A 56,953-nucleotide genomic window follows, 5' to 3' on the forward strand; every position below is an offset into this window, starting at 1 on the left:
CGGGCGCCAAGGCCATGGCGGTGGTCCGCGGCGAGGCCGACGCCTATGTGCATGCCGGCGGCCAGTACGAATGGGACTCGGCCGCGCCGGTCGCCGTCGCGCGGGCCAAGGGGCTGTGGTGCGGGCGCATCGACGGCTCCGAACTGGTCTACAACAACGACGACACCTACCTGCCCGACCTGGTCATCTGCCGTCCGGAGCTGACCGAGGCGATCCTCACGGTCACCAGCGGGGGCGCCGGCGGCTGACCCGCCCGTCCACCGGTTCGGCGAGCCCTGGGGGGTCGGTCACCCGGCCGGGCTGTCACCGGGGCGCGGTGCGGAGCAGGTCGTAGAGCGTCGTGGTGCTGCTCGACGACGGTCGCGAGCACCGGTATCCGCCGTCCGGATCGCCCACGAGGACGAGGACCGTCCACGTGGACGGTTCACAGGAAGACGGCCGGCAGGACGACTCAGTGCGTCATCACGACCTTGATCACGACGATCGCGGTGGCGACCAGCGTCACGACTGCCGAGGCGATCACCGTTGCGCGGCTGGACCTCTCGTTGTTGAGGCGGTCGATGACGAAGACCGTTCCGCCGATGCGCAGCAGGATCACGATCTCCGCGGCCAGTTGCGCGGTGCGCGGCTCGATCCAGCCGAGCCAGGCCATGGCCAGGATGAGGCACGGGACCGACGCCGAGGACAGGATCGGCACCGAATCCCGCAGGTGGTGCAGGATCTCCGACTTCGTCGGGTGGATCGCGCCCTGGTGCACCCGGCGGCCGACCGCCTCGGCGAAGACGTGGGCGACGAAGGTCGAGGCCGCGGTGCCGAGCACGATGAGGATGCCGACGAAGTCATCGGTGAGGTGCAGCGGGATGAGCGCGGCCAGGATCAGGATGTTGCCGTAGATGTAGGCGCTGATCCGGGGCGCGGCGTGTTCGCGGTCCAGGGGGCGGCTCCGCGAGAACAGTGGGCCGTGCAGCACCGTCCACGGGCGATTCATCATGCTGGAGAACGTATCAGCGTCCGGCCACCAGTTCATCGACGACGTCGGAGACCTTGTCGTCGGGTCGGCTCAGGCAGGTCACGGCCACCACCATCGCGACCTGCTCGGCGTTGTCCTTCACCCCGAGCGAGGTGACCGCCGCGGCACGCGCGGCGTCGTCGAGTTCGCGGAAGGCGCGGCAACTCATCTTCGCGGCCTGGCCGGCCGCCGGTGCGCCGGCAGATGTCGTCGCCGACCGGGGCGCGGAGGTCTTCGTGGCGGGTCCGGCACCCGGAGCCGAGGGCTCCGGGGTCGCGGCGGACCGCTCCGCGCTCGTGGACGTGGCCCGAGACGTCGACGCTGCCGAGGACGCCGGGGCGGGCGAGGAGATCGACGATGCGGGAGCGGAGGTCGTCGGCTCGGGGGTGGTCTCGTCGGACGAGCATCCGGCGAGCGTCACCGACAGCGCGGCGGCGACGGAGCAGGTGAGCAGGCCGGGACGGACACGGGTGCGGGCCGAAGACGTGGGCATGCGCGGAACCTCTCTGTTCTGTGCTGACGGAAGCGGATCGGGACGCGGGTCTACCGTCGTAATCCTGACAGCACGCCGGAGATCGCCGAGCGGATGTCGTCGACCTCGATGCGCATGAGGTCGTCGGCCGTCAGCGATTCGAGATCGCCGGTCGTGCTCAGCCGGTACTCGCGCTCCTCCTCCGCCGATTCGATGATGTTGCGGATGAAGCGGCCGTTGCCGGCGAGGTCGGTGGCGCGCCGGGCGCCCGGGCCCTCGCCGCGAACGTCGTGGTAGAGCGGGGCGCAGGCCTGTTCGAGTTCGGCCACCGCCTCCGGGGTGAGCACGGAATCGCGCCTGCGCGCGATGAACTCGCCGATCTGCGCCAACTCCCGGGGTGTATAGGACTCGAACCGCACCCGGCGGGCGAACCGCGACGCCAGGCCGTCGTTGGAGGCCAGGAACCGGTCGATCTCGCCGTCGTACCCGGCGATGATCACCACCAGGCGGTCGCGGTCGTCCTCCATGCGCGCCAGCAGCGTGTCGACGGCCTCTCGGCCGAACGCGTCGCCGCCGGAGAGTCCCTGCTGGATCAGGGTGTAGGCCTCGTCGATGAACAGCACGCCGTCCATCGCGGAGTCGATGAGCGCGGAGGTCTTGATCGCCGTGCTGCCCAGGTGTTCGCCGACCATGTCGCGGCGCGAGGCCTCGACGACCTTGTCGGTCTTGATGAACCCCAGGCCGCAGTAGATCTTGGCGACGATCCGGGCCACCGTCGTCTTGCCGGTGCCGGGCGGCCCGGTGAACGCCAGATGGAGGCTGCGGGCCGTGGTGGACAGGCCCCGATCCGCGCGCACCCGCGCCAGCATCGCCGCGGACTGCAGCTTGGCGACCTGCTGCTTCACCGACTCGAGCCCGATCTGTTCGGCGAGCTCGCGCTGCGCCTCGCCCACCAGTTCGTCGGCGCCGTCGCCGGTGTCCTCGCCGGAGGACACGAGGGTCGTCCCGCGTTCGGGCACCGACCTCGGGTCCCACCTGTCGGTGCGGGCGGCGATCTCCTCGGCCGTCGTCGGGACGAGTTGCAGGCCCGGCGACTGCAGCGCCTGCACGGCCGCGGTCATCGCGGGGTTGCGGGCGTAGGCCTGCTCGAACATCGCCTTGGCCTTCTCCTCGTGCCCCTGCGCGCGCAGCGCCATGCCGTAGACGTACATGGCCTCGGTCGAGCAGGTCGGCAGCGGACCGTCGACGGCGTTCTGCAGTCGGCGTATCCCCTCTCCGAGCATCCCGAGATGGACGCAGGCGATGCCGGCCATCAGGTCGCCCACCGCCTGCATGACGGGGTCGCCCCACCGGTCCGAGCGGGTGAGGGCCGTCAGCACGTCGGGCCACCGCTGCGTGCGGAGATGCAGCAGGGCGCGGACGTAGTCGGTGATCGGCAGGCGATGTGCGGGCGGGATCTCGTCGAGCACCTCCTCGGCGCCGGCGAAGTCCGCGCCGCGGATCAGGCTCGCGGCGTAGGCGGCGGTCGCGTCCACGGCGGTCATCGCCGGGTATTCGATGTAGTAGCCGGTGTCCCACCGGCCGGCGAGCGTGCCCGGCGGCAGGCCCAGACGGCGCTGCTCGGCTCCGATCGACCCCCGGGCGCGGTACAGGCCGAGGATCACCTCGTCGGAGCGGTCGCCGCATGCCATCCGCCCGATCCAGGCGTCGCCCAGGGAGGAATCCCATTCGGTGGCCCGGGTGAAGGCCTTGGCCGCCTGGGCGGGATTGTTGATCGGTTCCTGGCCGTCGATGGGGATGTCGAGGCTCAGCACGCCCAGTTCGAAAAGCGCCCTCGCCTTGCGCACATCGGCCATCGCGTCCCCCCGTCGATCGTGTGAAGTCGGCACCGGTGCCTCGTCGCGGGCGGCACCCCGGCCCCAGCGCCCGCCCGGACGCACCCGTGCAGCTCGGGTGACAGACTATCGCCAGACCGGGGTGTCTCCCGGTGCAGATCTCCCCAGCCGAGACCGTCTGCCGCGCCCCGTCGGTCGCGACGCCCCGGCCACGCCTAGACTGGTCAAGGTGAGTGCCCAGGTGGATACCGTCTCAGCCGCTGCCCAGACCCCGGACCATCCGCAACCGTTCCGCGAACTCGGTCTCAAGGACGACGAGTACACGCGCATCCGCGAGATCCTCGGCCGTCGGCCCACCGACGCCGAACTCGCCATGTACTCGGTGATGTGGTCCGAGCACTGCAGTTACAAGTCCTCCAAGGTCCACCTGCGCTACTTCGGTGAGACCACCACCGAGGAGATGCGCGCCGGGATGCTGGCCGGCATCGGCGAGAACGCCGGCGTCGTCGACATCGGCGACGGCTGGGCGGTCACCTTCAAGGTCGAGTCGCACAACCACCCGAGCTACGTCGAGCCCTACCAGGGCGCGGCGACGGGCGTGGGCGGCATCGTCCGCGACATCATGGCGATGGGCGCGCGTCCGGTCGCGGTCATGGACCAGCTGCGCTTCGGCGCCGCCGACGCCCCCGACACCCGCCGCGTCGTCGACGGCGTGGTCCGCGGCATCGGCGGCTACGGCAACTCCCTGGGCCTGCCCAACATCGGCGGCGAGACCGTCTTCGACGCCAGCTACGCCGGCAACCCGCTCGTCAACGCGTTGTGTGCGGGCGTCCTGCGAGTCGAGGACCTGCACCTGGCCTTCGCCTCCGGCGCCGGCAACAAGATCATCCTGTTCGGCGCGCGCACCGGCCTCGACGGCATCGGCGGCGTGTCGGTGCTCGCCTCGGAGACCTTCGACGACGACGGCGACAATTCCGGGCCGAACCGCAAGAAGCTGCCGAGCGTGCAGGTCGGCGATCCGTTCACCGAGAAGGTGCTCATCGAGTGCTGCCTCGAGCTGTACAAGGCGGGCCTCGTCGTCGGCATCCAGGACCTCGGCGGCGCGGGTCTGTCCTGCGCCACCAGCGAGCTCGCCGCGGCCGGCGACGGCGGCATGCACATCGACCTGGAGAAGGTGCCGACCCGCGCCGAGGGAATGACTCCGGCCGAGGTGCTCTCCAGCGAGTCGCAGGAGCGCATGTGCGCGGTCGTCAAACCCGAGAACGTCGACGCCTTCCTCGAGGTCTGCCGTAAATGGGAGGTCCTGGCCACCGTCATCGGCGAGGTCACCGACGGCGACCGCCTGGTCATCGACTGGCACGGCGAGACCGTCGTCGACGTGCCGCCGCGCACCGTCGCCCACGACGGCCCGGTGTACGAGCGTCCGGTGGCGCGGCCCGAGTGGCAGGACACCGTCATCGCGTCGACGACCGAGCCGCTGCAGCGTCCGAGCACGCCCGAGAAACTGCGCGAGACGCTGCTGCACATGCTCGCCAGCCCGGCCCTGTGCAGCCGCAAGTTCATCACCGAGCAGTACGACCGCTACGTCCGCGGCAACACCGTCCTCGCCGAGCATGCCGACTCCGGCATGATCCGCATCGACGAGCGGACCGGCCGCGGCATCGCCCTGGCGACCGACGCCTCGGGCCGCTACACGTTCCTCGACCCGTACCGGGGCGCGCAGCTCGCGCTGGCCGAGGCCTACCGGAACGTCGCGGTGTCGGGTGCCACCCCGCGCGCGGTCACCAACTGCCTCAACTTCGGCTCGCCTGAGGATCCGGCCGTCATGTGGCAGTTCCAGCAGGCGGTCCGCGGCCTCGCCGACGGCTGCGCACAGCTCGGCATCCCGGTCACCGGCGGCAACGTCAGCTTCTACAACCAGACCGGTTCGACCCCGATCCTGCCGACGCCGGTGGTCGGCGTGCTCGGCGTCATCGACGACGTGCACCGACGGATCCCCACCGGCTTCGGCACCGAGCCCGGTGAGACCCTGATCCTGCTCGGCGAGACCCGCGACGAGTTCGACGGCTCGATCTGGGCGCAGGTGGCCCATGACCATCTCGGCGGCGTCCCGCCGGAGGTCGACCTCGAGCGCGAGCGCCTGCTCGCGGAGATCCTGACCGCCGCCTCGCGCGACGGATTGGTCTCGGCCGCACACGATCTCAGCGAGGGCGGTCTCATCCAGGCCGTCGTCGAGTCGGCGCTCGCCGGTGAGACCGGGTGCCGGGTCCTGCTGCCGGAGGATGCCGACCCGTTCGTCTGGCTGTTCTCCGAGTCGGCCGGCCGCGTCCTGGTCGCGGTGCCGCGCACCGAGGAATCCCGCTTCGTCGCGATGCTCGACGCCCGCGGCATGCCGTGGACCCGGATCGGCGTGGTGGACCAGGGCAGCGATTCGGTAGAGGTGCAGGACTACTTCTCCGTGCCGCTGACCGAACTGCGCGAGGTTCACGAGTCGACGCTTCCGCGCCTGTTCGGCGACGTCGTCTAGGACGCAGAATTCTCGTGTGATGCGTGAGGGCCCCGAAATCCGGGGCCCTCACGTATATCGGCCGTGTATGCCGTTGGGAGGAATCTCGCTCGCGGAGGCGGGCGGTCGGGGGGTCTTCGGGTTACGCTCGCTCTCGTTCTCAGCCGAGCCGAAAGGGCGCAGATGACCAATCCCTACGATCCGAACCAGCCGAATTGCGGTCCGGCGGGCTACGGACAGCAGCCGTACGGCGCCTATCCCGGTGGGCCTGCCTACGGTCCCGAGCCCGACAACAACCTCGTCTGGGCGATCCTGTCCACGGTGCTGTGCTGCCTGCCGACGGGCATCGTCGCGATCGTGAAGTCGACCTCGGTCAGCAAGCTCTGGGCGATGGGCGATTTCGCGGGCGCCCAGAAGGCGGCCGACGATGCCAAGAAGTGGGCACTGTGGGGTGCGATCGCCTCGGTCGTCTGCTGGGTTCTGTTCGTCATCGTCTATGTCCTCTTCTTCGTCATCCTGTTCGGCGCCGCGGCGTCGTCCTCGGCGTACTGAGGTTGTCGGGCGAACCGAGGCCGAGGTCGGGACGGTGAGAGCCGGAGCAGACGACGCGGATGCGGTGAGCGCCGGGGTCGGGCCCCCGGGGCGGATCGCCTCTGTCGGCCGTCGACTGTCGACGCTCCCGGCGCATCGGGTACTCGGCCCGGCGGCCGTCCTTTTCGGTGTCGGGATGTGTTGCGCCGCAATCTGGTTCGGCGACCCGACCACGCCGGGCGGAGCGTTGCCGGCGTGCCCCACCAAGTTCTTCCTCGGGATCACCTGCCCGGGGTGCGGTATGCAGCGGGCGATCTACTCGCTCCTGCACGGTGATCTGGCGGCTGCGTTGCACTACAACGCGGTCGGCGTCATCGCACTCGCCCTGTTGCTCGTGAGTTTCGGGACCTACTGCCTGCGCCTGTGGACCGGTCGGCGGATCCGCGGCTGGCACAACCTGCGTTGGTCGGCGGTCGCCGTGCTCCTCGTGGTGATCGCGTGGTTCGTCGTCCGGAACATCCCGGTGCAGCCGTTCTGGTCCCTACACGTCTGAGACGACACCGGTCTGACTCTTCTCAGACCCGGGTCGTCTCAGGTCGGGATCGTCTCAGGCGCGGGTCGTCGTCGGTCCGGGCCCGAGGCCGGTCGTGCGCCGCACCCAGCGGACGAGCCGTGATCCCGAATCGGTTCTCCCCGTCAGGGTATCGTCGTCGAGCCGCTCGAAGTCGAGTGCGGCGAGGGACTCCGGGTCGTCGGTCGTGATCTGGTCGACGCGGAGTTCGAGAAGCCGCCGGACCTCCCGGACGGTGTCGGGCACCACCCTGGTCACCGTGTAGCCGTCGACGCGCCGGTCGCGGGCATGGAATGCGTCGACCAGATCGACCCCGTTGCGGTCGGCCGCCAGGATCAGGCGGTTCTCCAGATAGATCATCTCCGCATCGGGCGACGCGGACACCGCCCGGTCGACGAATCCCGCGTAGTCGCCGGAGCGGATGGCCGCATCGGCCGCACCGCGATGGCATGGGTCGTAACCGACGCGGATTCCCGGTGCCGCGGACGTCAGTCGCTCCACCGCCGCCGCGTCTCCGCACGACAGGATGTAATGCGAGGCGAAGGGGGCGACGCCGGCGGCGAAGATCTCGACGGCGCGGTCGTCGAGCGCCGCGGCGTCCTCCTTGAAATCCAGTTGGAGCAGGGCGTCGGGTGCGATCTCGATGCCGGTGAGGAGATCGGTGAGGTCCTCGAGGAGCAGCACGCGCTCGCCGGTCGGCCGTCCCCGGTTGTCGAGCAGCGTCTGCCCGCGGAGGTAGGAGGCGGGTAGGGCTGCGATGGCGCCGCTGCCGGTGGTGGCCCGGTCGATGCGGCGGTCGTGCAGCACCGCGAACCCGCGGTCGGCGTGGATGACCAGGTCGACCTCGACGGACGCGCCGAGTCGCATGCCCTCGACGATGCGAGACGCGGTGAACGGCGGATCGTCGGCACGTCGGCGGCCACGGTGCCACTTGAGCATCGTCCGGTGTCCGCGGAAGTCGATGGAAAGCGGTGCCGAGGGATCTTTCGAGGGTCGGCCGGAGGCGCGGTCGGCGGGAGGCGGCGCGGGGTCGGACATGGCGGAGGGGATTCAGTCTCGCTGCGTGCGGAGCCAGGCCAGCACGTCGGGCGTGACGGGCCGGGAGCTGTCGGCGTATTCGGGATGCTTGCCGAGGAAGGCCTTGACCAGCGGGCACACCCCGATGATCGCCAAGCCGCGGGCGCGGGCGTCGTCGAGGGCCTCGCGGACGAGGATCGTGGCGAGACCGCGCCCGCCGAAGGTCTCGTCGACCTCGGTGTGGAAGAAGACCCGCTCGGTCGGCGCCCCGTCCCGGTCCCGGTCGCGGTATTCGGCGAAGCCCGCAAGGGTGGCGGCGCCGTCGGCCGTCGTGCCGGGCTCGGACACGGTGATCTCGTAGCGACGTGCGGCAGGAAGGTCTGCGACCGCCGTCGGTGCACCGGTCTTGTCAGTGGTCACCCACCGGAGTCTGCCACGAACGCCGGCTGTCGACGAGGGCCGATTTGGCGGAACCCGCCGTCCGCTCCTGAAACGTGTTCTAGTTTGAGGGCATGGCGCTACGTGTGGTCGAGTGGTCGACCGGAACGGTCGGCAGGCATGCAATCGCGGGCATCGACGCCCACCCCGACCTCGAACTCGTGGGGGTCTGGGTGTCCAACCCGGACAAGGTCGGAAAAGACGCCGGAGAGCTCGCCGGCCTCGGTCGCGAACTGGGCGTCCGCGCGACGTCGGACCGGGATGCGCTGATCGCCCTGAAACCCGACTGCATCGTGCACACCGCGATGACCGACGACCGCGTCATGGAGTCGATCGAGGACCTGATCTGGTTCGTGGAGAACGGGGTCAACGTCGTCTCCAGCGGGCCGGTGGTGCTGCAGTTCCCGTTCGGCATCCTGCCCGACTCCCTGCTCGAGCGGATCGAGAAGGCGGGAGCGGCGAGCGGGGCCAGCCTGCACGTCAACGGCATCGATCCCGGGTTCGCCAATGACGTTCTGCCGCTGTCGATGACAAGCCTGTCACAGCGGATCGACGAGGTGCGCTGCCAGGAGATCGCGGACTACTCGACGTATTACCAACCGGTCGTGATGCGCGACCTGTTCGGCTTCGGGCAGCCCATGGACACCACTCCGCTGTTGCTGTCGCCGGGCATCCTGTCGATGGGATGGGGATCGGTGGTGCGGCAGATCGCCGCCGGACTCGGCGTGACGCTCGACGAGCCGCTCGTCGAGCGGGTCGAACGCGTCGCGGCCGACCGGGATTACTCGACCGTGTCGGTGGAGATCCCCGAGGGCACCATGGCCGCGTTGCGTTTCGAGGTGGTCGGCCAGGTGAACGGCGTGGATCGGGTTGTGCTGGAACACTACACACGCACGCATCCCGACCAGTGCCCTCAGTGGCCGCGCCCGAACTCCGGCGACGGCTGCTACCGCATCCTGATCTCCGGCGAGCCGGAGATGGCCGTCGAGTTCGGGCATCACGGCGAGAACGGCGACCACAACGTCTCGGGCATGATCGTGACCGCGATGCGCCTGGTGAACTCCGTTCCGGCCGTGGTCGAGGCCCATGCGGGTCTGGTGACCGCGCTCGACCTCCCGCTCATCACCGGGCGGGGGCTCGTGGCGCGGGGCTGAGCTTCGCGCCCGGCTCAGCGCGAGGGCCAGCCCAGATGGGCGAGCTCGTCGCGCAGCTTGTCCCGGCCGCTGAGCGATTCCGGTCCGGCCAGTCGCCCGACGACACGGTCGCTCCAGCCGCCCGTCAGCCCATGACGCGTGTTGTAGGCCTCCAGTGCGGCGTCGTAACCCTCGATGAGGCGGTCCGTCTCGGCGGGGTCGGAGTACTGCTCGTGGTGCAGCACCACATCCTGCGGCAGGCGCGGCTTGATGCCGGCGTCCTCGGTGGGGTCGGGCGTCCCGACCGCGAGGCCGAACGTGGCGACGGCGTGATCGGGGAGTCCGAGCTCGGCCGCGACCTCGCGCGGGCGGTTACGGATCGCGCCGACGAACACCGTTCCCAGACCGAGTGATTCGGCCGCGACGACCGCGTTCTGTGCGGCCAGCGCGGTATCGACGAAACCGAGGATCGTGGACTCGAGGTAGTCGGCTCCGTCGAGCCGCGCCCCGGCCCGGGCGGCGAGGCGCCGGGCCCGCGACAGGTCGGCCACCCAGACCAGGAACAGCGGCGCCTGGTCGATGAACGCCTGACCGCCGGCGAGTTCGGCGAGCCGCGCCTTGCGGGCGCGATCGCGCACCGCGACGACGCTCCACGCCTGCAGATTCGACGACGTGGCCGCGGACTGCGCGGCGGCCACGATCGCGTACAGCTCGTCATCGCTCACCGGGCGGTCGGTGAACCGCCGCACCGAGCGATGGGCGAGTTGCAGCGCGATGGTGTCGTTGGCGACGCCGAGTCGGGCCGCGGGATCCGCGTAGCGTTCGTGGACGGTCATGTGCTGCTCCTGATCCGGGTGGACGTCAGTTCGCCGAGGCGGGTTGGGGCGCCTCGATGCCGAGGTGCTCCGGGCGGATAGACCGTACACCGGCGACCCGGCCGGCGATCGAGCCGAGGCGTTCCACCTCCTCCGGCGAGAGCGCGACGTCTACCGAGGTCGCCGGCGTCGCGACGGCGGATCGCCGGATCGGCGACTCCGGCCGGTGTCGCGGTTCCGGAACGAGGCGGCGGACGATGAATGCCGTTGTCCGGGAATGGGTTTTGTGTCTCCGGGCCTCCGGGTCTCCGGGCCTCCGGGGATCGGCTGCCCGGCCTACACGTCAGGCGGGGACGTGGCGGCGGCCTAGACGTCCCACGTGTGCACCGGCTCGCCCTCGTGCATGAGGGTGATGTAGTCGCCGAGCATGCCGCGCAACGCCTCCGACCGCGTCTCGCCGGCCCGCTCCCGGGCCGCCACCGCTTCGCGCTGCCACACCGACCCGGTCCGCCGGGTGACGCAGCGTCCCTCGATCACCGACAGGTATCTCTTGCGGGCCTTGTCCGAGACGCCGTACGCGCGGAGCCCCTTCTCGGCGAGGGTCAGCAGGCGACGGAGGACGAGTTCGTCCGGCCGCACCCAACCCACATCGGGCCAATAGAGTTGTGACTCCATCCCGAAATGGGCGCCGGACTGGAGGTTCTCGGCTGCCGCGTTGAACGACATCTGCGACCACAGCGGGCGGTCGGATTCGACGAGCCCCCGGACCACCCCGTAGTAGAAGGCGGCGTTTGCCATCGTGTCGACGACCGTCGGCCCGGCGGGCAGCACCCGGTTCTCGACGCGCAGATGTGCCTGCCCCTCGTGGATGTCGTAGACCGGCCGGTTCCAGCGGTACACGGTGCCGTTGTGCAGTCGCAGTTCGTCGAGCGTCGGGATGCGCCCGGCGTCGAGTTCGGCCAGGGGGTCGACGTCGGTGGAGACGGGCAGCAGCGCAGGGAAATAGCGGGTGTTCTCCTCGAAGAGATCGAAGATGGTGTTGATCCAACGCTCGCCGAACCACACGCGTGGCCGGACGCCCTGGTTCTTCAGCTCCAGCGGCCGGGTGTCGGTGGCCTGCTCGAAGACCGGGATGCGGCTCTCGTGCCAGAGCGCGGTCTCGGCGAGGAAGGGCGAGTTGCCGGCCAGCGCGACCTGGATGCCCGCGATGGCCTGCGCGGCATTCCAGTGGGCCGCAAAGTCTTCCGGGGCCACCCGCAGATGCAGCTGCAGCGAGGTGCAGGCCGCCTCGGGCAGGATCGAGTCCGTCGAGGTGTGCAGGCGCTCGCTCTGATGGTCGTCGTCGAGCGGGACGCCGCTGATGTCGATCTCGAGGTCCTCGCCACGCGCGGCGAAGATCTGCTGGTTCAGCAGGTCGTAACGGGGGTTGGCCGAGATCCATTGATGGGCGAAGTGTTCGGACTTCAGGGTGGGGAGCATCCCGATCATCACGAGATGGTTGTCGGTCCGCGCGGCGCGCTCCTCGGCCCGGTTCAGCGACGTCCGCAGGGCCTGCTCGAGGGAGATCGTGTCGTCGGTGGTGAACGGCCTCGGCGAGACGTTGATCTCGATGTTGAACTGGCCGAGCTCGGTCTGGTAGTCGGGGTCGGCGATCGCGTCGAGCACGGTGGCGTTGGCCATCGCCGGGCGCAACATGTCGTCGACCAGGTTCAGCTCGACCTCCATGCCGAGCAGCGGCTTCGGCGGCCGGCCGTGGTCGGTGAAGAGGCCGTCGGCGAGCATCCGGGCGATGGCGTCCGTGCCGCGCTTGACCTGTCGTCGGAACCGCACGCGGTCCTCGCCCGTGAACTCCTGCTTGTCCACCTCCGCACCCATGGACACATACTGCCCCAGATCAGGCGTCGTGAACCCCGTTGCGAAGATGTCTGACGTGGTTGTGCGCAAGAAAGTCGATCCCGCGGAGGTCCGGGCGGCGGTCCTCGCCGTCGCCGACTGGCTCGTCGATCCGTCGGCGCCCACGCCGTCGCGTGCCGAGCTCGCCGCGGCCGTCCGCGGGACCGCGCGGACACTCGAACAACTCGCCCCCGGCAACTCGGTGGAGGTGCGCATCCCGCCGTTCGTGGCGGTGCAGTGCATCGAGGGGCCGCGCCACACGCGCGGCACCCCGCCGAACGTCGTCGAGACCACCCCGCGCGCCTGGCTCGAGCTGGTGACCGGCCGGTTGTCGTTCGACGACGCGGTCGCCGACGGCACGGTCGACGCGTCGGGGCATCGGGCCGCGCTGGTGGCCGAGTTGCTGCCGCTCGTGCCCCTGAGATGAGTGTGATCGGTCACTGATGGGGGGTGACGTGGAATTACTCGCCTCCGCGAGCCGCTGCAAGATTCGCAATGCGAGGCGACGGCCACGTAAACTCCCGTTTGTCTCCCAGCACTTCTACGTGTTACCCGATTCGCAGCCCAGGGGAGCTAGTCGATGACTGATCGTTCGATCACCAACGTGAACCTGCTCGCTCCCACGGCACAGGCGCGCGGATGCGCCGCCGGTGGGTGTGCGCCGAAGCCGGCCCCGCTGGACGAATCCGAGAACGAACCCCGCGAGGAGTGCGGCGTATTCGGCGTGTGGGCGCCGGGCGAGGACGTCGCGAAGCTCACCTACTACGGCCTCTACGCCCTGCAGCACCGCGGCCAGGAAGCCGCGGGCATCGCGGTCGGCGACGGCAGCCAGGTCGTGGTGTTCAAGGATCTGGGCCTCGTCAGCCAGGTGTTCGACGAGCAGACCCTGGGCGCCATGAGCGGACACGTGGCCGTCGGCCACTGCCGGTACTCCACCACCGGCTCGACCACCTGGGAGAACTCCCAGCCGATCTTCCGCACCACCGACGCCGGCACGGGTGTGGCCCTCGGACACAACGGAAACCTCGTCAACACCGCCGAACTGGCCGCCCGCGCCCGGGAGATCGGCATCAAGAGCTCCGCGGCCACCTCTGACTCCGACGTCGTCGGAGCGCTCCTCGCCCACGGCGCCGCCGACAGCTCGATCGAGCAGGCCGCTCTCAAGCTGCTGCCGACCCTCAAGGGCGCCTTCTGCCTGACCTTCATGGACGAGCACACGCTCTATGCGGCGCGCGACCCGCACGGAGTGCGCCCCCTGTCGCTGGGCCGCCTCGACCGCGGCTGGGTCGTCGCCTCCGAGACCGCGGCCCTCGACATCGTCGGCGCGTCCTTCGTCCGCGACATCGAGCCCGGCGAGCTGCTCGCCATCGACGCCGACGGCGTGCGGTCGCAGCGTTTCGCCGAGCCGACCCCGGCGGGCTGCGTCTTCGAGTACGTCTACCTCGCCCGGCCCGACTCGGTGATCCACGGACGGTCGGTGCACTCGGCCCGCGTCGACATCGGACGCCGCCTCGCCCGCGAGCATCCCGCCGAGGGCGACCTGGTCATCCCGGTGCCCGAGTCCGGCGTCCCGGCGGCGGTGGGCTTCGCCCAGGAATCCGGCATCCCCTACGGCCAGGGCCTGATGAAGAACGCCTACGTGGGGCGCACCTTCATCCAGCCGTCGCAGACCATCCGTCAGCTCGGCATCCGGCTCAAGCTCAACCCGTTGCGCGAGGTCATCCGCGGCAAGAGCCTCGTCGTCGTCGACGACTCGATCGTCCGCGGCAACACCCAGCGCGCGCTCATCCGGATGCTGCGCGAGGCCGGCGCCGCCGAGGTGCACGTCCGCATCGCGTCGAGCCCCGTGCGCTGGCCCTGCTTCTACGGCATCGACTTCGCCTCCCCGGCCGAGCTCATCGCCAACGGCATGGAGTCCGAGGAGGGCATGGTCGAAGGGGTGCGCCAGGCGATCGGCGCCGACTCGCTCGGCTACATCAGCATCGACGAGATGATCGCGGCGACCGAGCAGCCCGCCTCGTCGCTGTGCGCCGCGTGCTTCGACGGCAACTATCCGATCGAACTGCCCAAGGAGAGCTCCCTGGGCAAGGCGGTGCTCGAGCAGATGCTCGCCGCCGCCGGGGACGGGGTCGACCCGCTGACGAAGCCCAACGACAACGTCAGCGCAGTCATGCGTCCCTGAATCCGGGGGAAGTGCACTCCGGTACCGTGTGATCCGTCGGCGAACACGCCGAGAACGACTTTTCGACAAGGGGTGCTTGCGGAGATGACCGAGCGGGATGCGGCTGCCGACGAGACGACTGGCTCCACGCCGCCGGCGTCCTATGCGGCGGCCGGGGTCGACATCGACGCCGGTGAGCGTGCGGTGGAACTCATCTCCCCGCACGCCAAGCGGGCGTCACGCCCCGAGGTGCTCGGCGGGCTCGGTGGTTTCTCCGGCCTGTTCGCGCTGAAGGGCAACTACCGGGAGCCGGTGCTCGCCGCGGCGAGCGACGGCGTCGGCACCAAGCTCGCGATCGCGCAGGCCATCGACAAGCACGACACCGTCGGCCGAGACCTCGTCGCCATGTGCGTCGACGACCTCGTCGTCTGCGGCGCCGAGCCGCTGTTCCTGCAGGACTACATCGCGGTCGGCAAGGTGGTCCCCGAGACCGTCGCCGAGATCGTGGCCGGCATCGCCGACGGCTGCGTCGACGCCGGATGTGCGCTGCTGGGCGGTGAGACCGCCGAGCATCCCGGCCTGATGCAGGACAACCACTACGACCTGTCGGCGACCGCTGTCGGCGTCGTCGAGGCCGACGACGTGCTCACCCCGGACCGCGTCCGGGCCGGCGACGTCGTCATCGCCATGGGCTCGTCCGGCCTGCACTCCAACGGCTACTCGCTCGCCCGTAAGGTCCTCCTCGAGTGGGGCCACATGGACCTGCGCGGACACGTGGAGGAGTTCGGCCGCACCCTGGGCGAGGAGCTCCTCGAGCCGACCCGCATCTACGCCCGCGACTGCCTGGCGCTCATCGCCGAGGCCGACGTCCGGACCTTCGCCCACATCACCGGTGGCGGTCTGGCGGAGAACCTGGCGCGCGTGATCCCGCAGGGGCTCGTCGCCGAGCTGGAGCGCAACACCTGGACCCCGGCGCCGATCTTCGCGCTGATCGCCCAGCGCGGCCGCGTCGAGCAGCTCGAGATGGAGCGCACCTTCAACATGGGTGTCGGTATGGTCGCGGTCGTCGCGCCCGAGGACACCGATCGTGCGCAGGCCGTGCTCACCGCCCGCCACGTCGACAACTGGGTGCTGGGCACGATCAAGCGCGCCGCGGACCCCAAGAGTACCGAGGCCCGCCACCGCGTGTCCCTGGTCGGCGAGCACCCGCGGTTCTGATCCGCAGACGCGCCGAAGAGACCAGAGCGGACAGCGACACAGGGCAACACGAAGAGCGGCGGAACCGGTTCGGTTCCGCCGCTCTTCGTGTTGTCGATCGCGAAGTGCGTCGATCGGATTCGTTCTGTGCAGACGACTCGGCAGGTCCGCCGAGGACTCATCCACCCACGGCCGTCACGGTCGTCGTCGGAACAGGCTGTGATCCGACGCGCTCCGGACGTTCGCGGTGTCGCGAGCGCCCGGAGCGTACGGGAAGATCAACCCGCGTCGCCGCAGGTCCGCTTGAGCGGAGAGGTCGTGGGAAGAGGTCGGGCGCCTGTGGTGAGACGGACGCCCGGAGTGGTGCGCGTCAGGCGCGGCGCCACTCGTCCTCGTCTGCCCACTCGTCCACCGGATCCGGACGATCAACCGGGCTGCTCTGCCCGGACAGCTCTCGCTGCAGACGTTCCAGATCGGTGTTCGGTGTGGAGTACTTCAGCTGACGTGCAACCTTCGTCTGCTTTGCCTTTGCCCGGCCGCGGCCCATACGGGACCCCCTCGCACAATGACGGGGCGGCCAAACATTTTGGCGGCCCCGTTCTCTTGAAGTAATTCTGTCGTGCTGCCAGTCTAGCGCGCCTCTACAGATTGTGTGCCGCGCCCTGCCCTGCCGCGTCGTCGAGCGGGGCGGACCTGGCGAGAATGCGGGTGGCCTCGCGCCGCACCTTGGCCGGGAGATCGTCGGCCGCCAGCAGCGTGCGAAGGGCGTCGGGATCGGTCCCGATGAGCAGATGGCGGGCCGTCACGCCGTGTCCGGGGCGATGGATCACCTCGACCGTGTCGCCGGCGGCGACCGTGCCCGGCCGGAGAACCCGCAGGTAGGCGCCGAAATCGGCGCGGTTCATGAACCGTTTGACCCATCGGGGCTCGCCGGCCCACTCGGCGAACGTGCGGCAGGGCACGCGCGGGATCGTGACCTCGAGCACGAGCCCGTCGTCGCCGACCCGCCACTGTTCCCCGACGTGCGCGTCGGAGACGCCGATCCCATCGATCCGGAGGTTCTCCCCGAACCATCCGTAAGGAAGCTCACGCCCGAGCTCTTCCGACCAGCGGCGCGCCTCCGGCTCGGAGTAGGCGTACACCGCCTGATCGACACCGCCATGATGCCTGCGGTTGCGCTGATGGTCGGCCACGAGACCCAGCGCGCCGACCTCCGCGCGCCCGGAGAGCGCGCGCTTGTCGATGGCGGAGGGGCCGATGCCCTTCAGGACGACATCCCGGCCGGCCGCGCAGACGGCCAGCACGGTTCCGGTGCCCACCGGGTCACGCGTCCCGGGGCGCGGCGCCGGACCGCAGGCGCTCGATGGCCGCGCGCCCGGCCTGGACGTGTTCGTCCTCGCGGACCGAGTCGGGATCGATGCGGGCGCTGACCGGTTCCTCCGCTCCCGCCGCGAGGTCGACGTCGGCACCGACGTTGCGCTTGACGAGTGCGAGCGCCACGGGACCCCACTCGTAGTGGTCGACGACCGTGCCCAACCGGCCGACGGCGCGTCCGCCGGCGGTGACCGGGTCGCCGGTGGCGGGTCGCCGGTCGGTGCTGCCGTCGAGGTGGAGCAGCACCAGGCGCCGGGGTGCCTTGCCGAGATTGTGGACGCGGGCGACGGTCTCCTGACCGCGGTAGCAGCCCTTGTCGAGGTGGACCGCGCCCTCCTCGCCGGGGCCGCCGATCCAATCGACCTCATGGGGGATGGTCCGCTCGTCGGTGTCGACGCCGAGCCGGGGGCGCCGGGCGGCGACGCGCAGGGCCTCATGAGCCCAGCTGCCGGCCATGCGCGCACCCGCCTCGGCCAGCGCCTCCCACCACCGGAGCAGGACGAACTCGGGCACGACGACGTCGACGACCGGCAGGTCGCGGTCCTCGCCCAGCGGCGGCATCCGCCGCCAGAAGCCCAGCGGCTCGTCCTCGTGATGGGTCTCGGGGAGGTCGCCGGCGCGGTACACGTCGGCGTCGGCCGGTATCTCGAGCAGGTCGGCGACCGGCCCGGTGACCGCGGCGGGGCCGACGAGCGTCAGGACCCGCATGTCGGGGCGCAGGACCGGGTCGGCCTTGGCCCAGAACACCATCTTCTTCAGGAAGCCGGCCAGCGGCTCGCCGCGGGAGCCCTCCGTGTCGATCCAGGTGACGCCGTCGACGTCGGTGAGGACGAAGTGCTCCTCGACGCGTCCGTTCGCGTCGAGCGACAGGTTCTCCGCGCTGCGGCGGTCGGGCAGATCGGCGACATGCTGGCTGGAGATCGTGTGCAGCCAGCTCAGCCGCTCGTCCCCGGAGAGTTCGATGACCGCGCGGTCGGAGCGGTCCACGACGATCACCCCGCGCGCCGCCGCACGCTGCTCGCCGAGGGGATCACCGAAGTGCCACGGGGTCTCGGCGGAGGGGAAACCTCCGGGGCCGGGCACCGCCCCGGACTCGGAATACCTGGTCAGGATGGGTGAACGGCTCACGGGTCGATTCTACGGGTCCGGGTGTCCGCGGGGGCGCGCAGCGCGGGTGCGGCGACCATGGCAGCCTCGTATCCATGTCGGATTCGATCCTCGTCACGCTCGACGGCGCCCGCCACGACGCCGATGCCCCCTTCCTCCACGCCGACGACCTCGCGGCGGTACGCGGGGACGGCATCTTCGAGACCCTTCTCGTGCGCGGCGGACGCGCCCGCTGCGTGCGCCTGCATCTCGAGCGGCTCGGACGCAGCGCCACGGCGATGGGACTCCCGGCACCCGACGAGGGCGAGTGGCGCCGTGCCGTCGACGCCGCGGTGTCGATGTGGACGCAGGAGCGCGGCACGGCCGGGGAGGCGCTGTTGCGCCTGGTCTATACCCGCGGGCGCGAGCACGGCTATGCGCCGACGTCATACCTCACCGTCGAGGCGGTCCCCGAGCGTGTGGCGTCCGCACGGGCCGACGGGGTCTCGGTGGTCACACTCGACCGCGGCTTCTCGATCGATCTCGCCGCGCGGGCGCCCTGGCAGCTCCTGGGCGCCAAGACCCTCAGCTACGCGACCAACATGGCCGCGCTGCGGCATGCCGCGTCGGAGGGCTACGACGACGTCATCTTCGTCAGCAGCGAGGGCGTGGTCCTCGAGGGGCCGCGCTCGTCGGTGGTCGCGGTCTACGGCGACACCCTGGTGACCCCGCCGCCGGAGATCGGGATCCTCGAGTCGACCACCGTGCGCGCGGTCTTCGATCTCGCCTCCTCCGAGGGCTGGAAGACCAAGGCCGACCTGTTGCGGCCGGCAGACCTCGTCGCGGCCGACTCGGTCTGGCTGATGTCGAGCGTCACCCTCGCCGCCCGGGTCACGCACCTGAACAGATATGTGATGCCGGCACCGCAAGATCTGGACATGATTCCCGAACTGGTCAATCGCGCCATCTCCGACGAACAGAATTGATCCCGGTCACACGGGCCTGCTCCCGGGGCTGGGTCACACACTGCTCGAGGTGAGAGGGAATACACCCTGAACAGGGGATTGTCGGGACCTTTGCCGCTTGAGTAGGTCAGGTGACCAGGCGTAGCGTCGCGCTGGGACTTACTACCGGACGTAGTAGGTCGCGTGCATTGGGAACCTGCCGGTGACAACCGGTGACCTGATTCGAGGCAAAAGATATGAATGCTCTGGACATCTCCAGGTGGCAATTCGGGATCACGACGGTCTATCACTTCATCTTCGTCCCGCTGACGATCGGCCTCGCGCCGATGGTCGCGGTGATGCAGACGGTGTGGCACGTCACCGGCAACGAGCAGTGGCTCCGCGCGACCCGATTCTTCGGCAAACTCTTCCTCATCAACTTCGCGCTCGGTGTCGCGACAGGCATCGTGCAGGAGTTCCAGTTCGGCATGAACTGGAGCGAGTACAGCCGGTTCGTCGCCGACGTCTTCGGCGCGCCGCTGGCGCTGGAGGGGCTCGTCGCGTTCTTCCTGGAGTCGACCTTCCTGGGGCTCTGGATCTTCGGCTGGGACCGCCTGCCCAAGAAGGTCCACCTCGCCACCATCTGGCTGGCGGCCATCGGCGTGAACGCCTCGGCGTACTTCATCATCGCCGCGAACTCGTGGATGCAGCATCCCGTCGGCGTCAAGTGGGACGAGGCCCGTAACCGGCCGGCGATGGACGACTTCTGGGCGGTCATCACCAACAACACGACGCTGGCGGCCTTCCCGCACGTGATCGCGGGCGCGTTCCTGACCGCGGGCACCTTCGTCGCCGCCATCGGCATCTGGTGGATGGCGCGGAACATGTGGCGCGCCAAGAAGCTGCGCGAGGCGACCGAGACCGGCGATGCGAGCGTCGTCCCGGAGAGCACCTCGCCCAGCCACATCGACGCCACTCCCGAGACACTCGAGAAGGACGCACGCGACCTGTGGCGCCCGGTCACCCGGTTCGCGCTGTGGGTGACCCTGGTGTCGGGCCTCGCGCTGTTCGTCACCGGCGACATCCAGGGCCAGATCATGTTCAAGCAGCAGCCGATGAAGATGGCGTCGGCGGAGTCCCTCTGCGAGACCCAGACCGGCCCCGGCTTCTCGGTGCTGTCGACCAGCCGGCAGAACAACTGCGACGACATCAACCACCTCATCGAGATCCCCAAGATGCTGTCGTTCCTCGCGACGCACCGGTTCGACGCGACCCTGCAGGGCGTGGAGAACCTGCAGGAGCAGTACCGGGAGGCCTTCGCCGACAACCCGAACGTGCCGGCGAACCAGAACTTCGCGCCGAACCTCTTCGTCACCTACTGGGGCTTCCGCGCCATGATCACCTGGGCGCTCGGCTCGGTCGTGGTCGCTCTCGGCGGCCTGTGGCTGACCCGGCGCAAGCGGGTGGTCGAGTCCCGCAGGTTCGGCTTCATCGCCCTGCTGATGATCCCGACGCCGTTCCTGGCCAACAGCTCCGGCTGGATCTTCACCGAGATGGGCCGTCAGCCGTGGGTCGTCGCACCGAACTGGGAGGACGACCTGGACCCGCTGCGCATCAGCATGCTGGTGCAGAACGGCGTGTCCAACCACACGCCGCCGGTCCTGTGGGCCACCCTCATCGGCTTCACCCTGATCTACGGAGCGCTGGGCGTCATCTGGTTCATGCTGCAGCGGCGGTACGTCATCGAGGGGCCGGCGAGCTACGACTCGCGGCCGCCGGGCGATGACGACGGCGATTCCGATTCCGAATCCGACGAGCCCAGGCAGCTCTCGTTCGCGTACTAGGAGGAGACTGACATGGGACTCCCAGAATTCTGGTTCTTGGTCATCGCGGTTCTGTTCGTCGGGTACTTCGTCCTCGAGGGATTCGACTTCGGCGTCGGCATGCTGATGCCGTTCCTCGGCTCCAGCCACACCGGCGGCGACGACAAGGTGTCGCCGGACGACCCCGAGGCCGACCCGGACAAGCGCCGCCGGGTGCTGCTCAACACCATCGGCCCGGTGTGGGACGGCAACGAGGTGTGGCTGCTCACCGCCGGCGGTGCGCTGTTCGCGGCGTTCGGCGGCTGGTACGCCACGATGTTCACCGCGTTCTACCTGCCGCTGTTCCTCATCCTGATCGGCCTGATCACCCGCGTGTGCGCGATCGAGTGGCGTGGCAAGATCGACAACCCGCGCTGGCGGATGTGGTGTGACGTCGGCATCGGCCTCGGCTCGTGGATTCCCGCGATCCTGTGGGGCGTCGCCTTCGCCAACGTCGTGCGCGGCCTGCCGATCGACGCCGACGCCCAGTACACCGGCGGGTTCTTCAACCTGCTCAACCCGTATGCCCTGCTCGGCGGCGCGACCACGCTGCTGGCCTTCCTCACCCACGGCGCCGTCTTCATCGCGCTGAAGACCAGCGGCGTGCTCCAGGAGGACGCCGCCCGGTACGCCTCGCGCCTGGCGTGGCCGACGCTCGTCGTCGCGGTGGCCTTCCTGCTGTGGACCCAGTTCGCCTACGGCAACGGCTGGACCTGGATCCCGGTGCTGATCGCGGCGGTCGCCGCCCTCGGCATGGTCGCCACGACGCAGGTCGGTCGGGAGGGCTGGGCCTTCCTGTTCACCTCGATCGCCATCGCCGGCACGGTGGCCACGTTGTTCGCGGTCCTGTACCCGAACGCGCTGCCCTCGACGCTGAACGAGGCGTGGAACCTGACCATCGACAACACGTCGTCGAGCAGCTACACGCTCACGGTGATGACGTGGGCGGCGGTGTTCATCACGCCGGTGGTGATCGCCTACCAGGCGTGGAGCTACTGGGTGTTCCGCAAGCGCCTGTCGGTCAAGCAGATCCCGGATTCCCACGGGCTGTCGTCGCTGCGTGTGACGAGCAAGTGAGATCCCGGCCCCCGGTCGATCCGAGGCTGCTCCGGTACTCGCCGACCACGCGTCGGTACGTGGCGGTCACGGCGGTGTTCGCGGTGGCGGAGGTCATCGCGATCATCGTCGCCGCGTGGATGGCGGCATCCATCCTCTCGGAGCTGATCGTCGCACCGGAGCTGCGCTCGTTCGGCTCGCAGTGGGTGCATCTGGTGGTGCTGGCCGTCGCGATGGGGGCACGGGCGGTGATGGCCTACGGCCACGACCGCTACTCCCACCGCGCGGCGGAGCGGGCGATCGCCGAACTGCGCGCCGAGGCCCTCGACGTGCTCACGGACCCGCGCCGGACGTCCGGACGGACGCTCCTCGGGGTCCGTGAGCACGCGGCGACGGTGCTGCTCCGCGGGTTGGACGCACTGGGGCCCTACCTGTCCGGATTCCTGCCCGCCATGGTGGCGGCGGTCGCGATCACCCCCACCGTGGTCGTGGTGATCGCCCTGGCGGACTGGCCGTCGGCGATGATCATCCTGATCACGCTGCCGCTCATCCCGCTGTTCATGATCCTGGTCGGCCTGATGACCAAGGACCGGACCACTCGCAAGCTGGCGACGATGAGCCGGCTCACCGCCCAACTGCTCGACCTGATCGCGGGCCTGCCCACCCTGCGCGCGCTGAACCGGGCGCAGGCGCCCGCCGCGCAGGTCGCCGAACTCGGCGAGGCGCACCGGCGCAGCACCATGTCGTCGTTGCGGGTGGCGTTCTTGTCCGGGGCGGTGCTCGAGCTGCTCGCGACCCTGTGCGTCGCCCTCGTCGCCGTCGGCATCGGCCTGCGCCTGGTCTTCGGCGAGATGTCGCTGTATGCGGGTGTGTTCGCGCTCATCCTGGCTCCCGAGGCGTACCTGCCGCTGCGCCGGGTGGGTGCGCAGTTCCACAACTCGACCGACGGGCTGACCGCCGCGGAACAGGTGTTCGAGCTGATCGACACCGCAGGCGAGGAGGAGGCGCCCGCCGGAGGCGGACGAGGCGTGACCGTCGCGGGCGCGCCGGTCACCATCCTCGATCTCGGGGTGCACGGCCGCGACGGCTGGGCTCCGGAGTGCTTGCAGGCGACGATCGAGCCGGGCACGGTCACGCTGTTCACCGGACCCAACGGCTCCGGGAAGTCGACGACCCTCGCCGCGATCATGGGGCTGCTCACCCCCGACGACGGGTCGGTCCTGATCGGCTCGACGCCGGTGCTGCACGCCGACCCGGAGTCCCTCCACGAGCAGATCGCCTGGCTGCCGCAGCAGCCGGTGATCGTGCCGGGGACCGTCGGCGAGAACCTCGAACTCTTCGGTGCGCTCGACACCGAGGCCGCCGAGCGTGCGGCCGTGGCGAGCGGCTTCGGCAGCGTGGTGCCGGAGTTGCCCGCGCGACTCGACACCCGGCTCGGCGCCGGCGGCGTGGGTCTGTCGGCAGGACAGCGTCAGCGTCTCGCCCTGACCCGGGTGCTCGCCTCGCCTGCGCCGCTGTTGCTGCTCGACGAGCCGACCGCCCACCTCGACGCGGCCTCGGAGCGGGCGGTGCTCGAGGTCCTGCGCGAACGGGCGCGCGCGGGCGACACCGTCATCCTCGTCGCCCACCGCGACGTCGCGCGTGAGTTCGCCGACCAGATCGTCGACTTCGGGGGAGGTGTGCCGTGCGTGACGACCCGTTGATCCGCGCGTTGGGCCTGCTGGGGCTCCGCAGGGGCGCCGTCGCCAAGGCCCTGCTGCTCGGCGTGGGCGGTGCCCTGTCGGCGCTCGGCCTCGCCGCGCTGTCGGCCTGGCTGATCACCCGCGCCTGGCAGCAGCCCCCGGTGCTGTACCTGTCGGTGGCGATCACCGCCGTCCGCGCCCTGGGCATCTCGCGCGGCCTGCTGCGCTACCTCGAACGGCTCGCCACCCACGACCTGGCGCTGCGCGCGATGTCGACCGCACGGGAGCGGCTCTACCGGGCGCTCGCCACCGGCAACCCCGCCTACTCGGTGACGCTGCGTCGCGGAGAGCTGTTGACGCGCACCGGGGATGACATCGACGAGATCGGCAACGCGCTGATCCGCGGGCTCATCCCGATCGGCGTGGGCGCCACCACGGCGCTCGCCGCGGTCGTCGTGATGGCGCTGGTGTCGATCCCGGCGGCGTCGGTGCTGGCGGTCGCGCTGATCGTCAGCGGCGGTGTCGCACCGTGGCTGGCCGCGCGCGGTGCCGCACGCACGATCCACGACGGGGCGCAGGCCGGCGCGGAGTCCGCGGAGGCCACGACCACCGCCCTGTGGCACGCCGCCGAACTGACCGTCGCCCGGCGCCGCGCGCAGATCCTGGCGGCGGCGGCCGATGCGGACCGCCGCCATCTGGAGGCCACCGATCGCGGGCGCCGCATGGAGGCGGCCGCCGCGGCGGCGACCCCGCTGTCGATGGGTGTGTCGCTGCTCGCGGCGTGCGTCATCGCGATCATCCTCGCGTCGCAGGTCTCCGGATCGCTGGCCGGCATCGCGTCGGGTGAAGGTCTCACCCCGATGATCCTGGGCGTGCTGATCCTGCTGCCGTTGTCGGCGTTCGAGTCGACCGCGCCGCTCACCGAGGCGGGCCTGCAGCTGGAGAAGAGCAGGCAGAGCGCGGCGCGGGTCATGGCCCTGGTCGACGGCGCCCGGGAGGGTGCGGACGACGCCGACACCGCCGACGTGCCGGTGCATCCCGGTGCGGTCGAGGTCACGACGAGCGGATTGCGCTGGGGGCGTGCGGATCGCGCGCTCGCCGGCCCCGCCGACGGGCTCGACCTGGATCTGCGACCGGGCTCTCGGCTCGCGGTCGTCGGGCCCAGCGGCGTCGGCAAGTCGACCCTGCTGCTGACCCTGGCGGGACTGCTCCCACCGGTTGCGGGCGAGGTGAGGTGCGTCGACGTCTCGACCCGCGCCGAGGTCGGGTTGCGCGCGGCCGCCTGCTACTTCGCGGAGGAGGCGCACATATTCTCCACGTCGGTGCGCGAGAACCTGCGCGTCGCGCGCGGAGACGTGACCGACGAGGAGATCGGCGAGGCGTTGCGGACCGTCGGCCTCGACGGCTGGCTCGCTCGCCTGCCCGAGGGCCTGGACACCACGCTGTTCGGCGGCGCCGAGGCGGTCAGCGGCGGTGAGCGCAGGCGCCTGCTGCTGGCACGCGCGCTTCTGCACCGGGCGCCGGTGGTCCTGCTCGACGAGCCGACCGAGCACCTCTCGGCCGACGACGCCGATCATCTGCTGCGCCGCCTGCTCGGAGCCGAGGACGACCTGTTCGGCCCGGACCGGATCGTCGTCGTCGTGACGCACCAGGTGCCGGCCGAGGTCGGTCACGCGAAGGTCGTCGAGGCGGCGGGTGCCGCCGCGCGCTGAGGCGTCGCCGCAGACAGTCCGCCGCGAAGGCCATCTCGCCACACCATCCGGGGACGCAGACAAGAACCGGGGCCGGACGCAGCGCGTCCGGCCCCGGTACCCCCTGTGAGAGATGGGATTCAGTCGGTCTTCACCTCGTAGCCCATCGGCAGCATGGTGGACTTGTGCTCGAGGAAGGACTCGAGGCCCTCGCGACCGTTCTCGCGGCCGATGCCCGAGTTCTTGTAGCCGCCGAACGGCGACTCGGGATCGATTGCGTACCAGTTGATCCCGAAGGTACCCGTGCGGATCTTGGTGGAGATCTCGATGCCGCGCTCGACGTCGCTGGTCCAGACGCTGCCGGCCAGGCCGTAGCTGGAGTCGTTGGCGATGGCGATCGCCTCGTCGACGTCGTCGTAGGCGATCACCGACAGGACCGGGCCGAAGATCTCCTCCTGCGCGATGGTCATGTCGTTGGTGACGCCGGTGAAGATCGTCGGGGTGAGGAAGTAGCCGGGCTCGAGGTCGGCCGGGCGCTCGCTCTCGAGAACCGGTGTGGCACCGGCCTTCTTGCCCTGCTCGATGTAGCCCTCCACGCGCTGGCGCTGCTTCTCGGAGATCAGCGGGCCCAGTTGCGCCTCGGGATCGGACGGGAGTCCGACCTTCATCGTCTTGGCCGCCTCGACCATGGCCGCGACGATCTCGTCGTGACGGCTGCGCGGCACCAGGATTCGGGTCTGGGCCACACACGCCTGGCCGGTGTTGAACAGGCCGAGGAAGGTCAGCATGAAGGCGTTCGACGCGATGTCGACGTCGTCGAGCACGATCGCCGCGGACTTGCCGCCGAGTTCCAGCGAACACCGCTTGAGCGATTCGGCGCAGGCGGCGCCGATCGCCTTGCCCGCGGCGGTGGACCCGGTGAAGGTGATCTTGTCGACGTCCGGGTGGGCGACGAGGGCCTGGCCGGTCTCGGTGCCGCCGGTCACCACCGAGATCGCCTCCGGCGGCACGCCGGCCTCGATGAACAGCTGGGCGACGTAGTTGCCGGTCAGCGGGGTCTCGGGCGCGGGCTTGAGCACCACCGAACAGCCCGCCGCGAGAGCGGCGCCCATCTTGTTGCAGGTGATGAACAGCGGGACGTTCCAGGCGCAGATGGCGCCGACGACGCCCACCGGCTCACGGGTGATGCGGGTGGTGCCGAACAGGCCGGTCCGGTACTCCTCCCACTGGTAGTCGCGGGCGGCGTTGGCGTAGGCCCGCAGCACGCCGGTTCCGGGCAGCTGCTGCAGGGTGCTGATGGCGCTCGGCGGTGCGCCCATCTCGGCCGAGACGAGGGCGGTGATCTCGTCGCCGCGCTCGTCGATCAGGTCGGCGACCTTCGCGATGATGTCCGCGCGCTGCGCCGGGGGCGTCGAACTCCACACCCCGGAGTCGAAGGCGGCACGAGCGGCGCGGACCGCGGCGTCGACGTCGGCGGCGTCGGCATGCGGGACGGAACCCACGCGCTCGCCGGTGGCGGGGGAGAACACCTCGAGGGTCTCGGTGGAATGCGGGTCGACCCACTGGCCGCCGATGAGCAACTGGGATCGGTCGCCACCGCCGACGATGGTGGCGGTGCTGGACTCCACGGTCTCGGTCATTGCGCGTGTGCTCCTCAGGAGGACGGGATCTTGCCCGGTCACGCAGCGGATTCTCGGCCGCCGGCAGGCAAGTGTGAACTACGGCACACGCAATACTAGAACACGTTCTAACTCCACCGCCAGGGGTGGGTGCCGCCGATCAGCTCCCGCCGAAGGCCGCCCGTGCCTCCAGGCCCTCCACGACGTAGTCGAGGACGTCCAGTTGTGCGGCAGGGTCGGCGGCCTCGAGAAGGCGTTGCTGATCGTGGGGCTCGATCCGGAGTCGATTGGCCCAGCGGTAGATCGGCGAGACGTCGGCCATCAGGGGATCGGCGTCGACGATGTCGAGCGCGGCGAAGACGGCGTCGGCGTCCTTGCCCGCCGCCTCGAGGATCCCGCGCAGGACGACGCGCAGGTGCCGGTCGATCTCATTTAGCCGCTCGAGGTGGGCGTCGGACAGTGCCGGCTCCGCGAGCACCTCGATCCGGGCCCGGGGATAGGGGTCGTCCGGAAGCCATTCGACGACCCGGAAACGGGAGGTGCCGGTGCCGGCCAGCAGCGCCCTGCCGTCGGGCAGCCGATCGGTGACGTCGGCGAGCACCAGGGTGCCCGCGTCGAATCGCACCTCTCCGCCGCCGACCTCGGGACCGCGGGCGATCAGCACCACCCCGAACCGCACCACCGGTCGCCCGTCGGACTCCTCCATGAGGTCGCCCACCATCTGCCGGTACCGGGGCTCGAAGACGCGCAGCGGCACCTCGCCACCCGGTAGCACGGCGGTGCCGAGCGGGAACATCGGCGAGACGAACTGCTCGCCGGCCGGGACGAACTGGTTCAGGGCTTGTCCGTCAGGCCTTGGGGCGTGCGTCGAGCACGACCTCGAACTCCAGCAGATCGGCGCCCGTCGCAACCGGCTTCGCGCGCTCGCCCGCGTGTGCCTCCCGGGCCGGCCCGCCCGCCCATGCCTGGAAGTCCTCTTCGGTCTCCCACTGGGTCACGACGAAGTACCGGTCGTCGCCCTTGACCGGGCGCAGCAGCTGGAAGCCGAGGAACCCCTTGGAGCCGTCGACCGAGCCGGCGCGGTTGGCGAACCGCTTCTCCAGCTCGGGGCCGGCGCCCTCGGGGACGGTGATTGCGTTGATCTTCACGACAGCCATGAGTCCACCTTATGCGCTGGGAGGGCGGTCGGGCCGGGAGTCGGCACGGCATTGCGGGGACCTGCCCTCGGCGGCCGCTACAGTGACACCCCATGGTCGAGACCCAGGCGATCGGCGAGATCGGGCTGCGTGACCACGGCGGCCCGGTGATCACCGACGACAACCGAGGAGCGCCGCCGAGCGGGCTGCCCGTCCGACCGATCGTGCTGCTGCACGGTCTGATGGGCCGCGGGCGCACCTGGCGGCGCCAGGTCCCGTGGCTGCGACGCTACGGGCGGGTCTTCACCTACGACGCGGCGTTCCACATGGGCGCGGACTTCCCGGAGCCCGACGATCCGGCCGAGTTGTGCACCGAGCGGTTCGTCGCCGACCTCGCCGAGATCCTCACCTGGATCGACCAGGGGCCGGCGATCCTCATCGGGCACTCGATGGGGGCGCTGCACGGATGGTGCACGGCCGCCGCATATCCCGAACTCGTCGCGGCGCTCGTGGTCGAGGACATGGCCCCCGATTTCCGCGGGCGCACGACCGCGAACTGGACGCCGTGGTTCGAATCCTGGCCCGAGCGATTCGATTCCGTGGACGAGGCGGTCGAGATGTTCGGTCCGGTCGCCGGCCGGTACTTCTACGAGGCCTTCGACGACGGGCGGCTCCACGGGCGAATCCCGGTGTGGTCGGCGATCGCCGAGGAGTGGGGCACCCGCCATTTCTGGGAGCAGTGGGAGGCGGTCTCGGTGCCGGCGCTGGTCATCGAGGCCGAGTACACCGTCGCCCCGCCCGGACAGATGCGAAAGATGCGCGCGCTCAACGAGAATGCCCAGTACCTGCACGTCGCCGGTGCCGGGCACCTCGTCCACGACGATGCGCCGCACGTCTACCGCGGCGCGGTGGAGGCGTTCCTCTCCGGTCTGGAGATCTGAACGGACCGGGCCACCGGCCAACATGATTCGGGGCGCACACGACGGATCGTGCGCGCCCCGAGTGGATTTGGCGGTGGTGTCAGTTCGGGTCGGCCGGAGCGATGGGCGCTCCGTTGAGGCGGCGCCAGCAGTGCACCAGGAACAGCTGGGCGACCGGGGCCGACACGATCAGTCCGACGTAGCAGACGAGAGCGCCGACGAGATTGATCACGTAGGTCACCAGCAGCGTGATGATCGAATCGCCGACCTTCGACTTGGTGAGCTCGAAGGACGCCTTCATCGCGTCGATCGGCGAGAGTCCCTTGTCGATGGTCGCGACCACCGAGAACATCAGGAAGAACAGGGCGAGGAGGCCCGGGATGATGCAGAGGACGTATCCGATGCCGGTGGCCAGGGCGACGAGGATCGCGGTGCCCACGACGGCGCCGAAGCGGATCGGGGTCAGAAACGACGCCGCGGTGACGGGTTCGCCGTTGGCGACGCGGACCGCGCCGGAGGTGATCGACGCCTGCACGTACAGGAGGCCGAGGATCAGCACGATGTACAGCACGATCATCAGGAACAGCCCGCCGGCGCCGAGGGTGGTCTCCTCCACAGTGACGCCATTGCTGAGATACACGGTTTCGGTGCTGCCGAAGAGCGCGACGCCCCAGATGGCCAGCGCGCCCACGACGAGCGCGAGGACGAAGACCACCAGGCCGGGCAGGATCATCGCGCCGACGTTGTTCTTGAACTTGTTGAACGCCCAGGAGAACGCCTCGCCCACGTCGACCTTGGTGCCGGCGGCGCCGGGCGGAACGGCTCCGCCGTGGTATCCACCGTACTGCGGGGCGCCGTACTGCGGGTTGCCGGGAGGCGGCGGGGGCGGTGCCTGACCGTATTGCGGCTGACCATATCCGGGCTGCTGACCGTACTGCGGCGGCTGCTGACCGTACTGGGGAGGCTGCTGGCCGTAGGGCGGCGGGGTCGACGGCTTGTTGAGATCTGGCTGCTGCCCGTACTGGGGCGGCTGCTGGCCGGATTGGTCGCCCGGCTGGTCCGGGTCCGACGGAGGGACAGGAGGATACGGCGGCTGGCTCATGGACGGGGACATTAGCAACGATCGTCGACCGGCGGGAGCCCATGCCCGAATGATCGAATGACTCACCGGCGTCGCCGGTGCGCCGGGACGCGAGGTCTCAGGCCTCGCCGGCGAGACAGTATCGGCCGTCGGAGGTGAGCTCGACGAGGCCGTCGACGAGCAGCGAATCGAGGGCGCGATCGCGCTGCGCGGTGTCCTTCGTCCACACGACGTCGAGCTTCTCTCGCTCGACCGCGCCGGTCGAGCCGCGCAGGACGTCGAGCAGCAACCCGCGGACCTGGCGGTCGGTGCCGGCGAACTTCTGGGTGCGTCGCGGCGGCCCCTGATGAGCGGGCCGGCCCAGACGGACCCACGTGCACCCGGTCAGCGGGCAGTTGTCGCACTTGGGGTTTCGTGCCGTGCAGACCAGTGCGCCCAGCTCCATCAGGGCCGCGGAGAACCGGGGCGCGGTCTCGGCGTACCCGCCGTCGGGGCGTCGCGGCAGCAGAGCCTCGGCGTCGGCGAGATCGCGCCGGGAGGGATTGCCCGGATGCTCGCGGCCGTGCACGGCCCGCGCGATGACTCGTCGGACGTTGGTGTCGACGACGGGAACCGCTCGGCCGTAGGCGAAGCACGCCACCGCGCGGGCGGTGTAGTCCCCGATCCCGGGCAGCGTCAGCATCGTCTCGACGTCGTCGGGCACTCTGTCGTCGTGCTCGCTCGCGAGGACCTTGGCGCATTCGTGCAGGCGCAGCGCGCGGCGCGGGTATCCGAGCTTGCCCCAGGCGCGCACGACCTCGCCCGGAGTCGAGGCGGCCATCGCCGAGGGGACCGGCCAGCGCTCCACCCAGGCGCGCCACGGCTCCAGGACCCGGGACACCGGGGTCTGCTGCAGCATGATCTCGCTGATGAGGATGTGCCACGCGGTGCACGACGGATCACGCCACGGCAGATCGCGTTCATGGGTATCGAACCAACCGAGCAAAGTGGCTGGTGGCACACTATTGAGCATGATCGGTATGACACCCCGCCAGGCCTGGCGCGTTCTGCGTGACGGCAACGAGCGATTCGTCACGGGCGAGTCCCAACATCCCAGCCAGGGTATCGAGGACCGCGAGCGCCTCGTCGGGGGGCAGCACCCCCATGTGGTGTTGTTCGGCTGCGCGGACTCCCGCCTGGCCGCCGAGATCATCTTCGACCAGGGTCTCGGCGACATGTTCGTAGTCCGGACCGCGGGACACGTGATCGACTCCGCCGTGCTCGGTTCGCTCGAGTACGCCGTCGAGGTGCTCGAGGTCCCGCTCATCGTGCTGCTCGGCCACGACAGCTGCGGCGCGGTGAAGGCCACCCTCGACGCCCTCGACGAGCTGCAGATCCCGGGCGGGTACATCCGCGACGTCGTCGAGCGCGTGGCGCCGTCGATCCTCGCCGGCCGCAGCGAGGGCCTGTCGCGGGTGGACGAGTTCGAGGCGCGCCACGTGGTCGAGACCGGCCGCCTGCTCATGCAGCGCAGCCGGATCGTCGCCGACCGCATCGCCACCGGCAAGCTCGCCATCGTGGGGCTGACCTACAAGCTCAGCGACGGCCGGGTCAATCTCGAGTCGGTCTACGGCGACATCGGCGAGAAGCCGTCGGCGAGCGTCCGGGTGCAGAGCGCCTGAGCCTCGGCCGCGCGGCCAAACCTGAAGGCGAACTCTAGACTTTGCCTGCTCGGAGGTGGTTTTCCGGCGCGACACGCCGTGTCGTGATCAACCGGAAGTCAAGATCCGGCCGTTAGCGTTGTGTTCGTGATCGAACCCCAGGGCCCACTGCCACCCGAGATCTACTGGCGACGCCGCATCGTCGCCGCGGGTGGCGCCGTGGTCATCGTGGGGCTGGTCGTCGCGCTGATCGTCTGGCTCACCGGCAACGGCGGTGAGGAACCGCAGAACACCGCGTCCACCGCGTCGGCGTCGACCAGCGCCGCCCCGTCGTCGGAACCCGCGCCCGAGTCCGAACCGCCCGCCGGCGACGCCGGTGCAGGAGGGTCCGGCGGAGGTGCGCCCGCAGGTGGGGGAGCGCCCGGCGGAGCACCAGCCTCCACCCCGGTCCCGCCGCAGTCGGCGGACCCGGCCGGCGCCGCAGGCGGCCCGCCCGGGCCCAACCTGTGCCCGGACCAGGCGATCTCGGTGGTGCTCTACACCGACAAGCCGACCTACACGGTCGGCCAGCAGCCGGTCTTCACCATCGTCACCACCAATGCAGGTCTCTCGGAGTGCACGCGCGACGTGGGCAAGGCCGCCCAGAACGTGATCGTGCGGACCCTCGACGGTGCGCGCACCCTGTGGTCGGCGCGCGACTGTTCCCCGATCAACACGGTCGACAACGTGGTCCTCAAGCCGGCTCAGCAGGTGAAGGACACGATCACCTGGTCGGGCACCACGAGCAGCCCGGGCTGTGAGCGTCCGCGCACCCAGGTGCCGCCCGGCTCCTACTCGGCCATCGGCAAGATGGGCGAGCGCGAGTCGTTCCCGATCACGTTCAACTTCGTGGCGCCCGCCGAGCAGCCCTGATCCCCGGTGTTCCCGGGTCGGTCACCTCGGCCCGGAGACGTCCTGCCGTGCTTGCGGGTGCAGAGAAGCGGTGCGGCGTCCGGGACGGACGGTTCTAGTCGTACCGCTCGATGCTGGTCTCGGCTAGCCGTGACAGCCCCTCGCGGATGTGGCGCGCCCAGATGCTGCCGATGCCCTCGACGGCCTGCAGGTCCGCCGACGTGCTGGCCAGCAGCGCCTGGAGCGTTCCGAAGCTGCGGACGAGCCGGTCCACGTGGGCGAACTGCAGCCGCGAGATGCGGGCGAGCAGCCGGTAGCCGCGCGGGCTCATCGCGGTGTCCTGCGCCTCGATCGTCGTCGGGTATCCGAAGGAGCCGGCCAGCTGGGTGAGGTCGAGGAGGTCGGCGTCGCTGAGCTCCTCGATCGCCTCGAGTGCCTGGCGCACGTCCTCGGTGGTCGCCGGCTCGGGGCTGGCGTAGTAATCGCGGACGAGGAGCTCGCGCATCGTGTCGTTGTCGCTGATGAGCTCCTCGAGCTGGAGGCTGACCTGGCGGCCGTTGGTGCCGAGCTCCAGCACGTACTCCTCGATCTCGACCGACACGCGACGGACCATCTCCATGCGCTGGGCGGCGGTCATCGCATCGCGCAACAGCACGTAGTCCTCGATCTCGGCCCGCGAGAGCGCCGCGATCACCTCGTCGAGGCGGGCCTTGTACCGCTCGAGCGTCGCCAGGGCGACGTTCGCGCGCGACAGGATCGGGTCGGGGCTCTCGACGACGCGCCGGACGCCGTCCACGTAGACGCTGACGATGGACATCGACGCGCTCACCGAGATGACCGGGTGCCCGGTCTGGATGGCGGTGCGCTCGGCGTTGCGGTGGCGGGTGCCGGACTCCTCGGTCGGGATCGACGGATCGGGGACCAGTTGGACGTTCGCGCGCACGATCCGCTTGCCGTCGGTGGACAGCACCACCGCGCCGTCCATCTTCGCCAGCTCCCGCAGTCGGGTGGGGGCGAACTCGACGTCGAGATGGAAGCCGCCGTCGCAGATCTTCTCCACGTCGGAGTCATGGCCGAGCACGATGAGCGCGCCGGTGCCGCCGCGCAGGATGCGCTCGAGCCCGTCGCGCAGCGGCGTGCCCGGCGCGACGCGCGCCAGCGTCTCGCGCATGAGGTCGGACTTCATCGCCTCGGTGACCATGTCTTCCCTTCTGGCAACCGGAGCGTGTCCGGAGGACGACGCCCCGCGGCGCCGGTCGGCACAACGGTGACTAGGGTACCGGGGTGTGAAGAGCAGCAGTTTCGTGGTGCCCGAGGAGCTCGACGAGCTCGTGCGCCACCCGAAGACGTCCCGCCCCGGGGAGCCGATGCGCCCGCACAACATGGTGTGCTTCGGATGCGGCGAGCAGTCGCCGCGGGGCCTGCACCTCGAGATGTTCGCGGGTGAGGGTTTCAGCGTCGTCGCAGAGATGCCCGTCGAGCATTGGATGGAGGGCGGGCCCGGCGTGATCCACGGCGGCATCCTCTCCAGCGCCTTCGACGACGTCATGGGGATGACGCCGCGCCTGATCGGCCCGGCGGCGGTCACGGTGCATCTCCAGGTCGACTTCATGCGACCCATCCCGGTCGGCGAGACGCTACATCTGCGCGCGGAGATCCTCGGCAAGCAGGGGCGCAAGATCTACACCGAAGGCGTTGCGCACCTTGGTGATCCGACCACGCCGGTGGCCCGCGCCCACGGCATCTTCGTGACCATCGACGCGCGCAAGCACTTCGCCGAGCACGTCGAGCGCAGCGCCAGGGCCGACGAGTTCAAGGCGGGCAAGCCCCAGGTCTGAGCGATCCTCGACTGCGCGGCCGGGCGCTCTCAGAAGGGGGCGTCGATCGGCGTCGAGTCCCGTAGATGCACCGCGTCGCCGAGGGTGGCGACCCGGAGGACCCGGATGCCCTTCGGCAGGACCTCGTCGGTCGCCGCCGGGATGATCGCCTCCCGGAAGCCGAGCCGCTTGGCCTCCGCCAGGCGCCGCGCGACCCCCGACACCCGCCGGATCTCACCGCCGAGGCCGACCTCGCCGACGACCACCGTGGACTGCGGGATGGGCTTGTTGGTGAGCGTGGAGTAGACGGCGAGCGCGATCGCGAGGTCGGCGGCCGGCTCGGTGACCTTCATGCCGCCCACGGTGGACAGGTAGACCTCCGACTTGGCGATCTCCCTGCGTCCGGCGCGCGCCTGCAGCACCGCGAGGACCATCGAGACCCGGTTCATGTCGAGACCGGACACCGCGCGGCGCGGGATGTTCATCTCGGTCGAGTTGGCCAGTGCCTGGATCTCGCCGACGAGCGCGCGCTTGCCGTCCATGGTCACCAGCGTGACGCTGCCGCTGACATCCGAATCACGCTGGTGCAGAAAGATTCCCGACGGATCGGGCACCTGGTGGATGCCGTCGTCGCGTTGCTCGAAGCAGCCGACCTCGTCGGCGGCGCCGAAGCGGTTCTTCACCCCGCGCACCATGCGCAGCGTGGAGTGCTTGTCGCCCTCGAACGCCAGCACCACGTCCACGAGGTGCTCGAGGGAACGGGGCCCGGCGACCGAGCCCTCCTTGGTGACGTGGCCGACCAGGATGACCGCGATGCCCCGGTTCTTCGCCAGCGACACCAGCGCGGTGGTCACCGCGCGGATCTGGGTGACGCCGCCGGTCACGCCGTCGGTTCCGGTGGCGACCACGGTCTGCACCGAGTCGACGATCATCAGCGACGGCCGTACCGAGTCCACATGCCCGAGAATCGTCGCGAGGTCGGTCTCGGCGGCCAGATAGACGTTCGGGTGCACCGCGCCGGTGCGTTCGGCGCGCATGCGGACCTGCCCGGCCGACTCCTCGCCGGTGATGTACAGCGCGACGCGGTCCTTTGCGGCCCAGTGCTTGACGGTCTCGAGCAGCAGCGTCGACTTGCCGACGCCGGGTTCGCCCGCGAGGAGGATGACCGATCCGGGGACGACGCCGCGGCCGAGCACGCGGTCGAGCTCGCCGATCCCCGTCGGGACGGCTGCGGTGGACTCGGCGTCGACATCGGTGATGCGTAGCGCGGGGCTGGACGGGGCGACGGCGGCCGTCGCGCGGGACGATGCCGCCGCCGGGATGGCCGCGACCTCGTCGATCGTGCCCCACTCGCCGCATTCGGGGCAGCGTCCGACCCATTTGGCGACCTGATGGCCGCAGCCCGTGCAGCGGTATGTCGATCTGGCTCTGGCCACCCGGTCAGAGTAGGCGTCGGCACCGACAGGATCGAACCGGGCCGACACGGGGCGGGTACGGCGCGGACCGTCCGGCGAAAAGAGGACGAGGCCCGGCAGATGCCGGACCTCGTCCTCGGTCTTCGTGGGGTGTCGGTCAGTGACCGCCGCCCTCGCCGTGCTCGTCCCCGCTGTGGTCGTGGCCGTCGTCGGGGCTGTGGCCCTCCGAGCCGTGGCCGCCCTCGCCCTCGCCGTGCTACTGGTTGTAGAACGTCGGCTCCGCGTTGCGCGGGACGTCCTGACGCGCGAGCTTGGCGCCGGCGTCGACCGGGGTGACGACGGTGACCTCACCGGCGTCGACCCACTTGCCGTTCTCCTTCTTCTCGAAGGCGAAGGTCAGCTTGGTGGTGAGGCCCGCGGCGACGGTCTTGCCGGCGTCGGTGAGCTCGGCGGTGATCTTCTGCTCGGCCGGGGCCGCGCCGACCGGGGTGCCGCCGCGCAGGGCCTGGCCCGGCGCGATCACGCGGGCCTCGGCGTCGGCGCCCTCGGTGAACTCGATCGTGCCCTTCTCCGGCTTGATCGACTTGAGGCGGTACGAGTCGACCTGGTCGCTGTTGGCGATGACGAACGCGACCTCGAAGGGTCCGCCGTTGCCGAACACGGTCGGGGCGTCCTTCTCCGGGTAGAGGATCTGCACGTCACGCAGCTGCAGTGCGTCGATGTTCACGTTCGCGCCGTTCACCGCGGGCAGCTGGTTTGCGGTCTGCGAGACTTGCCCCGCACCGCAACCGGTGGTGCCCAGGGCGACGGCGATGCCGATCGTGGCAACGGCGGTGGCCAGACGCGATGGCCGGACCGCCGACCGCCGTGCGGATGATGGAAGCACTGACACCCGATCCTCCCAGGTCATACGAAGTCGAATTGCAGCGCGCGAAACCCTGCACTACGCAGCGTAGTGGGCGCGGAGCGGAAAAGTCCGCCGGGGTCCCGATTCGGCACCGCGTGGCGCCTCGGCGGGGTGCCGCGGGAGTCCGCCGCGGACCCACTCCCGCGGCCCGGTTTGCGTGACCCGCGACACGCTGCTACGGAACCCTCGCCCACCTCGGAAGAGCGTGTGCTGCAACCGGTTCACCGCCGTGACCTGCACCGTTGGGTGGGGCACTCGGAACGCCCGTGCTAGACTGGGATCACTCGAAAGGGGCAAGGAACATTGAATTTCAAAGTTGGCGACACCGTCGTTTACCCCCATCACGGTGCTGCTCGGGTCGAGGACATCGTGACCCGGACCATCAAGGGTGAGCAGATCGAATACCTTGTTCTCAAGGTTGCCGACGGTGACATGACCGTTCAGATTCCCTCCTCGAAGTTGGAATATGTGGGCGTCCGCGACGTGGTCGGGCAAGAGGGTCTCGATCAGGTCTTCCAGGTGCTGCGGGCCCCGCACACCGAAGAGCCGACCAACTGGGCGCGGCGGTTCAAGGCGAACCAGGAGAAGCTGATCTCCGGCGACATCATCAAGGTTGCCGAGATCGTCCGCGATCTCTGGCGCCGTGAGCAGGACCGCGGACTCTCGGCCGGTGAGAAGCGCATGCTGACCCGCGCCCGTCGCGTCCTCGTCGACGAGCTGTCGCTCGCGCAGAACACCGACGACGAGAAGGCTGCCAGCATTCTCGACGAGGTTCTCGCCGCCGCCTCCTGATCGGGTCCGCCTGGATCAGGAAAGAACACACAGTGACCACCACGCCGGAGAGTTCCGGCGCAGGAGTCTGCGTCATCATCCCGGCCGCCGGGTCGGGCACCCGACTCGGCGAGCCGGTGCCGAAGGCGTTCGTCGACGTCTGCGGCCGGACGATCATCGAACGATGCGTCGACAACATCCCGGATTCCCTGGATGCGTCGATCGTCGTCGTGGTGCCGGCCGACCTCGTCGACCGTGCGCGTGAGCTGTTGCCGGACGTCACGATCGTGCCCGGTGGCGCTCATCGGTCGGAATCGGTGCGTGCCGGGATCGCCGCGGCCGACGCCGCCGACATCCTCCTCGTCCACGACGCGGCGCGGCCACTCACGCCTGCGCACGTCTTCACCCGGGTCGTCGAGGCGGTCGCCTCCGGACACCCCGCGGTCGTCCCCGGGCTCCCCGTGGCCGACACGCTCAAGCAGGTCGTCGTCTCCGACGACGGCCTCGAACGCGTCGAGCGCACCGTCGATCGAGAACCGCTGCGCGCCGTCCAGACGCCTCAGGGATTCACCCGGGAGGCGCTGCTGCGCGCCCACGCCGACGACTCCGGTCTCGCCACCGACGACGCCGGCCTGGCCGAGCGCTGCGGCATCGACGTCCATGTCGTCCCAGGAGACCCCCTCGCCATGAAGGTCACCACCCCGTGGGACCTGAAGATCATCCGCGACGTCGTGTCGGAGAGCGCCGAGGCAGGGGAGCGGCGATGAGGGTCGGCATCGGAACCGACGCCCACCGGGTCGACGAGTCCGCGGAGTGTTGGATGGTCGGTCTGCACTTCCCGGGCGACGCCGGATGCGAAGGCCATTCCGACGGTGACGTCGGCGCCCACGCCCTGTGCGACGCCGTCCTCTCGGCCGCCGGTCTCGGCGACGTCGGCTCGGTCTTCGGGACCGGCCGGCCGGAATGGGAGGGCGTCTCCGGCGTCGCCATGCTCCGGCACGTCGCCGAGCTGATCGCTGCCGAGAACCTCCGGGTGGTGAACGCCGCGGTCCAGGTCATCGGCAACCGTCCCAAGATCGGCCCGCGTCGCGCCGAGGCCCAGGACGTCCTGTCGGCGGCGCTCGGCGGTCCCGTCTCGGTGTCGGCGACCACGACCGACGGCCTCGGCATGACCGGCCGCGGAGAGGGCATCGCCGCCGTCGCCACCGCACTCCTCGACGACCTGTGAGCGTCGCGTGAGGATTCGACCCGCCGCTGTGCTCACCACCGACGCCGCCCGCGCGTCGGCGGCGGGACGCGACGCGCGGCGATGAAGCTCTCGAGTTCGGAGTCGTGGGAGGTCGAGCCCGGCGACCTCGTCCGGTGGCGTCCGGTTCCGGTCGGTGAGGCGGAGGGGACGAGCACCCCGATCTCGGAGAGCGAGCGATTCCACCTGGCCGCGGTGGCCGCCGGCCAGCCCGGCTGGATGGCGCTGACGCTGGACTTCCCGAAGTCGCTCGACCCGGACCGGCTCGGAGCGGTCGTCGGCGAGGTCGTCGGCCGTCATGACGTGCTGCGCGGCCACTACGTGCGCACGCCCGACTCCGGTTTCGCCCGCCTGCTCCACCCCGCGGCCGCCGTCGAGGCCGGCGTGCAGGAGGCGTGTCCCGACCGCGACGCACGGGACCTCGGGGCCCGGCTCGCGCGCGAGATCAGCGAGACGTGCGACCCGTTCGGGCCGCTGCCGCACTTCCTGGCCGCGGTCATCCGGCCCGACAGCACGACCCTGATCTGCGCCTTCGACCACTGCTACGTCGACGCACGCTCGTTGTCGCTGCTGACGTGGGAGATCTGCGAGCTGATGGCCGGACGCGGACTGCCACCCGCGGAGTCGGGACTCGATGCCCTGCGCCGGATGGCGGAGGTGGAGGCTTCGGTACCGCCCGACGATCCCCGCGTCGCCGAGTGGGGGAGCTTCCTGACGGCCGCCGGCTGGCGTGTGCCGGAGTTCCCGCTCGACCTCGGCGTGGCCACCGGTGCCGCGCTCCCGGTGGGCACGATGGTCCGGACCCTGCTGTCGGCGGAGGACGCGGCGCGGTTCTCCGCGACGGTCGGCGGGGTCGGCGCCCGCACCTACCCGGCGCTGCTCAGCTGCGCGGGCAAGGCGATCCGGGCCGTCGGCGGCCCGCGGGAGGTGGCGACGGTGGTCCCGGCCGGCACCGGGGCGGGACCGGGGTGTGTCTGCTGGTCGGTGGGCAATGCTCCGCTGCTGATCTGGTCGGACGGCGACCTCGCGCCCGCCATGGCCCGCAACACCGAACGCCTCGCGAACGCCCTGCCGCTGGCCGGGATCGGGCTGACGCCGGTCTTCGCGGCCTACGGAGACCGCCTGCGGCCGAGCCGCAACGACGTCTTCATGATGTCCTACGTCGACTACACGCGGGTGCCGGCGCCCGCGGGCGAGGTGACGGTCCGGCAGGTGTCGTGCCAGAAGCCGACCGACACCGCGCAGTGGTGGTTCTGGCGCGACGAGGACGGCATCCACGTCCGCGTCCGCTACCCGGACACCGAGCGTGCCGTGCAGGTGCTCGCCGAGACCCTCGACGAGATGACCGCCCTGGTCGGGTCGGTTCTGCGCGCGGGCGGTTCCGCCGGCGGCCCGTGAGGTCGCCTGGGCCGGACGGAGCCGCCGAGGGCGTGCCTCGTGTGGGCGGTCGTCGGATCCCGGTCCGGTAGGATGGCCGGTCGTGACCCTGCGCCTGTATGACACCAGCTCCCGAGAGGTGCGCGACTTCGTGCCGCTGCGCCCAGGCCAGGCGACGGTGTACCTCTGTGGCGCCACGGTGCAGGGGGTTCCCCACATCGGACACGTCCGCAGCGGCATCGCCTTCGACATCCTCCGTCGCTGGCTGGCCCACAAGGGCCTCGACGTCCTGTTCGTCCGCAACGTGACCGACATCGACGACAAGATCCTCCGCAAGGCCGCCGAGGCCGGCCGTCCCTGGTGGGAGTGGGCCGCGACCCACGAGCGGGCCTTCGACGACGCCTATCGCGCGCTCGGCGTGCTGCCGCCGTCCGGCGAGCCGCGGGCCACCGGCTTCGTCACGCAGATGGTCGAGTACATGGAGCGCCTGATCGAGCGGGGCCACGCCTACACCGCCGACGGGAACGTCTACTTCGACGTGCGCAGCCTGCCCGACTACGGCGCGCTCTCCGGGCACAAGCTCGAGGACGTGCACCAGGGCGAGAGCGCCGGCACCGGCAAGCGCGACCACCGCGACTTCACGCTGTGGAAGGCCGCCAAGCCCGGCGAGCCGTCCTGGCCCACCCCGTGGGGCCGCGGACGGCCCGGCTGGCACCTCGAGTGCTCGGCGATGGCGACCAGCCTCCTCGGCGCCGAGTTCGACATCCATTGCGGCGGCATGGATCTGGTCTTCCCGCACCACGAGAACGAGATCGCGCAGGCGCACGGCGCGGGCGACGCGTTCGCGCGCTACTGGCTGCACAACGGCTGGGTCACCATGGGTGGCGAGAAGATGAGCAAGTCGCTCGGCAACGTGGTGTCGATCCCCGCGATGCTCGAACGCGTCCGTGCCGTGGAACTGCGCTACTACCTCGGCAGCGCCCACTACCGTTCGATGCTCGAGTACTCCCCGGGCGCGCTCACCGAGGCCGCCGCCGGCTACCGGCGCGTCGAGTCGTTCCTGCAGCGCGTCTCCTCGCGGGTGGGCGAGGTGGCCGTCGGCGAGATCGCCCCGGCCTTCGGCGAGGCGCTCGACGACGACCTCGGTGTGCCGGCCGCGCTGGCCGTCGTGCACAACGTCGTCCGCGAGGGCAACACCGCGCTCGAGGGCGGTGACGGCGCGGCCGCGCTGGCCGCGGCGTCGAGCGTGCGCGCCATGATGGGCATCCTCGGCGTCGACCCGCTCGACGCGCAGTGGGCGACAGTCGGCGACGAGTCGGCCGCGACCGCGGCGCTCGGCGTGCTGGTGCGCGCGGAACTGCAACGGCGCGCCGAGGCGCGCGCGGCCAAGGACTGGGCCACCGCCGACGCGGTGCGCGACCGCCTGGCCGAGGCCGGTATCGAGGTGACCGACACCCCGGACGGTGCACAGTGGGCATTGAAGGGTGAGGCCTGATGGCTGGTAATTCCAAGCGCCGCGGCGCGGTACGCAAGTCCGGGACCAAGAAGGGGCAGGTCGTCGGCTCCGGCGGCCAGCGCCGGCGCGGCCTCGAGGGGCGCGGGGCGACCCCCAAGGCGGTCGACCGTCCGTACCATCCCGCGCACAAGCGGGCCAAGGCCGCATCCAAGGCGAAGACCACCCGTCCGCGGGCCAAAGAGGACGGCCCCGAGTACGTCCTCGGACGCAATCCCGTCGTCGAATGCCTGCGCGCCGAGGTGCCCGCGACGGCGCTCTATCTGGTGGCCAGCACCGAGCCCGACGAGCGGATCGCCGAGGCCGTCAAGCTCGCCGCCGACCAGGGGATCTCGATCCTCGAGGTCGCCAAGCCCGAACTCGACCGCATCTCGACCAACGGCATGCACCAGGGCATCGCACTGCAGGTCCCGGAGTACGAGTACGCCCACCCCGACGACCTGATGGCCGACGCCCAGGCCAGCGGCACGCCGCCGCTCCTGGTGGCGCTCGACAACATCACCGACCCGCGCAATCTCGGCGCGGTGATCCGCTCGGTGGCCGCCTTCGGCGGGCACGGCGTGGTGATCCCCGCGCGGCGCAGCGCGAGCGTGACCGCGGTCGCGTGGCGCACGAGCGCCGGGGCGGCGGCACGTCTTCCGGTCGCGCGGGCCACCAACCTCAACCGCACGCTCAAGGAGTGGGCCGAGACGGGCGCCCAGCTCGTCGGCCTCGACGCCGACGGGGACGTGTCCCTCGATGACTACGACGGCACCGGCCCGACCGTGATCGTCGTCGGCTCGGAGGGCAAGGGTCTCTCGCGCCTGGTCCGCGAGAACTGCGACTCGATCCTGTCGATCCCGATGGCCGGCGAGGTCGAGAGCCTCAACGCATCGGTGGCCGCGGGTGTGGTGCTCGCCGAGTTCGCCCGCCAGCGCCGGCAGCGGTAGGTCACGCGGAGGCGCTGCGGCTCAGCGCTTTCCGGGCTCCGAGGGTTCCAGCACGACACCGGCCGCGGCGAGCGCCTCGCGGACGGCCCGGGCGTGTTCGACGGCGCCCGGGGTGTCGCCGTGCAGGCAGATGGAGTCGGCGGAGACGCCGATGACCGAGCCGTCGATCGCGCGCAACCTGCCCGATGTCGCGAGATCGACCACGCGACGGGCGATCTCGTCGCTGTCGGACAGGACCGCACCGGGTTGGGTACGCGGGACGAGAATGCCCTCCGGGGTGTAGGCGCGGTCGGCGAAGGCCTCGACGATGATCGGCAGGCCGGAGCGTTCGGCCCGGGCGAGGACCTCCGAGTTCGGCAGGCCCATCACCGCCAGCCCGGGGTCCACGTCGCGGATCGCGGTGATCACCGCGTCCGCCTGCTGCTCGTGGTGGACCACCGTGTTGTACAGCGCTCCATGGGGTTTCACGTAGGACACGGTGCCGCCGACCGACTTCGCGATCGCCTCGAGCGCGCCGATCTGGTAGACGAGGTCGGCGATCAGGTCGTGCGAGGTCATCTCCATGAACCGGCGGCCGAAGCCCGCGCGGTCCGGATAGGACACCTGCGCCCCGATGCGCACGCCCTTCTCGACCGCGGCCCGGCAGGTCGCCAGCAACTCGGCCGGCGTCCCGGCGTGGAAGCCGCAGGCCACGTTGGCGGAGGTCACGATCGTCAGCATCGACTCGTCGTCGCCGACGCCCTCGCCGAGGTCGGCGTTGAGGTCGATGACGGCGTGCGCCCGGTCGGCGGTCATGGCTCACATTCTAGGTCCGGCCGCGACGGCCCCTGCGGTGGCGGCGGTACGCACGACCCGTGGATGTCGCGAGCGGCCGGACGATTCGCCCGATTCGTCTACGGTGTGGGTATGGCACTGCTCGACACCAAGGTCACCACGGTCAACGGCGTCGTCGGTGGCGCCCGGGGGAAGCGGCTGCGTCGCGGGACGATCAGCTGGCGGGGGATACCGTTCGCCGCACCGCCGGTCGCACACCGTCGCTTCCGGGCCCCGCAACCCGCCCACGACTGGCCGGGCGTCCGCGACTGCACGAGGATCGCGAAGGCCGCGATCCAGGAGAAGCGCTTCACCGCGGTGGCCCCGGGCAAGTTCGCGCCCATGAGCGAGGACTGCCTGACCCTCAACGTGTTCTCCCCGGAGGTGGCCTCGAGCCGGCCCCGCCCGGTGATGGTGTTCATCCACGGCGGCGCCTTCATCCTCGGCACCGCCGCGACCCCGCTCTACGACGGCGCGTTCCTCGCCCGCGCGCAGGACGTCGTCGTGGTCACCGTCCAGTACCGGTTCGGCCCGTTCGGCTTCCTCGACCTCTCGCAGTTCGCCACCGAGGACCGGCCGTTCGACGCCAACGTCGGCCTGCTCGACCAGATCGCCGCGCTGCAGTGGGTCAAGGAGAACATCGCCGCGTTCGGCGGCGACCCCGACAACGTGACCGTGTTCGGGGAGAGCGCCGGCGGGACGTCGGTCCTCGCCCTGCTGTCCGCACCCGCGGCCACCGGCCTGTTCCATCAGGCGATCGCCCAGAGCCCGGCGCCGGAACTGATCGTCGAGCAGTCCGACGCGACCGTCTACGCCGACGAGTTCGTGCGCATCCTGCGCGACCCGCAGCGCCGGCACACCCGGATGGAGCGCGACGAGGAACCCGTCGACCCGGCCGAGGCGCAGCGCCTGCTCACCGACCCGAACCCCGCCCGGCTGCTCGACGCCGGAAACAAGCTGATGCGGTTCGCCATGCACGCCTCCGGCGGGGCGATCCCGTTCGCACCCGTCGTCGACGGCGAGGTGCTGCCGCGGTCGCCTCTCGACGCGGCGGCCGGGGGACTGACGATCCCGGTGCCGCTCGTCATCGGCAGCAACAAGGACGAGGCGAACCTCTTCGCCAAGCTCTGGAAGGTGCTGCCCGACGCCGAGCGAACCCTGATGCGCGTCGAGGACGAGGAGGTCCGCAGGGAGATCGCGGCGCACTACGACAACGGCGACCGCGACCGCATCCGACTGGCCGGCGACTCCATCTTCTGGGCCCCGATGACCGCCTTCGCCGACGGCCACAGCAGGGTCGCGCCGACGTACGTGTACCGCTACGACTACCGCACGAAGGTGTTGGAGGCCACCGGGTTCGGGGCCACGCACGCCACCGAGCTGTTCACCGTGTTCGGCGCCTACCGGGCCCCGCTGGGTGCCGGCCTGGCCGTCGCGGACTGGCCCGGGACGCGGCGCGTCACCGAAAACGTCCAGGCCCGCTGGGGCAACGTCGCCCGCAACGGCGACCCGGGTCTCGGATGGCCGGTCTACACGACCGCCGACCGCAAGGTGCTGGTCATCGACGATCCCGACCACGTCGTCGCCGACCCGGACACCCTGCGACGCCAGGCCTGGTACCGGGTGCACGCTCCCGCCGGCTCGTGACGGGCCCGCGGCAGGCGGGCCTCAGCCGGGCAGCCACTCGGTCGGCGGGTCCGCCGCGAGGAAGTTCAGCACCAGCGGATTGAACAGCTCCGGCGACTCCACCGGCATGATATGCGTCCCGGGCAGCACCGCGAACCGCGCCTTCGGCAGGGCCCGGACGATCTCCAGGGCGTGTTCCACCCGCACGATGCCGCGATCGGCCATGACCACCAGGGTCGGCGCTTCGACGCCGGCGAAATCGCGGACCGGGTACTCGGGCTCGGTGGTGATCATGCGCAGTGTCTTGTCGAAGACGACGCCGAAGTGCTCGGGCCCGTCGGGCGAGGTCGCGTCGTGGTGCTGGCGCAGGTAGTCGATGGTCTCGGGGTTTCGGCGCAGCACGAGCTCGACGAACTCGTCGGTGTGCCGGCCGCTGCTGTTCAGGTAGCCGTTGACGTACACCACGCGGTTGACCAGGTCGGGTCGCTCCCGTGCGACGAGCAGCGCGACGACAGCGCCGTCGGCCCAGCCGACCAGGTTGGCGCGGGTCCCGACCACGGTCTCCAGGTAGTCGACGGTCCGCTCGAGGATCGTCGCGAACGTGTACTCGCCGGGCACGTCCGGGCTGTGCCCGTGCCCGGGGCGTTCGGGCAGGTAGACGCGCAACCCCGCGTCGACGAAGTCGGTCACCTGCGCGCCCCATGTCGCGGCCGAGGCGAACAGGCCGTGCAGCAGCACGGTCGGGACGCCCTGTGGGTCGCCGCCGCAGAAATGCCAGATCGTCGACCCGGCGACCTCCACGTAGACGCCGCCGTCGACCTCCTCGCCCACGAGTACCGGTCGCATGACGCTCCCTCGACGCAGATGTGCAGATGTGTGTCGCCGCAATGGTCGCAGAGTCGCCTGCCGGCCGGAGGGATCGTTGGAGAATCGAAATCTGTCGGACGGACGCCCCGCAATTTCGTGACCGGGAACATCAGCACCGTGTCCATCGGTCAGGGGACATCTCGGGATGGTCTAGGTTTGACGATGGCAAGTCAGGGTTCTGAATGGTCTGAGTGACGGACGGGTGGCGCGGCGACGTGACGGGGAATCGGTGGTTCGGACGGACACGGGTCGCGGCGGTACCTGTTCTTCCTCGCCTGGGCAGCGCGTCGTCTGATCCGGTGGGTGTCCACCGACGACGTGCACGAGCTCGTCGTCGCGGGCATCGCGCTGGCGCTGTCCTACCTCACCCGCTACGACGGCGGCGCGGCGGCGTTGGCCGCCGGGGCCGTCGTCGGATGGATCACGTACCGGCGGCGTGACCCCCGCAAGCGGATTCCGCGGGCCCTCGTCGACGTCACCATCGTCGTCGCGCCGGCCGCGCTCGCGTTCGTCGTCTGGGCGGCGACGGGCTGGCTGATCACCGGAGACGCGTTCGCGCAGTTCACGTCCGAGTACGGCAACGCGGCCATCATCGCGCAGTCGGGCGGGTCGGGCTCGTCGGCGACCTCCGAGGCGTTGGGGTTCTCGGCGATGGAGATGCTGATCCTGGCTCCGCTGTTGCCGCTGCTCGCGCTCGTCGTCATCGCGTACCGGGCACGCAGGCACCGGCTGGCCCCGCTGGCGCCGTGCCTGATGATCGTGGCCGTGCTGGCGTTCCAGGTGCTCACCTACGCCCGCGGATCGACGTTCGGCTTCCTGCGCTTCTACATGACGGTGACCGTCCTCGCCGCGATCCTCGCCCTGTTGTCGGTGCCGCGGCGGGCGCCCATACCGGTGCGGCGCCTGGGCGCCCACGCGGACATCCCCGGGACCCTCCCGCACCCATCGGCCCTCCGCTACCGGCTCGCCGCGACCCTGGCGGTGATCGCGAGTCTCGTGGCGCTGCCGGTGACCGCCGAGGGGATGACATCGCCCAAGTACGCGCCGCAGGAGTTCGCGCTCGCGTCGGTCGTAGACCCGCAGCCGGACTCCGTCGATCCGAAGTACCTGGACGAGCAACGCGTCGTGCGCACCTTCTCCACCGAGCGGGCGCTCGCCGAGTACCTGGACTCGCTCGACCTCCCCGACGGTTCGGTGCTGACCGACACGGTCTACGGATTCGCCGTGGTGGTCCAGTCCGCGCGGCCGAAGCAGTTCGTCATCCCGTCGGACCGGGACTTCACCGCGCTGCTCGAGAACCCGGCCGGCGGCGGGGTGAAGTACTTCCTGACCGTCCCGAACGAGGGGCGCGGCGCGTCGGACGCGATCAACCAGCGTTATCCGACGATGTACGACAACGGCGCCCAGATAGGCGCGCTGGTCCTCGAGGCCCGGAACCAGGGCGTCGACCAGCCGGACTGGCGGGTGTACGAGATCGTGCGGTAGGCGGCGATACCGGTCGGGGTCACCCGCTGAACCGGGAAGCGCTCTCGTGCAGCATCTTCCACGCCGGATCCGACGGGCCGATGTCGTAGGTGCAGTCCTGGTGCCGCGGGTCGGGCACATACGACCACAGCAGGGCGCCCGCTGTCCCGGCCTCGCGCTGCCGGGTGATGGCGGCGTCGAACCGGCGTGCCCGCTCCGTCACCGACAGGCATGAGCCCGCCTCGATGCCGATCTCGTTGACCACCAGGGGTTTGCCGAGTTCTCGTGCCTGCTCGATGCGGGCGCGCAGGTTGCTGCCCCGGGGTCCGCCGTCGGGATCGCCCACGCTCTCGTAGGCGTGGTAGTCGAGGACGTCGATCCCGGTGGAGCGGCTCACCTGTGCGTATCCGTCGCCCGCCAGGCCGCACTGGTCGCCGCCGACCAGGCCGGCGAAGATCGGCCGTTCGGGGTCGAACTGTCGCAGGTGCGCGCCGGCGCGATCGAAGAACCTGCGGAGCACGGGGGTGGCGTCGTGCGGGCACGTGCGGTCCACCCACTCGCACGAGGCGCCGCACTTGCTGGCCTCCGGCTCGCCGACGAGCTCCCAACCCGCGACCGCCCGCTCCTCGCGCCAGCGGGTGACCGCCGTCTCGACCCGGTCGGCGAAGGTCAGGCCGTGCGTCAGGGCGCGGGTCTCCCACTCTCCGGCGTAGAAGTCGTAGTCCTTGAACTCGTCGTCCTCACAGACTCCCGACACGCCGGTCAACACGGGGAGGACCAGTTGCTCGTGGCGCGCCGCCGCCTGGAAGACACGGTCGAGCGGCCCGAAGTCGAGCATCCCCGTGTTCTTGTCGACCACGAACGACGAGTAGAGGTTGAAACGGGTGAGCGAACGGGGCGGCAGCGCAGCGAAGTAGGCGTCGAGATCGACCTCGGCGCCGCATCCCTCGTTGACCGACCAGTCGGTTCCCGGTTGGTACGCGTTGAGCCCGATCGGCCACCACGGGCTGTCGTCGAGCATGAGACCGGTCGGGGTCGCCTGGACTCGGGGACCGGGCGTCTCGGATTCGGCGGCCGGTATCTCCGGCGAGCAACTCGTCATTCCGAGCAGCACGACGACGGCCAGGGCGACGGTGGTCACGAGGACGGCAACCGCTCGGGACCTCGCCCGGTCGGCTGCCGGGTCCGTCGTCGGCCCCGGGTTGCGGTGGATCACGGGATGGGAGATCACTCGCGGGTCAGACACGGGGCTCGACGAAAGCCCCTCCGACCACGCACTCGGCGCGGATTCGTGGCCATGTCGGGACCTTCGACCCGGATTGCCTAGGGTGGCGGGCATGGCGGGAAGACCCAGGCGGAGTCCGATGGCGAGAACCGGTGCCGTGCTCGTCGGCATCGGCGTGACGGTCGTCGTGGCCGGTGGGTGCGGTTCGACGCCCGGCGGGGGACCGGAGGCGACGGGGGCCCACTCGTCGACAGCCGTCGAGACCACCGCCCCCGCGACGTCGTCCCGGGCGGGGTCGGTCGGCGCGTCGACGACCCGACGGGCACCGCGCGACGGGTCACCGAGTCCGACGGTCGTCTATCGCCCGCCCTATATCGATCACGTGGAGTGGACCGACACCGCGGTGGGCCCGAGCCTGTCGGTGTTCCCGACCACGTCCGGGCGCCACACCGACGACCCGGCCGGGATGGCCACGGCCTGGCAGGAGGTCCTGGCTCTCGAGCCGGGCGCGGACACGCCGGGGATGCAGGCGCAGTTCGACTGCCACTGGCGGTTCGCGCGGATCGTCGATCCAGAGAAGGCGAGCTGGAACCTCGAGCCCGGGCGTCCGGTGGTCACCGAGCAGGAGATGATCTCCGCGCGGTGCAACCCCGGCTTCGCCGAGGAGTACTGAGCGTCGCCGAGCGCGTCGGGAGACCGGCTCAGCGGGTGCGGTACACGCGGCGCGAGCCGACGATCCGGCACGCCACGTAGATCACGAACGAGATGATCGTGACGAACACCGATACCGGCAGCTTGGGGGCCAGCGACAGGAGCAGCCCGCCGATCGCGACGACCTCGGCGAACACCACCGACAGCACCAGCGCACGCACCGGGTTGGCGGTGATCCGCGCCGCGGCCGCGCCGGGGGTGATCAACAGCGACATCACCAGCAGGGCGCCGATGATCTGCACCCCCTGGGCGCAGGCGAGGCCCATGACGATCGCGAAGACCACCGACAGGGTGCGCACGGGCACGCCGCGCGCCTGTGCGACCCGCGGGTCGGTGGAGGCGAACAGCAGCGGCCGGTAGATGACGGCGAGGACCGCCACGACGATCGCCGCGGTGATCGCGATAGCCACCAGTCCCTGCACGCCCACGCTGACGACTTGGCCGGTGAGCAGGGCGAAGCCCGTGCCGATCCGCCCGTAGAGCGCGAGGAACAGCACACCGATGCCGAGCCCGAAGGCCATCACCACGCCGATGACCGAATCGCGTTCGCGCGCCTTGTTGCCCATCCAGCCGAAGACGGCCGCCGCGACGACCGCGCCGATGACGCCGCCGAGGTTCACGCTGAACCCGGCGAGCAGCGCCGCGGCCGCACCGGTCACCGAGAGCTCGCTCGCGCCGTGCACGGCGAACGACATCTGCCGGGCGACGATGAGCGGGCCGAGCAGCCCGCCCACCAGGCCGAGGAGGGCCATCGCCAGCAGGGCGTGCTGCACGAAGTCGTAGCCGAGCAGGTCGGCGGTCGTGGAGAAGTCCCACAGGTCGCTGAAGCTGCGTTCGGCGGCCAGGGTCGTCGTGGCGCTCATGCGGGGCGGCTCCCCGGCGTCTCGGGCGCGACGCAGTGGTGGGCGTCCTCGCCGCCGATCACCACCAGCCGGCCGTTCACCCGCAGCACCTCGACGTCGCTGCCGTAGAGCTCGCTGAGGGTCTCGGTGGTCATGACCTGCTCGGGGGTGCCGATGCGGAACCGGCCCCCCACGAGGTAGAGCACCCGGTCCACGTAGGGGAGGATCGGGTTGATCTCGTGGGTGACGAACACGACGGCGGTGCCGGCCTCGCGCCGCCGGCGGTCGATGAGGTCGACGACGACGTGCTGATTGGTGGGGTCGAGGCTCGCGAGCGGCTCGTCGCACAGCAGGAGGTCGGGCTCGCTCACCACGGCCTGCGCCACCCGCAGCCGTTGCTGTTCTCCGCCGGAGAGCACGCCCAGAGGTGCGTCGGCGTAGTGCCGCGCGTCCACTGCGTCGAGCGCGCGATCGACCAGCTCCCGGCGCCGGGCGCGGCCACGCAGACCCAGACCCCAGCGGTTGCCGTCCACGCCGAAGCCGACGAGGTCGCGCCCGCGGATGGCCATCGGATCGGCGTCGTCGGCGTGCTGCTGAGGGATGTAGCCGACGGCCTCGGTGGTCTCGACCGTGCCGCTGCGCAGCGCGTACTGGCCGAGCAGGACGCGCAGGAACGACGTCTTGCCCGATCCGTTGGGGCCGAGCACCGCGACGAACTCGCCGGGTTCGATGGCGAGGTCGAGGCCGTCCCAGAGCACGCGATCCCCGAACGCCAGGCGGGCCCCGGAGAACGTGACGACCGGCCGGCCGCCGCGTTGCGCCGACACGGGACCGGGGGTCACCGGGCTCCGCCGGAGGCGAGTGCGGCCGACAGTTCGCCGATCTGGTCGCGTTGCCAGGTGAGGTAATCGGTGACGCCGTCGGGCAGGGTCTCGGTGAAGTCGACGACGGGCACGCCGGCCTTCTTCGCGACGCCGAGCATCGCCTCGGTCACCGGGTCGATGGCCTGGACGTTGTAGATCAGCGCCTTCACCCCGCGGTCGGCGAGCAGGTCCTGCATCGCGGCGCGGTCGGCCGCCGACGGCGACTGGCCCTCCTCCACGGCCTGGGTGAACCCGGCCGGCGCGGCGTCGACGAGCCCGGCCTCGCTCAGCAGGTACCCCGCGAGCGGCTCGGTCTGGGCGACCTTCGTGCCGTCGTGCGCCTTGCGGATGGCGGCCAGTTCGGCGCGCAGGCCGTCGATGCCGGTGGTGAAGGTCTTCGCGTTCTCCCGGTAGGTCTCGGCGTTGGCCGGGTCCTGCTCGGCGAGTGCGTCGGCGATCTCGTCGGCGACCTCCGCGACGACGGGGAGGTCGTAGAAGACGTGCTCGTTCTGTCCGTCGGCCGGGTGCTCGTGGGCCGAGTGGTCGTGGTCGTGCGATCCGTCCTCGTGCGTGCCGTGCTCGTCGCCGGTGAACAGCGCGTAGGCGTCGATGACGGTGGCGTCGGAGTTGCGCGCGGCCTGCTCCATGTAGGCGTCGTAGTGCCCGCCGTTGACGACCAGCACGTCGGCGTCGGCGATCTGCGCGGTGTCGGCGGCCGACGGCTCGAACTCGTGGGGGTCGCCCTCGGTGCTGGTGTAGATCGCGGTGACCCGGGCCTTGTCCCCGGCGACCGCGGATGCCACCGCGCCCCACACGTTGGTGGAGGTGACCACGGTCGGCGTGCCGTCACCGGTTCCCGACTCTCCGGAGCATCCGGCCAGGGCCAGTGCGGCTGTGGACAGTGCACCGGCGGCCGCCAGCAGCGTTCTCCTCATGGACACCCTTTACGCAAATGACAATCGTTACCGAAAACAGTGTAGGGGATCGTCCGGGCCGGTGCGAAGCGCATCGGTGATCTCTGTCTCGTCTTCGCGATGAGCGGTGCGCGGGCGGTCCGCGCCGGTGCTGTGCGCCGCAGGTGTCGCAGCTTCTCTAAGGTGGAGGGCATGACCTCCAGCCCGATACCGCGGCGTGTCGCGTTGATCTCCGTGCACACCTCGCCGTTGGCGCAGCCGGGCACCGGCGACGCGGGCGGATTGAACGTCTACGTGTGGCAGACCGCGGTGCGGCTCGCGCGTCGCGGGATCGAGGTCGAGATCTTCACCCGGGCGACATCCTCGGCCGATGCCCCGGCTGTTGCGGCGGCGCCGGGGGTGACCGTCCGTCACGTGGTCGCCGGGCCGTTCGAGGGGCTCGACAAGCGCGACCTGCCCGCGCAGTTGTGCGCCTTCACCGCCGGGGTGCTCCGCGCCGAGGCCGCGCAGGCCCCGGGGTACTACGACATCATCCACTCGCACTACTGGCTGTCGGGCCAGGTCGGCTGGCTTGCCCGCGACCGGTGGGGCGTGCCGCTGGTGCACACCGCCCACACCCTCGCCGCGGTCAAGAACGCCGCGCTCGCCGCCGGTGACACCGCCGAACCCCAGCTCCGAGTGATCGGCGAGCAGCAGGTCGTCGGGGAGGCCGACCGCCTGGTCGCCAACACCGAGACCGAGGCGGCGGAACTGATCTCGATGTACGACGCCGACCCCGCCCGCATCGACGTCGTGACGCCCGGGGCCGATCTCGACTGCTACACCCCGGGATCGGTGGAACAGGCGCGCGCCGCACTGGGTATCGACCCCGACGAGACGATCGTGACCTTCGTCGGACGCATCCAGCCGCTGAAGGCGCCGGACCTGCTGGTCGCCGCCGCCGCCCCGCTCATCCGGGATGGTCACCGCCTGCGCCTGCTCATCGTCGGAGGCCCGTCGGGGTCGGGGCTGGAGCGGCCGACCGCCCTGATGGACCAGGTGGCCGAACTCGGGATCGCCGACTCGGTCACCTTCCTTCCGCCGCAGCCCTCGGATCGGCTGGCGCAGGTCTACCGGGCGTCGGATGTCGTCGCGGTGCCGAGCCATTCGGAGAGCTTCGGGCTGGTGGCGATCGAGGCGCAGGCGTGCGGGACGCCGGTCATCGCCGCAAACGTCGGAGGGCTCGCCGTCGCGGTCGACGACGGGCGCACCGGTGTGCTGGTCGACGGCCACGATGTCGGGGACTGGACGAATGCCCTGGAAAAGCTTCTCGGGCAACCGGATCGGCTGGCCGAACTCGGCCGCAACGCCCGCGCCCACGCCGAGAGGTTCTCCTGGGAGCACACCGTCGACGGGTTGATCGAGAGCTACCGCCACGCCATGCGGTCCTTCGCCGCGCAGAACGAGTCCGCCGGTCGGGAGCCGACGCAGGGCGGGGCGCGCGTGCGCCGACGCTGGCGTCGGCGTCGTAACCGGGTGACCGTCTGATCGGGCCGGCACATCGGTGCCGACCCGGGGATCGAACATCGAGAGAGGATGCCGTGAGTCGCAACGAGGTCGTCGAACTGCTCGAGAAGGCACTGACCGACAGCGGGATCGAGTTCTCCCGCAAGAGCGGAGGCGGTGCCGAGGTCGACCACATCGTCCTCGAGCTCCCCGGCGAGTACAAGCTCAAGACGACCGTGCTCCTGACGGCCAGTGACCAGGGCGTCCGGATCGAGGCCTTCGTGTGCCGCCGTCCCGACGAGAACTTCGAGGCGGTCTACAAGTACCTGCTCAAGCGCAACCGCCGTCTGTACGGGGTGGCGTACACGATCGACAACACCGGAGACATCTATCTGGTCGGGCGGATCTCGCCCGACGCCCTGACGCACGCCGAGATCGACCGCATCCTCGGCCAGGTGCTCGAGGCGGCCGACGGCGATTTCAACACCCTGCTCGAACTCGGCTTCCTCACCTCGATCCAGCGCGAGTGGGCCTGGCGCGTCGCGCGTGGCGAGTCGTTGCGCAACCTGCTGGCCTTCGAGCACCTCATCGACAAGGAGTCGCTCCCGGAACCCGGCGAGCCGCTCGAAGGGCGTTATGTCCCAGGCGAATCCGTGGTGGACGGGGCGCAGGCCGCGAGTGATGAGGGCGGCTCGGAGTTCTGAGGGGGTCGCGACCGAGACGCCGCCGGCCGGTCCGGCGCCGGCCGAGCCGATCGCCGTCGGGCCTGTTCGGCATCGACGGCCTCCGATGCCGCGTGCCGTCGTTCGGGACGGCCGGGCTGCCAAATGGCCACCGCCGGACGCCGGATTCGTGAAGGATGGGACGCACAAGAGGTCCAGGTCACATTGTGTCAATGTCTGTTGATACGATGTGCGGCGTAATCACACCACTGGAGGTGCAATGAGCTTCACGAGTCCGTTCCCCGACGTCGAGATCCCTGACGTGAGCGTCTACGAGTTCCTGTTCTCGTCGCTGACCGATGCCGATCGCGAGCGGACGGCGCTGGTCGATCCGAAGTCGGGTGCGATCACGACGTATGGGCAGTTGGTGGGGCAGATCGACGCGGCGGCGGGTGCGTTGGCGGCACGCGGGATCGGGGTCGGTGACGTGGTGGGCATCCTGTCGCCGAACGTTCCGGCGTTCGCGACGGTGTTCCACGGCATCTTGCGGGCCGGGGCGACGGCGACGACGATCAACGCGTTGTTCACCGCGAACGAGATCGCCAAGCAGTTGCGGGATTCGGGCGCGAAGATGCTGGTGACGGTCTCGCCGCTGGCCGAGCAGGCCAAGGCCGCCGCCGACGAGGTCGGCCTGGCCGCCGACGCGTTGGTGATCCTCGACGGCGAGGGCCTCGAGAAGTCCGGGCACCCCAACGCGATCGACTTGCTGGCGCCGAATCTTCCGGCGCCGGAGGTGTCGTTCGACCCGGCCACGCATGTGGCGGTGCTGCCCTACAGCTCGGGCACCACCGGCAACCCGAAGGGTGTGGCGCTCTCGCACCGCAACCTGGTCGCCAATGTCGCCCAGATCCGCCCGCTGCAGGGCATGACACCCGACGACGTGGTGATCGCGGTGTTGCCGTTCTTCCACATCTACGGCATGACGGTGCTGCTGAACGCGGCCCTGCTCAATCGCGGGTCGCTGGTGGTGATGCCGCGGTTCGATCTGGTGGAGTTCCTGGAGAACATCCAGAATTACAAGGTCACGATGGCCTACATCGCCCCACCGGTGGCGGTGGCGTTGGCCAAGCATCCGATCGTCGACAACTACGACCTCTCGTCGCTGCACACGATGATGTCGGGCGCGGCCCCGTTGGATGACGAGTTGGGTCAGGCGGTGGCCAAGCGACTGAATCTGCACATGCTGCAGGGCTACGGCATGAGCGAGTTGTCGCCGGTGTCCCACATCATCCCGTTCGACACCCAGGCGATGCTGGGGCGCGAGGACCCGCCGTTGTCGTCGACCGGGTGGCCGGTGCCGAACACGGTGAACAAGATCGTCGACCCGGCCACGGGTGAGGACATGCCGTTGCCGCAGGAGGGGTTGTCGGAGCCGGGTGAGCTGTGGGTGAAGGGCCCGAACGTGATGTTGGGGTATCTGAACAACGAGCAGGCCACCGCCGACACCATCGACGCCGACGGGTTCCTGCACACCGGTGACCTGGCGCAGGTCGATCCGACCGGGTGCGTGTACATCGTGGATCGGCTCAAGGAGCTGATCAAGTACAAGGGCTATCAGGTGCCGCCGGCCGAGCTCGAGGCGTTGCTGCTCACGCACGACAAGATCGCCGACGCGGCGGTGGTGGGAGCTGTCGACGAGGAGGGGGAGGAGATCCCGAAGGCGTTCGTGGTGCGCCAGCCCGATGCGGAGCTGACCGCTGATGAGGTGATCGAGTTCGTGGCGTCGAAGGTCGCCCCGTACAAGAAGGTGCGCGCGGTCGAGTTCATCGACGCCATCCCGAAGTCGGCATCGGGCAAGATCCTCCGCAAGGACCTCCGCAAGTAGGGCCTGACGCAAGCGAAGCGGAAACGACAGCGGCGCCGGAGATCTCCGGCGCCGCTGTGGTGTTGGGGGCCGCTGCTGTGTTGGGGGGCGCTGTGGTGTTCGGGCCGGACCCGGTGCGGTCAGATCTGGTGCGGCGGGACCTCGTCGTAGCTGATCGCGTGCTCGCCGGATCGCCTGCGCCACCAGTGGGTGAGGGCCCACAGGACGACGCCGACGAGCAGGAGCCCGCCGGCGACCTCGTACTGTTCGGGGTCCCGGCCGGTGAACGGCAGCGTCAGGTAACCGCAGGTGATCGCTCCGAGCACGGCCACCGGGGTCGAGGTCCGGAAGTGATCGTGCTCGACCCGGTCCTTGCGGAGGACGAGCACCGCCACGTTGACGACGGTGAACACCACGAGGAGCAAGAGCGCGGTGGTGCCGCCGAGCAGTCCGACGATCGAGCTGTCCGGGTCGTGGCTGACATAGGTCAGGAGCAGCAGGGCGACGGCGGTGGTGAAGACGATCGCCACCACCGGGGTGCGCCGCTTCGGGTGCACATAGGCGAGGAATCGCGGCAGCACACCGCGTTTGGCCATCCCGTAGATCAGCCGGCTGGCCATCATCATGTTGATCAGCGCGGTGTTGGCGACCGCGAACATCGAGATCCACGGCAGCAGATCCGACATCGGGAAATCCGGGGCCGCGGTCTGCACGACGTCGACGAGCGGGGTCTCGCTCTCGGCGAGCATGCCGACCGGCACGATCGCGACCGCGCAGATCGCGATGAGCACGTAGATGGCGGCGGTGATCGCGAGGCCGCTCAGCATCACCTTGGGGAAGATGCGCACGGGGTCCTTGCACTCCTCGGCCATGTTGACCGAGTCCTCGAATCCCACGAGCGCGAAGAACGCCAGCGACGTCGCCGCGGTGACGGCGATGAAGGCGTTCTTGTCGTCCGGGCTCTCGAAGATGACGACCGCGTCCCAGTGGGCGGCGTTGCCGCCGATGATGAACCAGTAGCCGATGAACAGCACCAGCAACAGTCCGGACAGCTCGACGAGGGTCAGCACCACGTTGGTGCC

At 70.3% G+C, this 56,953-nt stretch carries 52 protein-coding genes and 2 pseudogenes (1 of these 54 cut by a window edge); 29 read left to right on the forward strand and 25 right to left on the reverse strand.

Translation table 11 applies throughout. From position 1 onward, the window contains the following. Positions 1-248, forward strand: a 248-nt coding sequence (locus tag GP2_RS03040) for an inositol monophosphatase family protein (protein WP_006898996.1), incomplete at its 5' end; no start/stop codon positions are given. Between the two features lie 203 nt (positions 249-451). Here GP2_RS03040 and GP2_RS03045 read toward each other — a convergent pair. The 3 genes from GP2_RS03045 to eccA are packed head-to-tail and all read right to left on the reverse strand — an operon-like array spanning position 452 to position 3,337. Then, entirely contained in the window at positions 452-991 is a 540-nt protein-coding gene (locus GP2_RS03045) for a hypothetical protein (RefSeq protein WP_006898997.1), read from the reverse strand. 13 nt (positions 992-1,004) lie between these two features. Then, positions 1,005-1,502, reverse strand: coding sequence for a hypothetical protein (locus GP2_RS03050; protein ID WP_006898998.1), 498 nt, complete (start codon positions 1,500-1,502; stop codon positions 1,005-1,007). A gap of 50 nt (positions 1,503-1,552) precedes the next feature. Beyond that, positions 1,553-3,337, reverse strand: a complete 1,785-nt coding sequence (gene eccA / locus GP2_RS03055) for a type VII secretion AAA-ATPase EccA (RefSeq protein WP_006898999.1) — start codon at positions 3,335-3,337, stop codon at positions 1,553-1,555. Between the two features lie 208 nt (positions 3,338-3,545). Between eccA and purL the strand changes: the two genes are divergently transcribed. The 3 genes from purL (at position 3,546) to GP2_RS03070 (ending at position 6,906) form a co-directional block, all read left to right on the forward strand. Next, the gene (gene purL / locus GP2_RS03060; protein ID WP_006899000.1) at positions 3,546-5,843 is read left to right on the forward strand and encodes a phosphoribosylformylglycinamidine synthase subunit PurL; all 2,298 of its coding nucleotides are present in this window, start codon (positions 3,546-3,548) and stop codon (positions 5,841-5,843) included. A gap of 162 nt (positions 5,844-6,005) precedes the next feature. Then, positions 6,006-6,374, forward strand: coding sequence for a CD225/dispanin family protein (locus GP2_RS03065; RefSeq protein WP_006899001.1), 369 nt, complete (start codon positions 6,006-6,008; stop codon positions 6,372-6,374). A gap of 175 nt (positions 6,375-6,549) precedes the next feature. Beyond that, a complete protein-coding gene (locus GP2_RS03070; protein ID WP_006899002.1) occupies positions 6,550-6,906 on the forward strand; it encodes a DUF2752 domain-containing protein in 357 nt (118 codons plus the stop codon). Positions 6,907-6,960: 54 nt separating this feature from the next. Here the strand turns inward: GP2_RS03070 and GP2_RS03075 are convergent, their stop codons facing one another. Both GP2_RS03075 and GP2_RS03080 read right to left on the reverse strand, forming a co-directional pair. Next, positions 6,961-7,962 carry a glycerophosphodiester phosphodiesterase gene (locus GP2_RS03075; protein ID WP_006899003.1) on the reverse strand — a complete coding sequence of 334 codons (1,002 nt, stop codon included), beginning with the start codon at positions 7,960-7,962 and terminating at the stop codon, positions 6,961-6,963. Positions 7,963-7,974: 12 nt separating this feature from the next. Further along, positions 7,975-8,361 (reverse strand): GNAT family N-acetyltransferase, encoded by a 387-nt coding sequence (locus GP2_RS03080; protein WP_040526302.1) that lies wholly within the window; start codon positions 8,359-8,361, stop codon positions 7,975-7,977. A 92-nt stretch (positions 8,362-8,453) separates the two neighbouring features. Here GP2_RS03080 and GP2_RS03085 point away from each other — a divergent pair, with 92 nt between their 5' ends. After that, on the forward strand, positions 8,454-9,533 hold the full coding sequence (locus GP2_RS03085) for an NAD(P)H-dependent amine dehydrogenase family protein (RefSeq protein WP_006899005.1): 1,080 nt from the start codon (positions 8,454-8,456) through the stop codon (positions 9,531-9,533). Between the two features lie 14 nt (positions 9,534-9,547). Here GP2_RS03085 and GP2_RS03090 read toward each other — a convergent pair whose 3' ends face one another. Beyond that, positions 9,548-10,348: an NADPH-dependent oxidoreductase gene (locus GP2_RS03090; protein ID WP_006899006.1), complete on the reverse strand. Its 801-nt coding sequence runs from the start codon at positions 10,346-10,348 to the stop codon at positions 9,548-9,550. Positions 10,349-10,693: 345 nt separating this feature from the next. After that, positions 10,694-12,202, reverse strand: a complete 1,509-nt coding sequence (locus GP2_RS03095; protein ID WP_006899008.1) for a glutamate-cysteine ligase family protein — start codon at positions 12,200-12,202, stop codon at positions 10,694-10,696. A gap of 46 nt (positions 12,203-12,248) precedes the next feature. Between GP2_RS03095 and GP2_RS03100 the strand changes: the two genes are divergently transcribed. The 3 genes from GP2_RS03100 (at position 12,249) to purM (ending at position 15,599) form a co-directional block, all read left to right on the forward strand. Continuing rightward, positions 12,249-12,647 carry a sterol carrier family protein gene (locus tag GP2_RS03100; protein WP_040526319.1) on the forward strand — a complete coding sequence of 133 codons (399 nt, stop codon included), beginning with the start codon at positions 12,249-12,251 and terminating at the stop codon, positions 12,645-12,647. 153 nt (positions 12,648-12,800) lie between these two features. Beyond that, positions 12,801-14,402: an amidophosphoribosyltransferase gene (purF, locus tag GP2_RS03105; RefSeq protein ID WP_006899010.1), complete on the forward strand. Its 1,602-nt coding sequence runs from the start codon at positions 12,801-12,803 to the stop codon at positions 14,400-14,402. 84 nt (positions 14,403-14,486) lie between these two features. After that, complete coding sequence (gene purM, locus GP2_RS03110; RefSeq protein ID WP_006899011.1) at positions 14,487-15,599, forward strand: phosphoribosylformylglycinamidine cyclo-ligase; 1,113 nt, start codon at positions 14,487-14,489, stop codon at positions 15,597-15,599. Between the two features lie 349 nt (positions 15,600-15,948). Here purM and GP2_RS21100 read toward each other — a convergent pair whose 3' ends face one another. The 3 genes from GP2_RS21100 to ygfZ form a co-directional block, all read right to left on the reverse strand. Further along, positions 15,949-16,125, reverse strand: a complete 177-nt coding sequence (locus tag GP2_RS21100) for a DUF3073 domain-containing protein (protein ID WP_006899012.1) — start codon at positions 16,123-16,125, stop codon at positions 15,949-15,951. A 94-nt stretch (positions 16,126-16,219) separates the two neighbouring features. Continuing rightward, positions 16,220-16,897, reverse strand: a complete 678-nt coding sequence (locus GP2_RS03115; RefSeq protein WP_006899013.1) for an MOSC domain-containing protein — start codon at positions 16,895-16,897, stop codon at positions 16,220-16,222. A gap of 4 nt (positions 16,898-16,901) precedes the next feature. Beyond that, positions 16,902-18,080: a CAF17-like 4Fe-4S cluster assembly/insertion protein YgfZ gene (gene ygfZ, locus GP2_RS03120; protein WP_006899014.1), complete on the reverse strand. Its 1,179-nt coding sequence runs from the start codon at positions 18,078-18,080 to the stop codon at positions 16,902-16,904. A 74-nt stretch (positions 18,081-18,154) separates the two neighbouring features. Here ygfZ and GP2_RS03125 point away from each other — a divergent pair, with 74 nt between their 5' ends. The 5 genes from GP2_RS03125 to cydC all read left to right on the forward strand — a co-directional run bounded on the left by GP2_RS03125 (position 18,155) and on the right by cydC (position 25,294). Continuing rightward, on the forward strand, positions 18,155-19,024 hold the full coding sequence (locus GP2_RS03125) for an aminodeoxychorismate lyase (protein ID WP_006899015.1): 870 nt from the start codon (positions 18,155-18,157) through the stop codon (positions 19,022-19,024). 215 nt (positions 19,025-19,239) lie between these two features. Next, positions 19,240-20,826, forward strand: coding sequence for a cytochrome ubiquinol oxidase subunit I (locus GP2_RS03130; RefSeq protein ID WP_006899016.1), 1,587 nt, complete (start codon positions 19,240-19,242; stop codon positions 20,824-20,826). A 12-nt stretch (positions 20,827-20,838) separates the two neighbouring features. After that, positions 20,839-21,921: a cytochrome d ubiquinol oxidase subunit II gene (gene cydB / locus GP2_RS03135; RefSeq protein WP_006899017.1), complete on the forward strand. Its 1,083-nt coding sequence runs from the start codon at positions 20,839-20,841 to the stop codon at positions 21,919-21,921. Next, positions 21,918-23,603 (forward strand): thiol reductant ABC exporter subunit CydD, encoded by a 1,686-nt coding sequence (cydD, locus tag GP2_RS03140; RefSeq protein ID WP_006899018.1) that lies wholly within the window; start codon positions 21,918-21,920, stop codon positions 23,601-23,603. The genes cydB and cydD overlap by 4 nt, the downstream gene beginning before the upstream one ends. Further along, a complete protein-coding gene (gene cydC, locus GP2_RS03145) occupies positions 23,585-25,294 on the forward strand; it encodes a thiol reductant ABC exporter subunit CydC (RefSeq protein ID WP_006899019.1) in 1,710 nt (569 codons plus the stop codon). Before cydD ends, cydC begins: the two co-directional genes overlap by 19 nt. Positions 25,295-25,413: 119 nt before the next feature. On the opposite strand, the gene GP2_RS03150 is transcribed toward cydC, so the two are convergent. From GP2_RS03150 to GP2_RS03160, 3 genes are all read right to left on the reverse strand, one after another. Continuing rightward, positions 25,414-26,913 carry an aldehyde dehydrogenase gene (locus tag GP2_RS03150; protein WP_006899020.1) on the reverse strand — a complete coding sequence of 500 codons (1,500 nt, stop codon included), beginning with the start codon at positions 26,911-26,913 and terminating at the stop codon, positions 25,414-25,416. A 139-nt stretch (positions 26,914-27,052) separates the two neighbouring features. Continuing rightward, complete coding sequence (locus GP2_RS03155) at positions 27,053-27,688, reverse strand: LON peptidase substrate-binding domain-containing protein (protein WP_006899021.1); 636 nt, start codon at positions 27,686-27,688, stop codon at positions 27,053-27,055. Positions 27,689-27,740: 52 nt separating this feature from the next. After that, positions 27,741-28,049, reverse strand: coding sequence for an antibiotic biosynthesis monooxygenase family protein (locus tag GP2_RS03160; RefSeq protein ID WP_006899022.1), 309 nt, complete (start codon positions 28,047-28,049; stop codon positions 27,741-27,743). 92 nt (positions 28,050-28,141) lie between these two features. On the opposite strand from GP2_RS03160, the gene GP2_RS03165 reads away from it, so the two are divergent. After that, positions 28,142-28,969 carry an alpha/beta fold hydrolase gene (locus GP2_RS03165; protein ID WP_006899023.1) on the forward strand — a complete coding sequence of 276 codons (828 nt, stop codon included), beginning with the start codon at positions 28,142-28,144 and terminating at the stop codon, positions 28,967-28,969. Between the two features lie 79 nt (positions 28,970-29,048). On the opposite strand, the gene GP2_RS03170 is transcribed toward GP2_RS03165, so the two are convergent. Then, positions 29,049-30,050, reverse strand: a complete 1,002-nt coding sequence (locus GP2_RS03170) for a hypothetical protein (protein ID WP_006899024.1) — start codon at positions 30,048-30,050, stop codon at positions 29,049-29,051. A gap of 97 nt (positions 30,051-30,147) precedes the next feature. Then, positions 30,148-31,041, reverse strand: coding sequence for an iron-sulfur binding domain-containing protein (locus GP2_RS03175; protein WP_006899025.1), 894 nt, complete (start codon positions 31,039-31,041; stop codon positions 30,148-30,150). Here GP2_RS03175 and GP2_RS03180 point away from each other — a divergent pair. Next, positions 31,040-31,690 carry a carbonic anhydrase gene (locus GP2_RS03180; protein ID WP_006899026.1) on the forward strand — a complete coding sequence of 217 codons (651 nt, stop codon included), beginning with the start codon at positions 31,040-31,042 and terminating at the stop codon, positions 31,688-31,690. The genes GP2_RS03175 and GP2_RS03180 overlap by 2 nt on opposite strands. A gap of 126 nt (positions 31,691-31,816) precedes the next feature. After that, positions 31,817-32,581 carry a hypothetical protein gene (locus GP2_RS03185; RefSeq protein ID WP_040526320.1) on the forward strand — a complete coding sequence of 255 codons (765 nt, stop codon included), beginning with the start codon at positions 31,817-31,819 and terminating at the stop codon, positions 32,579-32,581. Positions 32,582-32,675: 94 nt separating this feature from the next. Here GP2_RS03185 and disA read toward each other — a convergent pair whose 3' ends face one another. Continuing rightward, complete coding sequence (gene disA, locus GP2_RS03190) at positions 32,676-33,761, reverse strand: DNA integrity scanning diadenylate cyclase DisA (protein ID WP_006899028.1); 1,086 nt, start codon at positions 33,759-33,761, stop codon at positions 32,676-32,678. Positions 33,762-33,867: 106 nt separating this feature from the next. On the opposite strand from disA, the gene GP2_RS03195 reads away from it, so the two are divergent. Next, positions 33,868-34,398 (forward strand): PaaI family thioesterase, encoded by a 531-nt coding sequence (locus GP2_RS03195; RefSeq protein ID WP_006899029.1) that lies wholly within the window; start codon positions 33,868-33,870, stop codon positions 34,396-34,398. A gap of 29 nt (positions 34,399-34,427) precedes the next feature. Here GP2_RS03195 and radA read toward each other — a convergent pair whose 3' ends face one another. After that, the gene (gene radA / locus GP2_RS03200; RefSeq protein WP_040526322.1) at positions 34,428-35,813 is read right to left on the reverse strand and encodes a DNA repair protein RadA; all 1,386 of its coding nucleotides are present in this window, start codon (positions 35,811-35,813) and stop codon (positions 34,428-34,430) included. 136 nt (positions 35,814-35,949) lie between these two features. Further along, positions 35,950-36,678 (reverse strand): annotated as a pseudogene (locus tag GP2_RS03205) (copper chaperone PCu(A)C domain-containing protein). A 324-nt stretch (positions 36,679-37,002) separates the two neighbouring features. Here GP2_RS03205 and GP2_RS03210 point away from each other — a divergent pair. The 6 genes from GP2_RS03210 (at position 37,003) to rlmB (ending at position 42,535) form a co-directional block, all read left to right on the forward strand. Beyond that, positions 37,003-37,491 carry a CarD family transcriptional regulator gene (locus GP2_RS03210; protein ID WP_006899032.1) on the forward strand — a complete coding sequence of 163 codons (489 nt, stop codon included), beginning with the start codon at positions 37,003-37,005 and terminating at the stop codon, positions 37,489-37,491. A 32-nt stretch (positions 37,492-37,523) separates the two neighbouring features. Further along, positions 37,524-38,237 (forward strand): 2-C-methyl-D-erythritol 4-phosphate cytidylyltransferase, encoded by a 714-nt coding sequence (ispD, locus tag GP2_RS03215; protein WP_006899033.1) that lies wholly within the window; start codon positions 37,524-37,526, stop codon positions 38,235-38,237. Beyond that, positions 38,234-38,698, forward strand: a complete 465-nt coding sequence (gene ispF / locus GP2_RS03220; RefSeq protein ID WP_006899034.1) for a 2-C-methyl-D-erythritol 2,4-cyclodiphosphate synthase — start codon at positions 38,234-38,236, stop codon at positions 38,696-38,698. Before ispD ends, ispF begins: the two co-directional genes overlap by 4 nt. Positions 38,699-38,779: 81 nt before the next feature. After that, a complete protein-coding gene (locus GP2_RS03225; protein WP_006899035.1) occupies positions 38,780-40,114 on the forward strand; it encodes a condensation domain-containing protein in 1,335 nt (444 codons plus the stop codon). Positions 40,115-40,196: 82 nt separating this feature from the next. Next, positions 40,197-41,588 carry a cysteine--tRNA ligase gene (gene cysS, locus GP2_RS03230; protein ID WP_006899036.1) on the forward strand — a complete coding sequence of 464 codons (1,392 nt, stop codon included), beginning with the start codon at positions 40,197-40,199 and terminating at the stop codon, positions 41,586-41,588. Next, positions 41,588-42,535 carry a 23S rRNA (guanosine(2251)-2'-O)-methyltransferase RlmB gene (gene rlmB, locus GP2_RS03235; RefSeq protein ID WP_006899037.1) on the forward strand — a complete coding sequence of 316 codons (948 nt, stop codon included), beginning with the start codon at positions 41,588-41,590 and terminating at the stop codon, positions 42,533-42,535. The genes cysS and rlmB overlap by 1 nt, the downstream gene beginning before the upstream one ends. A gap of 21 nt (positions 42,536-42,556) precedes the next feature. Here rlmB and GP2_RS03240 read toward each other — a convergent pair whose 3' ends face one another. Then, entirely contained in the window at positions 42,557-43,330 is a 774-nt protein-coding gene (locus GP2_RS03240) for a LamB/YcsF family protein (protein ID WP_006899038.1), read from the reverse strand. 111 nt (positions 43,331-43,441) lie between these two features. On the opposite strand from GP2_RS03240, the gene GP2_RS03245 reads away from it, so the two are divergent. Beyond that, on the forward strand, positions 43,442-44,995 hold the full coding sequence (locus GP2_RS03245; protein ID WP_040526306.1) for a carboxylesterase/lipase family protein: 1,554 nt from the start codon (positions 43,442-43,444) through the stop codon (positions 44,993-44,995). 21 nt (positions 44,996-45,016) lie between these two features. On the opposite strand, the gene GP2_RS03250 is transcribed toward GP2_RS03245, so the two are convergent. After that, positions 45,017-45,820: an alpha/beta fold hydrolase gene (locus GP2_RS03250; RefSeq protein ID WP_006899040.1), complete on the reverse strand. Its 804-nt coding sequence runs from the start codon at positions 45,818-45,820 to the stop codon at positions 45,017-45,019. Positions 45,821-46,096: 276 nt separating this feature from the next. On the opposite strand from GP2_RS03250, the pseudogene GP2_RS03255 reads away from it, so the two are divergent. Beyond that, a pseudogene (locus tag GP2_RS03255) lies at positions 46,097-47,326 on the forward strand (ABC transporter); the annotation flags it as partial. 19 nt (positions 47,327-47,345) lie between these two features. Here GP2_RS03255 and GP2_RS03260 read toward each other — a convergent pair. Next, positions 47,346-48,536: a hypothetical protein gene (locus tag GP2_RS03260; protein ID WP_006899042.1), complete on the reverse strand. Its 1,191-nt coding sequence runs from the start codon at positions 48,534-48,536 to the stop codon at positions 47,346-47,348. A 133-nt stretch (positions 48,537-48,669) separates the two neighbouring features. On the opposite strand from GP2_RS03260, the gene GP2_RS03265 reads away from it, so the two are divergent. Further along, a complete protein-coding gene (locus GP2_RS03265) occupies positions 48,670-49,203 on the forward strand; it encodes a DUF2599 domain-containing protein (RefSeq protein ID WP_006899043.1) in 534 nt (177 codons plus the stop codon). A 28-nt stretch (positions 49,204-49,231) separates the two neighbouring features. On the opposite strand, the gene GP2_RS03270 is transcribed toward GP2_RS03265, so the two are convergent. From GP2_RS03270 to GP2_RS03280, 3 genes are read right to left on the reverse strand one after another with little or no spacing between them, the layout of a single operon-like run. Further along, a complete protein-coding gene (locus tag GP2_RS03270) occupies positions 49,232-50,104 on the reverse strand; it encodes a metal ABC transporter permease (protein ID WP_006899044.1) in 873 nt (290 codons plus the stop codon). Continuing rightward, the gene (locus tag GP2_RS03275; RefSeq protein WP_006899045.1) at positions 50,101-50,925 is read right to left on the reverse strand and encodes a metal ABC transporter ATP-binding protein; all 825 of its coding nucleotides are present in this window, start codon (positions 50,923-50,925) and stop codon (positions 50,101-50,103) included. Before GP2_RS03275 ends, GP2_RS03270 begins: the two co-directional genes overlap by 4 nt. Then, on the reverse strand, positions 50,922-51,881 hold the full coding sequence (locus tag GP2_RS03280; protein WP_006899046.1) for a metal ABC transporter solute-binding protein, Zn/Mn family: 960 nt from the start codon (positions 51,879-51,881) through the stop codon (positions 50,922-50,924). Before GP2_RS03280 ends, GP2_RS03275 begins: the two co-directional genes overlap by 4 nt. Positions 51,882-52,052: 171 nt before the next feature. Between GP2_RS03280 and mshA the strand changes: the two genes are divergently transcribed. From mshA to GP2_RS03295, 3 genes are all read left to right on the forward strand, one after another. Next, the gene (gene mshA, locus GP2_RS03285) at positions 52,053-53,387 is read left to right on the forward strand and encodes a D-inositol-3-phosphate glycosyltransferase (RefSeq protein ID WP_006899047.1); all 1,335 of its coding nucleotides are present in this window, start codon (positions 52,053-52,055) and stop codon (positions 53,385-53,387) included. A 53-nt stretch (positions 53,388-53,440) separates the two neighbouring features. Continuing rightward, positions 53,441-54,049, forward strand: coding sequence for a type III secretion system chaperone family protein (locus tag GP2_RS03290; RefSeq protein WP_006899048.1), 609 nt, complete (start codon positions 53,441-53,443; stop codon positions 54,047-54,049). A gap of 238 nt (positions 54,050-54,287) precedes the next feature. Further along, positions 54,288-55,892 (forward strand): 4-coumarate--CoA ligase family protein, encoded by a 1,605-nt coding sequence (locus GP2_RS03295; RefSeq protein ID WP_006899049.1) that lies wholly within the window; start codon positions 54,288-54,290, stop codon positions 55,890-55,892. Positions 55,893-56,011: 119 nt separating this feature from the next. On the opposite strand, the gene GP2_RS03300 is transcribed toward GP2_RS03295, so the two are convergent. Continuing rightward, positions 56,012-56,953: the 3' portion of an APC family permease gene (locus tag GP2_RS03300; protein ID WP_006899050.1), read on the reverse strand. 501 nt of this gene lie beyond the right edge of the window; 942 of the gene's 1,443 nt are visible here — the last part of the coding sequence; the start codon falls outside the window, past its right edge; the stop codon is at positions 56,012-56,014.

Source organism: Gordonia paraffinivorans NBRC 108238 (assembly GCF_000344155.1).
Classification (GTDB): domain Bacteria; phylum Actinomycetota; class Actinomycetes; order Mycobacteriales; family Mycobacteriaceae; genus Gordonia; species Gordonia paraffinivorans.

Bases quoted from the DNA above. Each gene is read 5' to 3' on its own strand.
- GP2_RS03045 (WP_006898997.1), bottom strand. From the start codon at position 991: ATGATGAATCGCCCGTGGACGGTGCTGCACGGCCCACTGTTCTCGCGG.
- GP2_RS03050 (WP_006898998.1), bottom strand. From the start codon at position 1,502: ATGCCCACGTCTTCGGCCCGCACCCGTGTCCGTCCCGGCCTGCTCACC.
- eccA (WP_006898999.1), bottom strand. From the start codon at position 3,337: ATGGCCGATGTGCGCAAGGCGAGGGCGCTTTTCGAACTGGGCGTGCTG.
- GP2_RS03065 (WP_006899001.1), top strand. From the start codon at position 6,006: ATGACCAATCCCTACGATCCGAACCAGCCGAATTGCGGTCCGGCGGGC.
- GP2_RS03070 (WP_006899002.1), top strand. From the start codon at position 6,550: ATGTGTTGCGCCGCAATCTGGTTCGGCGACCCGACCACGCCGGGCGGA.
- GP2_RS03075 (WP_006899003.1), bottom strand. From the start codon at position 7,962: ATGTCCGACCCCGCGCCGCCTCCCGCCGACCGCGCCTCCGGCCGACCC.
- GP2_RS03085 (WP_006899005.1), top strand. From the start codon at position 8,454: ATGGCGCTACGTGTGGTCGAGTGGTCGACCGGAACGGTCGGCAGGCAT.
- GP2_RS03090 (WP_006899006.1), bottom strand. From the start codon at position 10,348: ATGACCGTCCACGAACGCTACGCGGATCCCGCGGCCCGACTCGGCGTC.
- GP2_RS03095 (WP_006899008.1), bottom strand. From the start codon at position 12,202: ATGGGTGCGGAGGTGGACAAGCAGGAGTTCACGGGCGAGGACCGCGTG.
- GP2_RS03100 (WP_040526319.1), top strand. From the start codon at position 12,249: ATGTCTGACGTGGTTGTGCGCAAGAAAGTCGATCCCGCGGAGGTCCGG.
- purF (WP_006899010.1), top strand. From the start codon at position 12,801: ATGACTGATCGTTCGATCACCAACGTGAACCTGCTCGCTCCCACGGCA.
- purM (WP_006899011.1), top strand. From the start codon at position 14,487: ATGACCGAGCGGGATGCGGCTGCCGACGAGACGACTGGCTCCACGCCG.
- GP2_RS21100 (WP_006899012.1), bottom strand. From the start codon at position 16,125: ATGGGCCGCGGCCGGGCAAAGGCAAAGCAGACGAAGGTTGCACGTCAG.
- GP2_RS03125 (WP_006899015.1), top strand. From the start codon at position 18,155: ATGTCGGATTCGATCCTCGTCACGCTCGACGGCGCCCGCCACGACGCC.
- GP2_RS03130 (WP_006899016.1), top strand. From the start codon at position 19,240: ATGAATGCTCTGGACATCTCCAGGTGGCAATTCGGGATCACGACGGTC.
- cydB (WP_006899017.1), top strand. From the start codon at position 20,839: ATGGGACTCCCAGAATTCTGGTTCTTGGTCATCGCGGTTCTGTTCGTC.
- GP2_RS03150 (WP_006899020.1), bottom strand. From the start codon at position 26,913: ATGACCGAGACCGTGGAGTCCAGCACCGCCACCATCGTCGGCGGTGGC.
- GP2_RS03155 (WP_006899021.1), bottom strand. From the start codon at position 27,688: ATGTTCCCGCTCGGCACCGCCGTGCTACCGGGTGGCGAGGTGCCGCTG.
- GP2_RS03160 (WP_006899022.1), bottom strand. From the start codon at position 28,049: ATGGCTGTCGTGAAGATCAACGCAATCACCGTCCCCGAGGGCGCCGGC.
- GP2_RS03165 (WP_006899023.1), top strand. From the start codon at position 28,142: ATGGTCGAGACCCAGGCGATCGGCGAGATCGGGCTGCGTGACCACGGC.
- GP2_RS03170 (WP_006899024.1), bottom strand. From the start codon at position 30,050: ATGAGCCAGCCGCCGTATCCTCCTGTCCCTCCGTCGGACCCGGACCAG.
- GP2_RS03180 (WP_006899026.1), top strand. From the start codon at position 31,040: ATGATCGGTATGACACCCCGCCAGGCCTGGCGCGTTCTGCGTGACGGC.
- GP2_RS03175 (WP_006899025.1), bottom strand. From the start codon at position 31,041: ATGCTCAATAGTGTGCCACCAGCCACTTTGCTCGGTTGGTTCGATACC.
- disA (WP_006899028.1), bottom strand. From the start codon at position 33,761: ATGGTCACCGAGGCGATGAAGTCCGACCTCATGCGCGAGACGCTGGCG.
- ispF (WP_006899034.1), top strand. From the start codon at position 38,234: ATGAGGGTCGGCATCGGAACCGACGCCCACCGGGTCGACGAGTCCGCG.
- GP2_RS03225 (WP_006899035.1), top strand. From the start codon at position 38,780: ATGAAGCTCTCGAGTTCGGAGTCGTGGGAGGTCGAGCCCGGCGACCTC.
- rlmB (WP_006899037.1), top strand. From the start codon at position 41,588: ATGGCTGGTAATTCCAAGCGCCGCGGCGCGGTACGCAAGTCCGGGACC.
- GP2_RS03240 (WP_006899038.1), bottom strand. From the start codon at position 43,330: ATGACCGCCGACCGGGCGCACGCCGTCATCGACCTCAACGCCGACCTC.
- GP2_RS03245 (WP_040526306.1), top strand. From the start codon at position 43,442: ATGGCACTGCTCGACACCAAGGTCACCACGGTCAACGGCGTCGTCGGT.
- GP2_RS03250 (WP_006899040.1), bottom strand. From the start codon at position 45,820: ATGCGACCGGTACTCGTGGGCGAGGAGGTCGACGGCGGCGTCTACGTG.
- GP2_RS03265 (WP_006899043.1), top strand. From the start codon at position 48,670: ATGGCGAGAACCGGTGCCGTGCTCGTCGGCATCGGCGTGACGGTCGTC.
- GP2_RS03270 (WP_006899044.1), bottom strand. From the start codon at position 50,104: ATGAGCGCCACGACGACCCTGGCCGCCGAACGCAGCTTCAGCGACCTG.
- GP2_RS03280 (WP_006899046.1), bottom strand. From the start codon at position 51,881: ATGAGGAGAACGCTGCTGGCGGCCGCCGGTGCACTGTCCACAGCCGCA.
- mshA (WP_006899047.1), top strand. From the start codon at position 52,053: ATGACCTCCAGCCCGATACCGCGGCGTGTCGCGTTGATCTCCGTGCAC.
- GP2_RS03295 (WP_006899049.1), top strand. From the start codon at position 54,288: ATGAGCTTCACGAGTCCGTTCCCCGACGTCGAGATCCCTGACGTGAGC.